This window comes from Cronobacter muytjensii ATCC 51329 (assembly GCF_001277195.1).
GTDB lineage: Bacteria > Pseudomonadota > Gammaproteobacteria > Enterobacterales > Enterobacteriaceae > Cronobacter > Cronobacter muytjensii.
In genome coordinates this window covers 168,823-225,719 of sequence record NZ_CP012268.1, presented here as the reverse complement: position 1 = coordinate 225,719, position 56,897 = coordinate 168,823, and the positions used below count along the sequence as shown (strand labels likewise).

53 protein-coding genes and 1 tRNA gene (1 of these 54 running past the window's edge) are annotated in these 56,897 nt (G+C 57.1%); 30 read left to right on the top strand and 24 right to left on the bottom strand.

Translation table 11 applies throughout. The features are described from left to right. Positions 1–29 precede the first annotated feature (29 nt). Both asd and mscM read left to right on the top strand, forming a co-directional pair. Positions 30–992, top strand: a complete 963-nt coding sequence (asd, locus tag AFK63_RS01125; protein ID WP_038867486.1) for an archaetidylserine decarboxylase — start codon at positions 30–32, stop codon at positions 990–992. A 17-nt stretch (positions 993–1,009) separates the two neighbouring features. Then, a complete protein-coding gene (mscM, locus tag AFK63_RS01120; RefSeq protein ID WP_038867484.1) occupies positions 1,010–4,342 on the top strand; it encodes a miniconductance mechanosensitive channel MscM in 3,333 nt (1,110 codons plus the stop codon). A gap of 147 nt (positions 4,343–4,489) precedes the next feature. On the opposite strand, the gene epmA is transcribed toward mscM, so the two are convergent. Next, complete coding sequence (epmA, locus tag AFK63_RS01115; protein ID WP_038867474.1) at positions 4,490–5,467, bottom strand: elongation factor P--(R)-beta-lysine ligase; 978 nt, start codon at positions 5,465–5,467, stop codon at positions 4,490–4,492. 302 nt (positions 5,468–5,769) lie between these two features. Here epmA and frdA point away from each other — a divergent pair, with 302 nt between their 5' ends. From frdA to AFK63_RS01090, 5 genes are all read left to right on the top strand, one after another. Beyond that, the gene (gene frdA, locus AFK63_RS01110) at positions 5,770–7,560 is read left to right on the top strand and encodes a fumarate reductase (quinol) flavoprotein subunit (RefSeq protein WP_038867472.1); all 1,791 of its coding nucleotides are present in this window, start codon (positions 5,770–5,772) and stop codon (positions 7,558–7,560) included. Next, positions 7,553–8,299: a succinate dehydrogenase/fumarate reductase iron-sulfur subunit gene (locus AFK63_RS01105; protein ID WP_038867470.1), complete on the top strand. Its 747-nt coding sequence runs from the start codon at positions 7,553–7,555 to the stop codon at positions 8,297–8,299. Before frdA ends, AFK63_RS01105 begins: the two co-directional genes overlap by 8 nt. Further along, positions 8,299–8,694, top strand: coding sequence for a fumarate reductase subunit FrdC (frdC, locus tag AFK63_RS01100; RefSeq protein WP_038867468.1), 396 nt, complete (start codon positions 8,299–8,301; stop codon positions 8,692–8,694). The genes AFK63_RS01105 and frdC overlap by 1 nt, the downstream gene beginning before the upstream one ends. Before the next feature lie 10 nt (positions 8,695–8,704). Then, complete coding sequence (gene frdD / locus AFK63_RS01095) at positions 8,705–9,064, top strand: fumarate reductase subunit FrdD (protein ID WP_038867465.1); 360 nt, start codon at positions 8,705–8,707, stop codon at positions 9,062–9,064. A 122-nt stretch (positions 9,065–9,186) separates the two neighbouring features. After that, on the top strand, positions 9,187–9,720 hold the full coding sequence (locus AFK63_RS01090; protein ID WP_038867498.1) for a lipocalin family protein: 534 nt from the start codon (positions 9,187–9,189) through the stop codon (positions 9,718–9,720). On the opposite strand, the gene sugE is transcribed toward AFK63_RS01090, so the two are convergent. Further along, positions 9,717–10,034 carry a quaternary ammonium compound efflux SMR transporter SugE gene (sugE, locus tag AFK63_RS01085; protein WP_038867463.1) on the bottom strand — a complete coding sequence of 106 codons (318 nt, stop codon included), beginning with the start codon at positions 10,032–10,034 and terminating at the stop codon, positions 9,717–9,719. The genes AFK63_RS01090 and sugE overlap by 4 nt on opposite strands. 278 nt (positions 10,035–10,312) lie before the next feature. Between sugE and AFK63_RS01080 the strand changes: the two genes are divergently transcribed. Next, complete coding sequence (locus AFK63_RS01080; RefSeq protein WP_038867461.1) at positions 10,313–10,918, top strand: response regulator transcription factor; 606 nt, start codon at positions 10,313–10,315, stop codon at positions 10,916–10,918. Between the two features lie 37 nt (positions 10,919–10,955). Here the strand turns inward: AFK63_RS01080 and ecnB are convergent, their stop codons facing one another. The 3 genes from ecnB to efp all read right to left on the bottom strand — a co-directional run bounded on the left by ecnB (position 10,956) and on the right by efp (position 11,958). Continuing rightward, positions 10,956–11,102, bottom strand: coding sequence for a lipoprotein toxin entericidin B (gene ecnB, locus AFK63_RS01075; RefSeq protein ID WP_004386070.1), 147 nt, complete (start codon positions 11,100–11,102; stop codon positions 10,956–10,958). A 102-nt stretch (positions 11,103–11,204) separates the two neighbouring features. Continuing rightward, complete coding sequence (locus AFK63_RS19975; protein WP_071603781.1) at positions 11,205–11,336, bottom strand: entericidin A/B family lipoprotein; 132 nt, start codon at positions 11,334–11,336, stop codon at positions 11,205–11,207. A 55-nt stretch (positions 11,337–11,391) separates the two neighbouring features. Further along, entirely contained in the window at positions 11,392–11,958 is a 567-nt protein-coding gene (efp, locus tag AFK63_RS01070; RefSeq protein WP_004386068.1) for an elongation factor P, read from the bottom strand. Positions 11,959–11,998: 40 nt separating this feature from the next. On the opposite strand from efp, the gene epmB reads away from it, so the two are divergent. After that, positions 11,999–13,027 (top strand): EF-P beta-lysylation protein EpmB, encoded by a 1,029-nt coding sequence (gene epmB / locus AFK63_RS01065; protein ID WP_038867459.1) that lies wholly within the window; start codon positions 11,999–12,001, stop codon positions 13,025–13,027. Between the two features lie 144 nt (positions 13,028–13,171). On the opposite strand, the gene AFK63_RS01060 is transcribed toward epmB, so the two are convergent. The 4 genes from AFK63_RS01060 to AFK63_RS01045 form a co-directional block, all read right to left on the bottom strand. Then, positions 13,172–13,525, bottom strand: coding sequence for a DUF4156 domain-containing protein (locus AFK63_RS01060; protein WP_038867456.1), 354 nt, complete (start codon positions 13,523–13,525; stop codon positions 13,172–13,174). A 151-nt stretch (positions 13,526–13,676) separates the two neighbouring features. Next, positions 13,677–15,320 (bottom strand): chaperonin GroEL, encoded by a 1,644-nt coding sequence (gene groL, locus AFK63_RS01055; protein ID WP_038867453.1) that lies wholly within the window; start codon positions 15,318–15,320, stop codon positions 13,677–13,679. 48 nt (positions 15,321–15,368) lie between these two features. Further along, on the bottom strand, positions 15,369–15,662 hold the full coding sequence (locus tag AFK63_RS01050; protein WP_004387018.1) for a co-chaperone GroES: 294 nt from the start codon (positions 15,660–15,662) through the stop codon (positions 15,369–15,371). Positions 15,663–15,797: 135 nt separating this feature from the next. Then, entirely contained in the window at positions 15,798–16,274 is a 477-nt protein-coding gene (locus tag AFK63_RS01045) for an FxsA family protein (protein ID WP_038867450.1), read from the bottom strand. 337 nt (positions 16,275–16,611) lie between these two features. On the opposite strand from AFK63_RS01045, the gene aspA reads away from it, so the two are divergent. From aspA to yghU, 8 genes are all read left to right on the top strand, one after another. After that, a complete protein-coding gene (gene aspA / locus AFK63_RS01040; protein ID WP_038867448.1) occupies positions 16,612–18,048 on the top strand; it encodes an aspartate ammonia-lyase in 1,437 nt (478 codons plus the stop codon). Between the two features lie 112 nt (positions 18,049–18,160). Further along, the gene (locus AFK63_RS01035; protein ID WP_038867445.1) at positions 18,161–19,462 is read left to right on the top strand and encodes an anaerobic C4-dicarboxylate transporter; all 1,302 of its coding nucleotides are present in this window, start codon (positions 18,161–18,163) and stop codon (positions 19,460–19,462) included. A 125-nt stretch (positions 19,463–19,587) separates the two neighbouring features. Further along, positions 19,588–19,935 carry a divalent cation tolerance protein CutA gene (gene cutA, locus AFK63_RS01030; RefSeq protein ID WP_038867443.1) on the top strand — a complete coding sequence of 116 codons (348 nt, stop codon included), beginning with the start codon at positions 19,588–19,590 and terminating at the stop codon, positions 19,933–19,935. Next, on the top strand, positions 19,911–21,656 hold the full coding sequence (locus AFK63_RS01025) for a protein-disulfide reductase DsbD (RefSeq protein ID WP_038867432.1): 1,746 nt from the start codon (positions 19,911–19,913) through the stop codon (positions 21,654–21,656). Before cutA ends, AFK63_RS01025 begins: the two co-directional genes overlap by 25 nt. Positions 21,657–21,706: 50 nt before the next feature. Next, positions 21,707–22,282 (top strand): transcriptional regulator, encoded by a 576-nt coding sequence (locus tag AFK63_RS01020; RefSeq protein ID WP_038867430.1) that lies wholly within the window; start codon positions 21,707–21,709, stop codon positions 22,280–22,282. 114 nt (positions 22,283–22,396) lie between these two features. Further along, positions 22,397–22,472: transfer RNA gene (locus tag AFK63_RS01015), tRNA-Phe, on the top strand. 508 nt (positions 22,473–22,980) lie between these two features. Then, the gene (locus AFK63_RS01005; protein ID WP_038867425.1) at positions 22,981–23,943 is read left to right on the top strand and encodes a nickel/cobalt transporter; all 963 of its coding nucleotides are present in this window, start codon (positions 22,981–22,983) and stop codon (positions 23,941–23,943) included. 109 nt (positions 23,944–24,052) lie between these two features. Continuing rightward, positions 24,053–24,919 carry a glutathione-dependent disulfide-bond oxidoreductase gene (yghU, locus tag AFK63_RS01000; protein WP_038867423.1) on the top strand — a complete coding sequence of 289 codons (867 nt, stop codon included), beginning with the start codon at positions 24,053–24,055 and terminating at the stop codon, positions 24,917–24,919. A gap of 59 nt (positions 24,920–24,978) precedes the next feature. On the opposite strand, the gene kduI is transcribed toward yghU, so the two are convergent. Continuing rightward, complete coding sequence (kduI, locus tag AFK63_RS00995; RefSeq protein WP_038867421.1) at positions 24,979–25,815, bottom strand: 5-dehydro-4-deoxy-D-glucuronate isomerase; 837 nt, start codon at positions 25,813–25,815, stop codon at positions 24,979–24,981. A gap of 399 nt (positions 25,816–26,214) precedes the next feature. On the opposite strand from kduI, the gene kdgT reads away from it, so the two are divergent. After that, complete coding sequence (kdgT, locus tag AFK63_RS00990) at positions 26,215–27,210, top strand: 2-keto-3-deoxygluconate transporter (RefSeq protein ID WP_038867497.1); 996 nt, start codon at positions 26,215–26,217, stop codon at positions 27,208–27,210. 32 nt (positions 27,211–27,242) lie between these two features. Here kdgT and AFK63_RS00985 read toward each other — a convergent pair whose 3' ends face one another. Next, positions 27,243–28,094, bottom strand: a complete 852-nt coding sequence (locus AFK63_RS00985; protein WP_038867418.1) for a diguanylate cyclase regulator RdcB family protein — start codon at positions 28,092–28,094, stop codon at positions 27,243–27,245. Positions 28,095–28,099: 5 nt separating this feature from the next. Next, positions 28,100–30,463, bottom strand: a complete 2,364-nt coding sequence (gene crfC, locus AFK63_RS00980; protein WP_038867416.1) for a clamp-binding protein CrfC — start codon at positions 30,461–30,463, stop codon at positions 28,100–28,102. Between the two features lie 563 nt (positions 30,464–31,026). Between crfC and AFK63_RS00975 the strand changes: the two genes are divergently transcribed. Both AFK63_RS00975 and phnH read left to right on the top strand, forming a co-directional pair. Continuing rightward, a complete protein-coding gene (locus AFK63_RS00975; RefSeq protein ID WP_038867414.1) occupies positions 31,027–31,362 on the top strand; it encodes a zinc ribbon domain-containing protein YjdM in 336 nt (111 codons plus the stop codon). Between the two features lie 713 nt (positions 31,363–32,075). Further along, a complete protein-coding gene (phnH, locus tag AFK63_RS00970; protein WP_038867410.1) occupies positions 32,076–32,672 on the top strand; it encodes a phosphonate C-P lyase system protein PhnH in 597 nt (198 codons plus the stop codon). Here phnH and yjdP read toward each other — a convergent pair. The 3 genes from yjdP to AFK63_RS00955 all read right to left on the bottom strand — a co-directional run bounded on the left by yjdP (position 32,669) and on the right by AFK63_RS00955 (position 37,288). Further along, positions 32,669–33,010: a DDRRRQL repeat protein YjdP gene (gene yjdP / locus AFK63_RS00965; RefSeq protein ID WP_038867408.1), complete on the bottom strand. Its 342-nt coding sequence runs from the start codon at positions 33,008–33,010 to the stop codon at positions 32,669–32,671. The genes phnH and yjdP overlap by 4 nt on opposite strands. Positions 33,011–33,116: 106 nt before the next feature. Continuing rightward, positions 33,117–35,432: a hypothetical protein gene (locus AFK63_RS00960; RefSeq protein ID WP_038867406.1), complete on the bottom strand. Its 2,316-nt coding sequence runs from the start codon at positions 35,430–35,432 to the stop codon at positions 33,117–33,119. After that, positions 35,432–37,288, bottom strand: a complete 1,857-nt coding sequence (locus AFK63_RS00955) for an ATP-binding protein (RefSeq protein WP_038867404.1) — start codon at positions 37,286–37,288, stop codon at positions 35,432–35,434. The genes AFK63_RS00960 and AFK63_RS00955 overlap by 1 nt, the downstream gene beginning before the upstream one ends. 547 nt (positions 37,289–37,835) lie before the next feature. On the opposite strand from AFK63_RS00955, the gene AFK63_RS00950 reads away from it, so the two are divergent. Next, positions 37,836–37,988, top strand: a complete 153-nt coding sequence (locus AFK63_RS00950; RefSeq protein WP_038867402.1) for a Hok/Gef family protein — start codon at positions 37,836–37,838, stop codon at positions 37,986–37,988. A gap of 398 nt (positions 37,989–38,386) precedes the next feature. Further along, positions 38,387–38,539, top strand: a complete 153-nt coding sequence (locus tag AFK63_RS00945; protein ID WP_032966408.1) for a Hok/Gef family protein — start codon at positions 38,387–38,389, stop codon at positions 38,537–38,539. 259 nt (positions 38,540–38,798) lie between these two features. Here AFK63_RS00945 and gltP read toward each other — a convergent pair whose 3' ends face one another. Next, the gene (gene gltP / locus AFK63_RS00940; RefSeq protein ID WP_038867496.1) at positions 38,799–40,112 is read right to left on the bottom strand and encodes a glutamate/aspartate:proton symporter GltP; all 1,314 of its coding nucleotides are present in this window, start codon (positions 40,110–40,112) and stop codon (positions 38,799–38,801) included. A 424-nt stretch (positions 40,113–40,536) separates the two neighbouring features. On the opposite strand from gltP, the gene acs reads away from it, so the two are divergent. The 4 genes from acs (at position 40,537) to AFK63_RS00920 (ending at position 45,986) form a co-directional block, all read left to right on the top strand. After that, the gene (gene acs / locus AFK63_RS00935; RefSeq protein WP_038867395.1) at positions 40,537–42,495 is read left to right on the top strand and encodes an acetate--CoA ligase; all 1,959 of its coding nucleotides are present in this window, start codon (positions 40,537–40,539) and stop codon (positions 42,493–42,495) included. 96 nt (positions 42,496–42,591) lie between these two features. Next, complete coding sequence (locus AFK63_RS00930) at positions 42,592–42,903, top strand: DUF485 domain-containing protein (RefSeq protein ID WP_038867495.1); 312 nt, start codon at positions 42,592–42,594, stop codon at positions 42,901–42,903. Continuing rightward, positions 42,900–44,549 (top strand): cation/acetate symporter ActP, encoded by a 1,650-nt coding sequence (gene actP, locus AFK63_RS00925; RefSeq protein WP_038867393.1) that lies wholly within the window; start codon positions 42,900–42,902, stop codon positions 44,547–44,549. Before AFK63_RS00930 ends, actP begins: the two co-directional genes overlap by 4 nt. A gap of 141 nt (positions 44,550–44,690) precedes the next feature. Then, positions 44,691–45,986 (top strand): Gfo/Idh/MocA family protein, encoded by a 1,296-nt coding sequence (locus AFK63_RS00920; RefSeq protein ID WP_038867392.1) that lies wholly within the window; start codon positions 44,691–44,693, stop codon positions 45,984–45,986. Positions 45,987–46,019: 33 nt separating this feature from the next. Here the strand turns inward: AFK63_RS00920 and AFK63_RS00915 are convergent, their stop codons facing one another. Together AFK63_RS00915 and ghxP are read right to left on the bottom strand one after the other, a co-directional pair. Further along, positions 46,020–47,666: a Na+/H+ antiporter gene (locus AFK63_RS00915; RefSeq protein WP_038867391.1), complete on the bottom strand. Its 1,647-nt coding sequence runs from the start codon at positions 47,664–47,666 to the stop codon at positions 46,020–46,022. Positions 47,667–47,804: 138 nt separating this feature from the next. Next, entirely contained in the window at positions 47,805–49,154 is a 1,350-nt protein-coding gene (gene ghxP / locus AFK63_RS00910; protein ID WP_038867387.1) for a guanine/hypoxanthine transporter GhxP, read from the bottom strand. 104 nt (positions 49,155–49,258) lie between these two features. Here ghxP and AFK63_RS21380 point away from each other — a divergent pair, with 104 nt between their 5' ends. Continuing rightward, positions 49,259–49,408, top strand: a complete 150-nt coding sequence (locus AFK63_RS21380) for a hypothetical protein (RefSeq protein WP_155884343.1) — start codon at positions 49,259–49,261, stop codon at positions 49,406–49,408. A gap of 61 nt (positions 49,409–49,469) precedes the next feature. On the opposite strand, the gene AFK63_RS00905 is transcribed toward AFK63_RS21380, so the two are convergent. Beyond that, positions 49,470–50,138 (bottom strand): glutathione S-transferase family protein, encoded by a 669-nt coding sequence (locus AFK63_RS00905; RefSeq protein ID WP_038867385.1) that lies wholly within the window; start codon positions 50,136–50,138, stop codon positions 49,470–49,472. A 77-nt stretch (positions 50,139–50,215) separates the two neighbouring features. Beyond that, complete coding sequence (soxR, locus tag AFK63_RS00900; protein ID WP_038867382.1) at positions 50,216–50,674, bottom strand: redox-sensitive transcriptional activator SoxR; 459 nt, start codon at positions 50,672–50,674, stop codon at positions 50,216–50,218. Between the two features lie 86 nt (positions 50,675–50,760). Between soxR and soxS the strand changes: the two genes are divergently transcribed. Continuing rightward, on the top strand, positions 50,761–51,084 hold the full coding sequence (gene soxS, locus AFK63_RS00895; protein WP_038867379.1) for a superoxide response transcriptional regulator SoxS: 324 nt from the start codon (positions 50,761–50,763) through the stop codon (positions 51,082–51,084). Here soxS and AFK63_RS00890 read toward each other — a convergent pair. Continuing rightward, positions 51,072–52,679, bottom strand: coding sequence for an EAL domain-containing protein (locus tag AFK63_RS00890; protein WP_144420880.1), 1,608 nt, complete (start codon positions 52,677–52,679; stop codon positions 51,072–51,074). The genes soxS and AFK63_RS00890 overlap by 13 nt on opposite strands. Before the next feature lie 582 nt (positions 52,680–53,261). Between AFK63_RS00890 and AFK63_RS00885 the strand changes: the two genes are divergently transcribed. Next, positions 53,262–53,540, top strand: coding sequence for a YjcB family protein (locus AFK63_RS00885; protein ID WP_038867374.1), 279 nt, complete (start codon positions 53,262–53,264; stop codon positions 53,538–53,540). A 55-nt stretch (positions 53,541–53,595) separates the two neighbouring features. Here the strand turns inward: AFK63_RS00885 and AFK63_RS00880 are convergent, their stop codons facing one another. From AFK63_RS00880 to ssb1, 3 genes are all read right to left on the bottom strand, one after another. After that, positions 53,596–53,940 (bottom strand): hypothetical protein, encoded by a 345-nt coding sequence (locus AFK63_RS00880; protein WP_038867371.1) that lies wholly within the window; start codon positions 53,938–53,940, stop codon positions 53,596–53,598. Between the two features lie 175 nt (positions 53,941–54,115). Then, a complete protein-coding gene (locus tag AFK63_RS00875) occupies positions 54,116–55,162 on the bottom strand; it encodes a GGDEF domain-containing protein (protein ID WP_038867369.1) in 1,047 nt (348 codons plus the stop codon). Positions 55,163–55,589: 427 nt separating this feature from the next. Beyond that, positions 55,590–56,132, bottom strand: coding sequence for a single-stranded DNA-binding protein SSB1 (gene ssb1, locus AFK63_RS00870; protein ID WP_007702264.1), 543 nt, complete (start codon positions 56,130–56,132; stop codon positions 55,590–55,592). A 230-nt stretch (positions 56,133–56,362) separates the two neighbouring features. On the opposite strand from ssb1, the gene uvrA reads away from it, so the two are divergent. Beyond that, positions 56,363–56,897 carry the start of an excinuclease ABC subunit UvrA gene (uvrA, locus tag AFK63_RS00865; protein ID WP_038867366.1) on the top strand. Its footprint extends 2,294 nt past the window's final position, so the window shows 535 of its 2,829 coding nt (coding positions 1–535); the start codon lies at positions 56,363–56,365; its stop codon lies off the right edge, out of view.

The window sequence follows — 56,897 nt, the reverse complement described above, 5'->3', positions numbered from 1 at the left end:
AATGATGAAACACTGGCCTGGAGGCTACCTTGTTAAACGAAATCAAACTTTCGCTGCAATATATTCTGCCTAAACAGTGGCTCACTCGCCTTGCTGGCTGGGGCGCGAGTAAACGCGCGGGCTGGCTGACCAAACTGGTCATCGACCTGTTCGTAAAATACTACAAGGTCAACATGAGCGAGGCGCAAAAGCCCGATACCGCCAGCTACCGCACCTTTAACGAATTTTTCGTGCGCCCACTGCGCGATGAAGTCCGCCCGCTCAACACCGACCCGAACGTGCTGGTAATGCCGGCGGACGGCGTGATAAGCCAGCTTGGCCGTATCGAAGGCGATAAGATCCTGCAGGCCAAAGGCCACAACTATTCGCTGGAAGCGCTGCTTGCCGGCAACTATCTGATGGCCGATTTGTTCCGTAACGGCAGCTTCGCCACTACGTACCTGTCGCCGCGTGACTACCACCGCGTGCATATGCCGTGTAACGGTATCCTGCGTGAAATGATCTACGTACCGGGCGATCTCTTCTCGGTAAACCATCTGACCGCTCAGAACGTGCCGAACCTGTTCGCCCGTAACGAGCGCGTTATCTGCCTGTTCGATACCGAATTTGGGCCAATGGCGCAGATCCTGGTGGGCGCGACGATTGTGGGTAGCATCGAAACCGTCTGGGCTGGCACTATCACCCCGCCGCGCGAAGGCATTATCAAACGCTGGACGTACCCGGCGGGCGAAAGCGACGGCGCCGTAGCGCTGCTGAAAGGCCAGGAGATGGGCCGCTTCAAGCTGGGCTCCACGGTTATCAACCTGTTTGCGCCGGGTAGCGTCGAGCTGGTTGAACATCTGCAAAGTCTCTCCGTCACTCGCCTCGGCGAGCCGCTGGCGGTATCTACCGACGCGGTGACGGCGGATGTCGCGCCTGCGGTGATTGCGCCGGAAGAGATCGAAGCCGAACGCGAGGCTAACCCGCTGGTCGATAACGACCAGGACCGTTAATGCAAAGGTAAAATGACGTGCGCCTGATTCTTTACGTGCTGCTGGCCTGGAGCCTGAGCTTTTGGGCGAACGCCGCGACGGCGCCCGATGAAAAACAGATAGCCCAGGAGCTGGAGCAAGCCAAAGCGGCCAAAAACCAGCCCGATCAGGCGCAAGTGGTTGAAACCCTTCAGTCCGCGCAAAACGCGCTTGAGGAGAGAAAAGCCTCCCTTGAGCGCGCCAGACAGTATCAACAGGTTATCGATAATTTCCCGAAGCTGTCGCAATCGCTGCGCCAGCAACTCAATAACCTGCGCGACGAGCCGCGCCGGGTGCCCACAGGGCTTACCACCGACGCGCTCAATCAGGAGATCCTCCAGGTCAGCAGTCAGTTGCTGGAAAAGAGCCGCGAAGCGCAACAGGAGCAGGATCGCGCCCGCGAAATCGCCGACTCCTTAAGCCAGCTTCCCCAGCAGCAAACCGACGCGCGCCGCCAGCTTAACGAGATGGAACGCCGCTCGGGCGCGTCGTCAGGCTCTACCGCGCTCGGCGCCGCCCAGCTTCTCGCCCAGCAGGCGGAATCCGCACAGCTCAAAGCGCGCGTTGATGAACTGGAACTCGCGCAGCTCTCCGCGAGCAACCGTCAGGAGCTGGCGCGCCTGCGTGCGGAGCTGGCGCAAAAGCAGAGCGAGCAGCTCGATACTTACCTGCAGGCGCTGCGTAATCAGCTCAACAGCCAGCGCCAGCAGGAGGCCGAACGCGCGCTTGAAAGCACCGAGCTCCTGGCCGAGAACAGCGCCAACCTGCCTCCGGCTATCGTCGAGCAGTTCAACGTCAACCGCGAGCTCTCCCGCGCGCTAAACCAGCAGGCGCAGCGTATGGATCTTGTCGCATCGCAGCAGCGTCAGGCCACCAGCCAGACGATGCAGGTGCGTCAGGCGTTAACGACGCTGCGCGAACAGTCGCAGTGGCTTGGCGTCTCCAACGTACTTGGCGAGGCGCTGCGCGCGCAGGTCTCGCGCCTGCCGGAGATGCCGAAACTGCAACAGCTGGATACCGAAATGGCCCAGTTGCGCGTGCATCGCCTGCGTTATGAAGATCAGCTTAACAAGCAGCCGCAACTGCGCCAGCTGCGCCAGGCCGATGGCACGCCGCTGACGGCGGAGCAGAATCGCATCCTGGAAGCGCAGTTGCGTACCCAGCGCGAACTCCTCGGCTCCCTGTTGCAGGGCGGCGATACGTTAATCCTTGAACTCACCAAGCTGAAAGTGGCCAACAGCCAGCTTGAAGACGCGCTTAAGGAAGTGAACGAAGCGACGCACCGCTATCTGTTCTGGACCTCGGATGTCAGCCCGCTCAGCATCAGCTGGCCGGTGGATATCGTGCAGGATCTGCGCCGCCTTATTTCGCTCGACTTTTTCGGCCAGCTCGGCAAAGCCGCCGTGATGATGGTCACCAGCAAAGAGACGCTGCTGCCGCTGTTCGGCGCGCTGCTGCTGGTGGGCTTCAGCATCAGCTCCCGCCGCCATTTCACGGCGTTTCTGGAGCGCTCCAGCGCGCGCGTCGGTAAGGTCACGCAGGATCACTTCTGGCTGACGCTGCGCACAGTATTCTGGTCGATTCTGGTAGCCTCACCGCTGCCGGTACTCTGGGCCACGCTCGGCTACGGGCTGCGTGAAGCCTGGCCCTGGCCTATCGCCGTCGCGGTGGGCGACGGCGTGACGGCGACGGTGCCGCTGCTGTGGGTGGTGATGATCTCCGCCACCTTTGCCCGCCCGAACGGCCTGTTTACCACGCACTTCGGCTGGCCTCGCAACCGCGTCGCCCGCGCGATGCGCTATTACCTGATGAGCATTGGCTTTATCGTGCCGCTGATCATGGCGCTGATCACCTTTGATAACCTCAACGACCGCGAATTCTCCGGCTCGTTGGGCCGTTTGTGCTTTGTGCTGATTTGCGGCGCGCTGGCTATCGTGACGCTCAGCCTCAAGCGCGCAGGCATTCCGCTCTATCTGGATAACGAAGGCAATGGCGACAACTGGGTAAACCGGCTGCTGTGGAACCTGATGCTGTGTGCGCCGCTGATGGCGATCCTCGCCGCAGCCGTAGGTTATCTCGCCACTGCGCAGGCGCTGCTGGCGCGTCTGGAAACTTCCGTCGCCATCTGGTTCCTGCTGCTGGTTATCTACCACATTATTCGCCGCTGGATGCTGATTCAGCGCCGTCGTCTGGCCTTTGACCGCGCCCGCTCGCGCCGTGCGGAAATTCTGGCCCAGCGCGCCCGCGGCGAAGAAGAGCCGCCCCACGGGCACAGCACCGAGGGCAGCGTCGAGGTGGATGTCGCCGAGCTCGATCTCGACGCCATCAGCGCCCAGTCGCTGCGCCTGGTGCGCTCCATTCTGACGCTTATCGCGCTGCTGTCGGTCATTGTGCTGTGGTCGGAAATCCACTCGGCGTTCGGATTCCTTGAAAACATTTCCCTGTGGGATGTGACGTCGACCGTCCAGGGCGTGGAGAGCATTGAGCCTATTACCCTTGGCGCGGTTCTGATTGCCATTCTGGTGTTTATCGTCACCACGCAGCTGGTGCGCAATTTGCCTGCGCTGCTGGAGCTGGTCGTGCTACAACACCTGGAACTGACGCCCGGTACCGGCTATGCCATCACCACCATCACCAAATATCTGCTGATGCTGATTGGCGGACTGGTGGGCTTCTCAATGATTGGTATTGAATGGTCCAAGCTGCAGTGGCTCGTGGCGGCGCTCGGCGTCGGGCTTGGTTTCGGCCTGCAGGAAATTTTCGCTAACTTTATCTCGGGCCTGATTATTCTCTTTGAAAAACCGATTCGTATCGGCGACACCGTGACCATTCGCGATTTAACGGGCAGCGTGACGCGCATTAATACCCGCGCCACTACCATCAGCGACTGGGATCGCAAAGAGATTATCGTGCCGAATAAAGCGTTTATCACCGAGCAGTTTATCAACTGGTCGCTGTCTGACTCCGTCACCCGCGTGGTGCTGACGGTACCTGCGCCATCGGACGCCAACAGTGAAGAGGTGACGCAGCTGCTGTACCGCGCCGCCGAGAAGTGCAGCTATGTGATAGATAACCCGCCGCCGGAAGTGTTTTTGGTGGATTTACAGCAGGGTATTCAGCTGTTTGAGCTGCGTATCCATGCCGCTGAAATGGGGCATCGCATGCCGCTTCGCCACGAGATCCACCAGCTGATTTTGCAGGGCTTTCGCGAACACGGTATCGAAATGCCGTTCCCGCCCTTCCAGATGCGTCTGGAGAGCCTGGATGGCAAACGCACCGCGCGAACGTTAACCTCTGCCGGCCGCACCAGCCGCACGCCGGGAAGCATGTAACGAAAAAGGAGCCGCAAGGCTCCTTTTTTATGGCGGTGAGGCGTGGAGTAAAGGTGGGCGCGCGTCGCTTAACCCCCCTACGTCTGGCGCCTGTTATGGATAAGGCAGGTAAACGCAGCGCATTCGCCACAGACCCGCCCTCGACCGTTACGCCCGATCTACCGTAAAGGCGATAACTTCCGCGAGGCTTTCCGCGCCCAACGCCAGCATAATCAGACGATCCACGCCCAGCGCGACGCCGGAGCAATCCGGCAGGCCCACTTTCAGCGCTTCCAGCAGATTGTAATCCACCGGCTGCTGCGGCAGACCACGCTGAAGGCGCTTGCGGTTATCTTGCTCGAAACGCTGCTGCTGCTCGCGGGCGTCGGTGAGCTCATGAAAACCATTCGCCAGCTCAATGCCTTTGTAATAGACCTCAAAACGCTCCGCCACGCGGTGATCTTCAGTGCTGATTTGCGCGAGCGCCGCCTGGCTTGCCGGGAAGTGATAAACAAACACCGGACGGTCTTTTCCGATATGCGGCTCGACGCCCATGGTGAACAGCAGTTGCAGCAGCGTGTCGCGATCTTCTTCGGTATCGGCGATGTTGCTGAGATCAAGCTTCGCCGCCGCCTCGCGCAGCAGGGTTTTGTCCGCCGACAGCGGGTCGATTTCCAGATGGCGCTGAAACGCCTGCTGGTAAGAGATCGTCTCCGCGGGCTGGCAGTCCAGCACCTGTTGCAGAAGGTCATCCACCTCATTCATCAGGCGATACATATCGTAGTGCGGACGGTACCACTCCAGCATGGTGAATTCAGGATTGTGATGACGCCCCATCTCTTCATTACGAAAGCTGCGGCACAGCTGATACACCGGCCCGCAGCCCGCCGCCAGCAGGCGCTTCATATGATATTCCGGGCTGGTCATCAGATAGAGATTGATCCCCTGAGAATGGCCGGGGCCGACGAAACGCGTTTCGAACGGGAACAGGTGGATATCGGTTACCGTCGCCTGGCTCATGCAGGGGGTTTCCACCTCCAGTACGCCGCGATCCGCAAAGAAGCGACGGATCTCCGCCATAATCGCGGCGCGCTTTAACAGGTTGGGGATGGATGCGCTCGGCTGCCAGGTGGCCGTCTCGCTCATGGTACTTTCTCCGTCTTGAAACAAGGGCACGAAGTCTACTCGTATCGCGTTCGCCAGACAAATTTTGCGCAGTTTTTTCCTGCGAAGAGGCCAATTTTCCGTTTTGTGAGCTACTTCATCAAGCGGGCTGATAAAAGCCGTCGTAACGCCCCAAAAAATCGAACACATCAAATTTCCCCTTTAGGGGTACGGTTATACTCAGCTACCCAAAAAGGAGCAGGGGAACGCTTTACCCCCGCGCAGCCCCGAGTTTTCGCCTTTGTTACCGCGCGGTGGGAATAACTAAAACCCGGAGGAATGTCGTGCAAACTTTTCAAGCCGATCTCGCCATTATCGGTGCCGGCGGCGCGGGACTGCGGGCCGCCATTGCGGCGGCCGAGCGCAATCCCAACGCTAAAATCGCACTGATTTCAAAAGTCTACCCAATGCGCAGCCATACCGTTGCGGCCGAAGGCGGCTCGGCGGCGGTCGCGCAGGATCATGACAGTTTTGAGTATCACTTCCACGACACCGTCGCTGGTGGCGACTGGTTGTGCGAGCAGGACGTGGTCGACTATTTTGTGAAGCACTGTCCGCGCGAGATGACCCAGCTTGAACAGTGGGGCTGCCCGTGGAGCCGCCGCCCGGATGGCTCGGTCAACGTCAGGCGCTTTGGCGGCATGAAAATCGAGCGTACCTGGTTTGCCGCGGATAAAACCGGCTTCCATATGCTCCACACGCTCTTCCAGACTTCCCTGCAATTCCCGCAAATTCAGCGCTTCGACGAGCATTTCGTCCTCGATATTTTAGTGGACGACGGTCAGGCGCGCGGCCTGGTCGCGATGAACATGATGGAAGGCACGCTGGTGCAAATCCGGGCCAACGCGGTCGTGATGGCGACCGGCGGCGCGGGACGCGTTTACCGCTACAACACCAATGGCGGCATCGTCACGGGCGACGGCATGGGCATGGCGCTCTCACACGGCGTTCCGCTGCGCGATATGGAATTCGTACAATATCACCCGACGGGCCTGCCCGGCTCCGGCATTCTGATGACGGAAGGCTGCCGCGGCGAAGGCGGCATTCTGGTCAATAAAGACGGCTACCGTTACCTGCAGGATTACGGCATGGGCCCGGAAACTCCGCTCGGCGAGCCGAAAAACAAATATATGGAGCTTGGGCCGCGCGATAAAGTCTCGCAGGCGTTCTGGCACGAATGGCGCAAAGGCAACACGATTGCCACACCGCGCGGCGATGTGGTCTATCTCGACCTGCGCCATCTCGGCGAGAAAAAGTTGCTGGAGCGGCTGCCGTTTATCTGCGAACTGGCGAAAGCCTACGTGGGCGTCGACCCGGTGAAAGAGCCGATTCCGGTGCGCCCGACGGCGCACTACACCATGGGCGGCATCGAAACCGACCAGCGGTGTGAAACCCGCATTAAAGGGCTGTTCGCCGTGGGCGAATGCTCATCTGTTGGGCTACACGGCGCTAACCGCCTTGGCTCAAATTCGCTTGCGGAGCTGGTGGTATTTGGCCGCCTCGCAGGCGAACAGGCGATGGATCGCGCAATGGCCGCGTCACCCGCCCGCGACAGCGCGCTGAGCGCGCAAACAGCGGATATCGAAGCGCGCCTGCATAAGCTTATCAACCAGGAAGGCAATGAAAGCTGGGCGAAAATTCGCGACGAGATGGGGCTTTCAATGGAAGAAGGCTGCGGCATCTATCGTACGCCGGAGCTGATGCAGAAAACCATGGATAAACTCGCAGAGCTGCAGGAGCGCTTCAAACGCGTGCGCATCAGCGACACTTCCAGCGTGTTCAACACCGATCTGCTCTACACTATTGAGCTTGGTCATGGGCTTAACGTCGCCGAATGCATGGCGCATTCCGCCATGGCGCGTAAAGAGTCGCGCGGCGCGCACCAGCGTCTGGATGAAGGCTGCACCGAACGCGATGATGTTAACTTCCTGCGCCACACTCTCGCCTTCCGCGACGCTGACGGCACCACCCGTCTGGATTATAGCGACGTAAAAATTACCACTCTGCCTCCGGCGAAACGCGTGTATGGCGCAGAATCGGAAGCGGCTGATAAAAAGGAGACGGCGAATGGCTGAGATGCAAACGCGGCGCATCGAAGTGGTGCGTTATAACCCGGAAACCGACCACGCGCCGCACAGCGCATTTTATGACGTGCCCTGGGATGAACAGACCTCGCTGCTGGACGCGCTGGGCTATATCAAAGACAACCTGGCGCCGGACTTAAGCTACCGCTGGTCGTGCCGCATGGCGATTTGCGGCTCCTGCGGCATGATGGTCAATCGCGTACCGAAACTCGCCTGCAAAACGTTTCTGCGTGATTACCCTTCCGGCATGAAAGTCGAAGCGCTGGCGAATTTCCCAATCGAACGCGATTTAGTGGTCGATATGACCCACTTTATCGAAAGTCTGGAGGCGATTAAGCCATACATCATCGGCAACCCGCGCACGCCAGAACAGGGGCCAAACACCCAGACGCCCGCGCAGATGGCGAAATACCATCAGTTTTCCGGCTGCATCAACTGCGGGCTGTGTTATGCCGCGTGCCCGCAATTCGGGCTGAACCCGGAGTTCATCGGCCCGGCGGCCATTACGCTCGCGCACCGCTATAACCTCGACAGCCGCGATAAGGGCCAGAAGGCGCGTATGCCGCAACTTAACAGCCAGAACGGCGTCTGGACCTGTACGTTCGTCGGTTATTGCTCGGAAGTCTGCCCGAAACATGTCGACCCGGCCGCCGCTATCCAGCAGAGCAAAGTGGAGAGCTCGAAGGATTTCTTAATCGCCATGCTGAAACCCGGCGCAAGGAGTGAATAATGACCTCGAAACGTAAGCCTTATGTACGGACGATGGAAGCCAGCTGGTGGAAAACGCTGCCATTCTACCGCTTTTACATGCTACGCGAAGGCACATCCGTGCCCGCAGTCTGGTTCAGTATCGTGCTGATTTATGGTCTGTTCGCGCTAAAACATGGCCCGGAGAGTTGGGCCAACTTTGTGGGTTTTCTGCAAAACCCGATTGTCGTGTTGCTCAACGTTATCACGCTGCTTGCGGCGCTGCTGCATACCAAAACCTGGTTTGAGCTGGCGCCGAAAGCCGCCATCGTGGTAGTGAAAGACGAAAAAATGGGGCCTGAACCGGTCATCAAGGCGCTTTGGGGCGTGACGGCGCTCGTCACGGTGGTCGTATTGTTTATCGCCCTGTTCTGGTAAGGAGGAGATCGTGATTAATCAACACCCGAAACGTTCCGACGAGCCGGTATTCTGGGGGCTGTTTGGCGCAGGCGGCATGTGGTGCGCGGTTGTCGCGCCGGTTATCGTCCTGCTGGTGGGCATCCTGCTGCCGCTCGGCATCGGGCCCGAAGGCGCGTTCAGCTATGAACGCGTCCTGGCGTTCGCCCAGAGCTGGGTTGGCCGTCTGTTTCTGCTACTGATGATTGTGCTGCCGTTGTGGTGCGGGCTGCACCGCATTCATCACGGCATGCATGATTTGAAAGTACATGTTCCCGCCGGCAAATGGGTTTTCTACGGCCTCGCCGCCATTCTGACGGTCGTCACGCTGATTGGCGTTATCACGCTCTGACGCCCTCGCGCCGCTTCTTCGCAAGCGGCGTATTCCCTCCACTATTTCGCTTTCGCACAATTACAAAAGCTCAACAGGCATCTACACTTAGCATTAAAAAACAGAAGGATCCCGCCATGCGTATTCGACTACTCCCTGTTGTTGCTACCGTCGCGACTGCGGCACTGCTGGTCGCCTGTAGCACACCCACGCCGCCGCGCGGTGTCACGGTCGTGGAAGATTTCAACGTCAACCGTTACCTCGGCACCTGGTATGAGATTGCCCGCTTCGACCATCGCTTTGAGCGCGGTCTGGAACAGGTTACCGCTACCTACAGCCTGCGCGGCGACGGCGGGCTGAACGTCATTAACCGCGGTTTTAATCCTGACCGCAATAAATGGCAGCAGAGCGAAGGCAAAGCCTATTTCACCGGCAATACGCACCGCGCCGCGCTGAAAGTCTCGTTCTTCGGCCCGTTCTATGGCGGCTACAACATTATTGCGCTGGATAAGGATTACCAGCATGCGCTGATTTGCGGGCCGGATCGCAGCTATCTGTGGATCCTCTCCCGCACGCCTACCATCAGCAAGCAAGTGAAAGAGGATCTGTTGGATACCGCCACCCGTCAGGGCTTCGCGGTGGAGAAACTGATCTGGGTAGACCAGCGCGCCCGTTAGTGGGTGCTGAGTTTAAGACCGACGATCCCCGCGACGATAAGCCCCAGGCTCACCAGACGCGCGGGGCTTGCCGACTCGCCTAACAGCAGAATGCCAGTGATAGCCGCGCCGACCGCGCCGATGCCCGTCCAGATGGCATAGGCCGTACCGGTCGGCAGGCTTTTCATCGCCCACGAGAGCAGCACAATGCTGACGATCATCGCCGAAACGGTGATGAGACTGGGTACAAGACGGGTAAAACCGTGGGTATATTTCAGGCCGACGGCCCAGACAACTTCCAGAAGACCGGCGATTAACAGAACGAACCAGGACATACTCAGCTCCAGGTTTGCGGGGCCGTCCCCGTTCAACGTGACGCGCTTGCAGGTCGTCCCACAAGGCCAGGTGATTAAAACGCCGCGATCATCCCTTCTTAGCGCACATTTTGCAACCGTGTTTTTCCTAAACCAGCGGATCCTCACGGGTTAAGCCAGGAAATAGCCGCGATTGTGCGCGTACATCACGGGTTCAGTTAGCAATAAATCTTCCTATGATGAAACACTTTCCTGCTGGCTACAGCAGGTGCATCTTTCTCTCCATAATGAATCCGAGCATGTATAAAATTTTACTGGTTGACCGCTGTCATTTCAGCCGTACCGGGCTCGAAAGCTGGCTCAATCACTCCGAAGATTTCGCCGCGCCGTTCCACGTGACGGCAACCGATCATTTACTGCGTGCGCGCGAGCTTCTTATGCAGTGGCAACCCAATATGGTGATTGCCGATCTTCACGGGTTTATGGGAGATGTTCATCACGTAAATCAGTTCTCCTCCATCTTTGCAGCCTGCGGCAACACCACGCGTCTGATCCTGCTGCAAAGCGGCGTATCGGACGTGCTGGACGATTATTGCTCGCAGCAAATCACCTGGCGCATTGCGAATAAAACTATCGGGCTGCGCGAACTGGGGCAATTGATTAGCAAAGCGCTGATGTCGCGTCCGCCATTTGGTGAGCCGAAAAGCATTACGCCATTACTGACGCTGCGCGAAGAGCGCATTCTGGAATGGTGGGGCGTGGGAATGAGCAATGAGGAGATTGCGCGCAAAATGGGGATCGCCGTCAAAACGGTTTACACCTATAAACGCAATATTCGCATGAAACTCGGCGCTGATAACCGCTTTTCGCTGTTCGTGCCGCTGCCGGAGATGTGCGTAAGATAACGGTACGACGCCAGGCGGAGCCGTACCGTCGTCATCATTACTGCGATGCGCGGGTTGCCGCGCCGGAGATCGCGCTGCCGCCGTCCTGAATATCTTCGCCCACGCCACGAGTGGTGTTACAGGCCGTCAACAGTGAAGAAAGGACCAGTGCTGAAAAGAGCGCCGCAATTGTTTTCTTAACCATAATCTCTTCCTTTTATTGCCTAAGTTATTTGTGTATAGCCATTTAAGCATAGACAAAAACTGACACACTGGCGGAAGGCAACGGTTTTTAGGAACAGAGGAACTATTTTGCCGCGCGCTCAATCGCGCCGCCAAGATGCCGGATATCTTCGCCAAAGCCGCGAGCCGTATTGCAGGCGCAGGCAAGCGAACAGAGCAACAAAACAAGAAACGGACGTAACAGCGGGGTTTTCATCGTGATCCCTGTAACCTGCGACGTGGCGCAACCACGCCGCAGACAACAGTCGGAATTATTTTACGCGGGAAACGTATTCACCAGAGCGGGTGTCCACTTTGATGACTTCGCCGATCTGGACGAACAGCGGAACTTTAACCACAGCGCCGGTAGAAAGCGTCGCCGGTTTGCCGCCGGTACCCGCGGTATCGCCTTTCAGGCCCGGATCGGTATCAACGATTTCCAGCTCCACGAAGTTCGGCGGAGTGACAGAGATCGGCTGGCCGTTCCACAGGGTCACGATGCACTCAGCCTGATCCAGCAGCCATTTGGCGTTGTCGCCTACGGCTTTCGCGTCAGCCGCCAGCTGTTCGAAGGTTTCGTTATTCATGAAGTGCCAGAACTCACCGTCGTTGTAGAGGTAAGTCAGGTTCATATCCACAACGTCTGCGCCTTCTGCGGAGTCGGTGGATTTAAAGGTTTTTTCTACGCGGGAACCCGTCAGCAGACGGCGCAGCTTAACGCGCGCGAACGCCTGACCTTTACCCGGTTTAACGAATTCGCTGGATTCAACGGCGTACGGTTCGCCGTCCATCATGATTTTAAGACCGGCACGAAAATCGTTGCTAGAATAAGTCGCCATAAGGCCCTCTGAAATTGTTAACTGGTAGCTAAGCCACAAAATGGCGCATATTGTAACCCTAAATCCCCCATCCAGAGAAGATTGGTTATCGCAACTTGCCGATGTTATCACCGATCCCGATGAGCTCCTGCACCTTCTCAATATAGATACTGACGAAGAACTGCTTGCCGGACGCGACGCGCGCCGCTTATTTGCGTTGCGCGTACCGCGGGCGTTCGTCGCGCGCATGGAGAAAGGCAACCCGCAGGATCCGCTGCTGCGACAGGTGTTGACGTCGCGTGAAGAGTTCGTGGCGGCGCCCGGTTTTACCACCGATCCGCTTGAAGAGCAAAACAGCGTGGTGCCAGGGCTGCTCCATAAGTATCACAACCGTGCGCTATTACTGGTGAAAGGCGGCTGTGCGGTGAACTGCCGCTACTGCTTCCGCCGGCATTTCCCGTATGCCGATAACCAGGGCAACAAGCGTAACTGGCAGGCCGCGCTGGACTACATCGCCGCGCATCCGGAACTGGATGAGATTATATTTTCCGGCGGTGACCCGCTGATGGCGAAAGATAATGAGCTGGAGTGGCTGGTGGCGCGCCTTGAGGCGATTCCTCACTTAAAACGCCTGCGTATTCACAGTCGCCTGCCGATCGTTATCCCGGCGCGTATTACCGACGGTCTGGTCCGGTTACTCGGCGAGACGCGGCTGCAGGTGCTGCTGGTTAACCATATCAATCACGCGCAGGAAATTGACGACGCCTTTCGCGCCGGTATGGCAAAGCTGCGGGCGGCAGGCGTAACGCTGCTGAACCAGAGCGTGCTGCTGAAGGGCGTAAATGATAACGCCGCGACGCTTGCGGCGCTCAGCAATGCGCTGTTCGATGCGGGCGTGATGCCCTATTACCTGCATGTGCTGGATAAAGTCCAGGGCGCGGCGCATTTTATGGTGAGTGACGACAAGGCTCGGGCGATTATGCGCGAGTTGTTATCGCTGGTATCGGGTTATCTGGTGCCAAAACTGGCGCGTGAAATCGGCGGTGAACCGAGCAAAACGCCGCTTGATTTGCAGTTACGACAGAGCTGATTTTCGGCATCACATCATACAAAACGGTGACGCTTACCCACCCTACCGTTTTTTAACGTCGCCACTTTTTCTGGGTGAGGCGGGCAAGCGCGAGCGCACCCGCCTTTTTTATTTCAGATACCCGTTAGTGCTTCTGAATTCTGATTAATTTGGGCACTTATACACCTGACCGACCATTTTGCTGGACGTGGGAACAAAGCTTGAAAGCAGGTTCTGGGTCGGGCTGCTTACACCGTAAAGCACGTTTCCGCCCATTTCGGCAGCCTGATTACGCAGATCGTTCGCCGCGCCGCGCATGGAGCCGCCCTCTTCGCCGTGCTGGCCGGAAAGCCAGTTGCTCTGCTCGCCGGTCGCGGTGCCAAGCAAGCGGCACTCTTTACCTGGCTGCTCTTCGACAAAACGCACGTTCTGGCCTGCGGCAGAGAGTGAATTACCGTTGCTGCATCCCGCCAGCAGCAGCGCTGCGACAACCATTCCTGTAGTGACTTTCAAGCGCATGTTATTCCCCATTATGAAGAGCTGGTGATAGCCTGGGCTTCGTATGCCCGGTAAGACCTTATACTAAAAAGATGACCAAAAGAAAAACCCCGGCCATTGCTGACCGGGGTTTCAACACACTACATCATTAAAGATGTAAGGTGGTGGGCAATTACATCATGCCGCCCATACCGCCCATGCCGCCCATACCTGCAGCGCCTAAGTCGGCTTTATCTTCTTTCGGCAGGTCAGTAACCATGCACTCGGTGGTGATCATCAGGCCAGCCACAGAGGACGCGTACTGCAGCGCAGAACGGGTTACTTTGGTCGGATCCAGGATACCCATGTCGATCATGTTGCCGTATTCTTCGGTCGCCGCGTTGTAACCGTAGTTACCGTCGCCCGCTTTCACGTTGTTAGCAACAACAGACGGCTCTTCACCAGCGTTGGATACGATCTGACGCAGCGGAGCTTCCATTGCGCGCAGCGCAACTTTGATACCCACGTTCTGGTCTTCGTTCTGGCCGGTCAGCTCGGTCAGTTTCGCCGCAACGCGTACCAGCGCTACGCCGCCACCAGCCACCACGCCTTCTTCCACCGCAGCACGGGTCGCGTGCAGGGCGTCTTCAACGCGGGCTTTTTTCTCTTTCATTTCAACTTCGGTCGCCGCGCCAACTTTGATAACCGCAACGCCGCCTGCCAGTTTCGCTACGCGCTCCTGCAGTTTTTCACGGTCGTAGTCAGAGGTCGCTTCTTCGATCTGCTGACGGATCTGACCTACACGGCCCTGGATTGCGGATTCGTCGCCCACGCCATCGATGATGGTGGTGGTGTCTTTGTTGATAACCACGCGTTTCGCCTGGCCCAGATCTTCCAGGGTGGCTTTTTCCAGTTCCATACCGATCTCTTCAGAGATAACGGTACCGCCGGTCAGGATAGCGATATCCTGCAGCATGGCTTTACGACGGTCGCCGAAGCCCGGTGCTTTTACCGCAGCCACTTTCACGATGCCGCGCATGGTGTTCACAACCAGGGTCGCCAGCGCTTCGCCTTCAACATCTTCAGCGATGATCAGCAGCGGTTTGCCTGCTTTTGCCACGGCTTCGAGAACCGGCAGCATTTCGCGGATGTTGGAGATTTTTTTGTCAGCCAGCAGGATGAACGGGCTTTCCAGTTCAACAGCGCCAGTTTCCGGCTTGTTGATGAAGTACGGAGACAGGTAGCCGCGGTCGAACTGCATACCTTCAACCACATCCAGCTCGTCCTGCAGACCGGTGCCTTCTTCAACGGTGATAACGCCTTCTTTACCCACTTTCTCCATCGCTTCGGCAATCAGTTTGCCCACGGTTTCGTCGGAGTTCGCGGAGATGGTGCCGACCTGAGCGATAGCTTTAGAGTCAGAGCACGGTACGGAGAGCGCTTTCAGCTCTTCAACAGCGGCGATAACCGCTTTATCGATACCGCGTTTCAGGTCCATCGGGTTCATGCCAGCCGCAACGGCTTTCAGACCTTCAGTGATGATAGCCTGAGCCAGTACGGTTGCGGTGGTGGTACCGTCGCCTGCCGCGTCGTTCGCTTTGGAGGCTACTTCTTTCACCATCTGGGCGCCCATGTTTTCGAACTTGTCTTCCAGCTCGATTTCACGTGCTACAGACACGCCGTCTTTAGTGATAGTCGGCGCACCGAAAGATTTGTCCAGTACCACATTACGGCCTTTCGGGCCCAGGGTAACTTTCACTGCGTCTGCCAGTACGTTTACGCCGCGCAGCATTTTCACACGAGCGTCGTTACCGAATTTTACGTCTTTAGCTGCCATATCGTTATTTCCCTTAAATTCGTACGTTCAGTTTGTTCGCGCGTGAGATTACGCTTCAACAATTGCCAGAATGTCGCTTTCAGACATGATCAGCACTTCCTGATCGTCCAGCTTCTCGGTTTTTACACCATAGCCATCGTTGAAAATGACGATGTCGCCGACTTTCACATCCAGCGGCTTCACTTCGCCGTTTTCAAGGATGCGGCCATTGCCAACAGCCAGCACTTCACCACGAGTAGATTTACCCGCGGCAGAGCCGGTCAGAACGATGCCGCCAGCAGATTTAGATTCAATTTCTTTACGCTTGACGATCACGCGATCATGCAATGGACGAATATTCATTGATAGCTCTCCTTTGAGAAAGTCCGTATCAGTTAGGGATTGAGCCGGCCCGTTAAGGTTTCCGGCTGGTGCCCAGAGAGATGGGGTTGGGGTTTTCCCCCTTCAAGGGGGGAAAAGAAAAAATTTTTGGATTTTTTATCGCGAGTCGCGATCGTGGTCTTCGAGGCGCTTCGGACCGTCATCTTTGCGCTGGTATTCGCCGTCAAAGGTATTCCCGCCCTGCGAAGAGGCGCCAAATCCCCCTCCCGGCGTACGGCTAAAGCGCAAATGCGGCATCAGGCGAAGAGTAATGAGTTTCTGCACTGGCGGCAGCAATAACAGCAGGCCCAGGAAGTCAGTAAAAAAGCCAGGCAACAGCAGCAGCAGACCGGCGATAATCAGCGACACGCTTTTCAGCATTTCCGCCGCCGGGCTCTCACCCGCCGCCATTTTCTGCTGCATCAGCATCAGGTTTTTAAAGCCCTGGTTGCGTACCAGCGACATCCCGATAACCGACGTAAAAATCACCAGCAGTAAGGTCAGAAAAACGCCGAACACATGCGCCACCTGAATAAAGATGGAAATTTCAATGTAGATGTAAAGAAAGAAGGCGATAAAGGGTATCCAGCGCACCGGGTTCTCCTGTAAAAAGCAGGCGCCTTCTGGCGCCTTAGAAATAGATGTGCAAACGCATATACACTGAGATGGAGACGCCTTAGTCAAAGTTCAATCACTTTGCACGGACATTTTTTCTGGAAATTTTTAAGCGGTGACATATTTCACAGTTTAATAATTGTCGTCAGGCGCGCCCGGGAATAAGTGATCCAGGTTACGGCTTTTCGCTATCATCAGCATATGATCGTGGGCACCAGACCGATTAAGGACATAAATGTCGGTCATTTTACTTCCATAACCACATATATCCTGTGAGTTTGGTGCAATCTTAGTCAGCTTAAGTAAGAAGGTTCACATGTTAAACAACATTCGTATCGAAGAAGATTTGTTGGGTACCAGGGAAGTTCCAGCGGATGCCTACTATGGTGTTCATACTCTGCGAGCGATTGAAAACTTTTACATCAGCAACAGCAAAATCAGCGATATCCCTGAATTTGTTCGCGGCATGGTGATGGTGAAAAAGGCGGCAGCGCTGGCCAACAAAGAGCTGCAGACCATCCCACGCAAAGTTGCCGATACGATTATCGCGGCCTGCGATGAAGTGCTGAACAACGGAAAATGCATGGATCAGTTCCCGGTGGACGTCTACCAGGGCGGCGCGGGCACATCCGTGAATATGAACACCAACGAAGTGCTGGCGAATATTGGTCTTGAGCTGATGGGCCACCAGAAAGGGGAATATCAGTTCCTCAACCCCAACGATCATGTGAACAAATGCCAGTCTACTAACGACGCCTACCCGACGGGCTTTCGCATCGCGGTTTACGCCTCTATCGTCAAGCTGGTCGACGCGATTAAAGAGCTGGGCGAAGGCTTCCAGCGCAAGGCCGTAGAATTTGAAAACATCCTTAAAATGGGCCGCACTCAGTTGCAGGACGCCGTGCCGATGACGCTTGGTCAGGAGTTCCACGCGTTCACCGTGTTGCTGAACGAAGAAACTAAAAACCTGCTGCGTACGGCGGAATTGCTGCTGGAAGTGAACCTCGGCGCGACCGCGATCGGCACCCGTCTGAACACCCCGGACGGCTACCAGCAGCTGGCGGTGCAGAAACTCGCGGAAGTGAGCAACCTGCCGGTCGTCCCGGCGGAAGACCTGATTGAAGCGACCTCTGACTGCGGCGCTTACGTGATGGTGCACAGCTCGCTCAAGCGCCTGGCGGTAAAACTCTCCAAGATCTGTAACGACCTGCGCCTGCTCTCTTCCGGCCCGCGCTCTGGCCTGAACGAAATCAACCTGCCGGAACTGCAGGCGGGCTCGTCCATCATGCCCGCCAAAGTGAACCCGGTAGTGCCGGAAGTGGTAAACCAGGTCTGCTTTAAAGTGATCGGCAACGACACCACCGTTACGATGGCGTCTGAAGCGGGTCAGTTACAGCTCAACGTCATGGAGCCGGTTATCGGCCAGGCGATGTTCGAGTCCATCCACATCCTGACTAACGCCTGCTACAACCTGCTGGAAAAATGCGTCAACGGCATTACCGCCAATAAAGAGGTGTGCGAAGGCTACGTTTACAACTCTATCGGTATCGTCACCTATCTCAACCCGTTCATCGGCCACCACAACGGCGATATCGTCGGGAAGATTTGCGCCGAAACCGGTAAGAGCGTGCGTGAAGTGGTGCTGGAGCGCGGCCTGCTGACGGAAGCGGAGCTGGACGACATCTTCTCTGTCCAGAACCTGATGCATCCGGCTTACAAAGCAAAACGCTATACCGATGAAAGCGAACAGTAATCCCCTTTCGGGGTACACTAAAAAGGCACGTCTGCGGACGTGCCTTTTTCGTTTAATGGATACCAAATTATAACTTTTAATTATCCAATAATTAACCATCAAGGAAGCCATCATGATAGTTGTCGAACTTATCATCGTTTTACTGGCGATTTTTCTTGGCGCCAGGCTGGGGGGAATCGGCATAGGTTACGCCGGCGGGCTGGGGGTGCTGGTGCTCGCCGCCATCGGGGTTAAACCCGGTAATATTCCTTTTGACGTTATCTCTATCATCATGGCGGTGATCGCCGCCATCTCCGCGATGCAGGTCGCAGGCGGGCTGGATTTCCTGGTGAACCAGACGGAAAAGCTACTGCGCAAGAACCCGAAATACATCACGATCCTGGCACCGGTAGTCACCTATTTTCTGACCATTTTCGCCGGCACCGGCAACATCTCGCTGGCTACCTTGCCGGTTATCGCCGAAGTCGCGAAAGAACAGGGCGTGAAGCCTTGCCGCCCGCTCTCGACCGCCGTCGTCGCCGCGCAGATCGCCATTACCGCCTCGCCGATTTCCGCCGCCGTGGTGTATATGTCGTCTGTAATGGAAGGGCACGGCGTCAGCTACATTCATCTGCTGATGGTCGTGATGCCGTCCACGCTCGCCGCCGTACTGGTCATGTCGTTTCTGGTTTCCGTGCTGTTTAACTCAAAGCTGTCTGACGATCCGGTTTATCAGAAGCGCCTGTCGGAAGGATTAATTGAGCTGCGCGGCGACAAGCAGGTTGAAATCAAACCGCGTGCCAAAACGTCCGTCTGGCTGTTCCTGCTGGGTGTGGTCTGCGTGGTGGCTTACGCCATTATCAACAGCCCAAGCCTGGGTCTGGTGGCGAAACCGTTAATGAACACCACCAGCGCTATCCTTATCATCATGCTGAGCGTTGCAACGCTTATCACGCTTATCTGCCGCGTGGAAACCGACAGCATTCTGAACTCCAGCACATTTAAAGCCGGGATGAGCGCCTGTATCTGTATTCTTGGCGTGGCCTGGCTTGGCGACACGTTCGTTTCCCATAATATCGACTGGATCAAAGCGACCGCAGGCAGCGTGATTCAGGGCCATCCGTGGTTGCTGGCGCTGATTTTCTTCGTCGCCTCGGCGCTGCTCTACTCGCAGGCGGCCACAGCTAAAGCGCTGATGCCAATGGCGCTGGCGCTCAACGTCTCGCCGCTGACTGCCGTGGCCTCGTTCGCCGCCGTGTCCGGCCTGTTTATTCTGCCGACCTATCCGACGCTGGTGGCCGCGGTCCAGATGGATGACACCGGCACGACCCGTATCGGGCGTTTTGTTTTCAACCATCCGTTCTTTATTCCCGGCACGCTCGGCGTCGTGTTGTCGGTCTGCTTCGGCTTCCTGCTCGGCAGCGTACTGCTGTAACGCCTTTTCGGGGCGCTGCGGCGCCCCTTTTCCTGCGCCAAAACCCACGCTTACACTCCGTCGCTAACGCGCGCTCTCCGCCCGTTGTATAGTAACCGTTTGAACGTTTCAGGCAGGAGGGCTCTATGCTGGATGAAAATACCGTTACTCACGCCGCGCCGGAGGCGGTCGTCGTGCTTTGCACCGCGCCGGACGAAGCCACCGCGCAGGATCTGGCGGCCAAAGCGCTGGCGGAAAACCTCGCCGCCTGCGTCACGCTGCTGCCGGGCGCGACCTCGCTCTACTACTGGGAAGGGAAACTGGAGCAGGAGTACGAAGTGCAGATGGTGTTGAAAAGCGACACCGCGCGCCAGCAGGCACTGCTGAGGTGTCTGAAAACCCATCATCCTTACCAGACGCCCGAACTGCTTGTCATACCTGTCATTCACGGAGACGAAGACTACCTCTCATGGCTCAACGCATCCTTACGCTGATCCTGCTTTTTTGCAGCCTCCAGGCCTCCGCTGGCCTTTTCAGCCAGCAACACGCCTCACAATTTGTTCCTGCAGACCAGGCCTTTGCATTCGATTTTCAGCAGCAGCAAGACGACCTGACGCTGACCTGGCAGATTAAGCCCGGTTACTACCTCTACCGCCAGCAGATCCGCGTGACGCCCGCGAACGCGCGCGTCGCCTCCCCCGCGCTGCCCGCCGGCGAGTGGCATGAAGATGAGTTCTTCGGCAAAAGCGAGATTTACCGTGACCGCCTCAGCGTGCCGCTTACGGTAGAGCAGGCATCGACGGGCGCGATGCTGACCGTCACCTACCAGGGCTGCGCCGACGCTGGCTTTTGTTATCCCCCCGAAACGCGCAGCGTGCCATTGAGCGCGGTTGAGCCGCACGACAGCGCTGACGCCCCCCCGGTTCCTGCCGAAAAGCGTGCGGAACCTGATGCCAGCCAGTCCCTTTCCCCCATGGGGGACAAGGAGGGAAGAAAGGCCGCCACGCTGCCCTTCTCCGCCCTCTGGGCGCTGCTGATTGGCATCGGCGTCGCCTTCACGCCCTGTGTGCTGCCCATGTATCCGCTGATCTCCGGCATCGTGCTTGGCGGCGAGAAACGTCTTTCGACCGGGCGGGCATTGCTGCTGGCGTTTGTCTACGTTCAGGGTATGGCGCTGACCTACACCGCGCTGGGGCTGATTGTCGCCGCCGCCGGGCTGCAATTTCAGGCAGCGTTGCAAAGCCCGTGGGTGCTGGTAACGCTCTCGGTGGTATTTATCCTGCTGGCGCTCTCCATGTTCGGGCTTTTCACGCTGCAACTGCCCGCGTCGCTGCAAACGCGCCTGACGCTAATGAGCAACCGCCAGCGCGGCGGCTCGCCAGGCGGCGTCTTTGCGATGGGCGCGATTGCCGGGCTTATCTGCTCGCCCTGCACCACCGCGCCGCTCAGCGCCATCCTGCTTTACATCGCCCAAAGCGGCAATCTGTGGCTTGGCGGCGGCACGCTTTATCTGTACGCGCTCGGCATGGGCCTGCCGCTGGTGCTAGTGACTGTGTTCGGCAACCGTCTGCTGCCGAAAAGCGGGCCGTGGATGGAGCAGGTAAAAATCGCGTTCGGCTTTGTTATCCTCGCTCTGCCGGTGTTTCTGCTGGAGCGCGTGTTAGGCGAGCCGTGGGGATTGCGGCTCTGGAGCGCACTTGGCGTCGCGTTCTTCGGCTGGGCGTTTATTACGAGCCTCAGCGCCGTTAAACCCTGGATGCGCGCGGTACAAATTGTGCTGCTGGGCGCCGCGCTGATTTGCGCCCGTCCGCTGCAGGACTGGGCCTTCGGCGCGCCCACGGCAGAAACGCAGGCGCATCTGAACTTTACGCGCATCGCTACGGTGGGCGATCTCGACCGGGCGCTGGCGCAGGCGAAAGGCAAACCGGTCATGCTCGATCTCTACGCCGACTGGTGCGTCGCCTGCAAAGAGTTTGAGAAATACACCTTCAGCGCGCCGGACGTGCAGCGCGCGCTCAACGGCGCCGTGCTGTTACAGGCCGACGTAACCGCCAATCGCGCGGCGGATGTCGCGCTGCTGAAGCGCCTTAACGTCCTCGGGTTGCCCACCATTATTTTCTTCGATGCACAGGGCAACGAAATCGTGAACGCCCGCGTCACCGGCTTTATGGACGCGCCCGCATTCACCACGCATTTGCACAATCGCCTGCGGTAAACAACACTTGGGTGGGAGAAACCGTTGGGCTAAACGGAGAGGAGTAGACCGTGCAACGTGAAGAAGTGCTGGAGCAGGCCCTGCATGTGCTTGAACAGGAAGGGATTGCTAATACCACGCCAGAAATGGTGGCCGCTGCCGCGCAGTGTCCGGCGGAAGAGATGCAGCGCTACTGGCCGGATCGCGAAGCGCTGCTGTATGACGCGCTGCGCTATTTAAGCCAGCGCGTGGATGCCTGGCGCCGCCAGTTGATTTATGACGATACGCTGAGCGCCGAGCAGAAGCTGATGGCGCGCTATCAGGCGCTGACGGATTGCGTCAGCCAGGACCGCTACCCGGGTTGCCTGTTTATCGCCGCCTGTACGTTTTACCCGGAGGCGTCCCACCCCATTCATCAGCTGGCGGATAATCAAAAGCGCGCCGCGTATGACTATACGCATGAGCTGTTGACGCAACTGGAGGTGGACGACCCGGCGATGGTCGCCGAACAGATGGAACTGGTGCTGGAAGGTTGCCTGAGCCGCCTGCTGGTGAAGCGCAGCCAGGCGGATGTGGATACCGCTCGTCGCCTCGCTGAAGATATCCTGCGTTTCGCGCAGTGCCGTCAGGGCGGCGCCCTGACCTGAGGCGCGCTAACAGGCCGTTTTTGCCTGAAAATCAGCCAGTCAGCACAGTTTCAGGGATTTTTTATGACAAAGCCGTTGACGCCTTCGGGCCTTTACGGTTTAATGCGCCCCGTTGCCCGGATAGCTCAGTCGGTAGAGCAGGGGATTGAAAATCCCCGTGTCCTTGGTTCGATTCCGAGTCCGGGCACCACTTATTCAGAAAAACCAGCCTACGGGCTGGTTTTTTGCTTTTGGGGATCCGGGCTCTTCATCGAACGTCGTTCGATTCACTCGTCGCATCCCTGCGACTCGCCCTGCGGGCAGCGCGGCGCGCTGTGCAAAAACGCTCCCGGCGTTTTTGTCCGTTCCGGGCACCGCTTATTCAGAAAAACCAGCCTACGGGCTGTTTTTTTGCTTTTGGGGATCCGGACTCTTCATCGAACGTCGTTCGATTCACTCGTCGCATCCCTGCGACTCGCCCTGCGGGCAGCGCGGCGCGCTGTGCAAAAACGCTCCCGGCGTTTTGTCCGGGTCCGGGCACCACTTATTCAGAGAACCCGCCCAAAAGGCGGGTTTTTGCTTTTGGGGATCGGGGATCGCCATCGAACCATCGAACGTTGTTGGATACCCCTGTCCCTTTGCCCGCTTCGCCCCTTCCCCGCTGGCCTCTGCGGCTGACATCGTTATACTTGCTGGATGCTTATTCACGGGGTATCCGCATGTCGACTGCCATTCTGAATCGCCGCTGGCAACGTCCTGGCGCGCTGCTGCTGACGCTCTGCGCGCTGGGCGCGGCATTTTTACTCTGGAGCCACTGGGGCGCGTTTCTTCAGTGGGCATTTAGCCTGCAAATCGCCCTGCACCGTTATCTGGTGCTCTATCTCTTACAGCTCAATAACCATCAATACACCGGCGGTATCTGGCTTATCAGCGGCGCGTTTATTTACGGCGTGCTGCATGCCATCGGGCCGGGCCACGGCAAATTTATCGTCAGCGCCTACCTCGCCACCAACCGCGAAAGCCTTCTCGCCGCGCGGCTGGTGCCGCTCGCAGGCAGCCTGATGCAGGGCGTGAGCGCCATCGCGTTTGTGTTTATCCTGGCGGTAGGTTTTAACCTGGCCTCGGGCGATCTCAGCCAGAGCCGCTGGTATCTCGAAAAAGCGAGCGCGCTGCTTATCGGCGCGTTCGGGCTATTTTTGCTCCTGCGCGCGGTGCGCAGCCTCCGTACCCCCCGGTTGCACATCCGCGCGCTGACGCCGGTCGGTTCTCACCCGGAAGACTGCGGCTGCGGCCATCACGGCGTCGGCAAGACGACGGATGACAGCGACTGGCGCGCCCGACTGGGCGTGATTTTCGCCATCGGCGCGCGGCCGTGTAGCGGCGCCATTATGATTATGCTGTTCGCCAACGCGCTCGGCATGGTGAGCTGGGGCATCGCGGCGGTGATGACGATGGCGCTCGGCACGGCGCTCTCCATTATGGCGCTGTCGCTCGGCGTGCAGTATGCACGCAGCGCCACCACAAGGTTGTTCGGCGGTCAAACCACGCCGCGTCAGGCGCAGCGTATCGCCGCGCTGCTGCAAATTGCCGGCGGGCTGGCGCTGCTGCTGTTCGCCGTCGTGCTGTTTTTAACGGTGATCCCCATTAGTCCTAATGGCGACTATATCGCCGCCGGTTGTTGAGCCCGTAATGCCACAACCGGATAACAGGTGAAGACGCCGCCGCCTGCTACACTCGAAAACGCGAACCGGACGCCCGGTTTTTTACTTACTTATCGCGCGGGATAACACTATGTCTCAAAACGAATATCAGCCACCTGAAGTCTGGACCTGGGAACCGCAATCTGGCGGCGCCTTTGCCAGCATCAACCGCCCTGTCGCCGGGCCGACGCATGACAAAACGCTGCCGGTCGGCAAACATCCGCTACAGCTTTACTCCCTCGGCACGCCGAACGGCCAGAAAGTGACGATCCTGCTGGAAGAGCTGCTGGCGCTCGGCATCAGTGGCGCGGAGTATGACGCGCACCTGATTCGCATCGGCGAAGGCGATCAGTTCTCCAGCGGCTTTGTGGATGTGAACCCGAACTCCAAGATCCCGGCGCTGCTGGACCGCTCGGTGACCCCGGCGGTACGGGTGTTTGAATCCGGCGCGATCCTGCTCTATCTCGCCGATAAGTTCGGTCATTTCCTGCCGGAAGATTTTGCCGGTCGCGCCGAAGCGCTGAACTGGCTGTTCTGGTTGCAGGGCTCAGCGCCCTATCTTGGCGGTGGTTTCGGTCATTTTTACCACTACGCGCCGCAGAAAATCGAATACGCGATTAACCGCTTCACGATGGAAGCCAAACGCCAGCTCGACGTGCTGGATCGCCAGCTCGCGCAGCATCGTTTTATCGCGGGCGACGAGTACTCCATCGCCGATATCGCCATCTGGCCGTGGTACGGCAATGTAGTTATCGGCGGGCTGTATGAGGCGAGCACGTTCCTGCAGGTTGATGAATACAAACATGTGAAACGCTGGGCCGAAGAGGTGGCGCAACGTCCGGCGGTACAGCGCGGCCGTATCGTTAACCGCACCTGGGGGCCACTTAACGAGCAGCTTCACGAACGGCACGACGCCTCGGATTTTGAGCAAAATACCGAAGACAAACGCGGCGCGTAAGCCACAAAAAAGCCTCGTCAGTGACGAGGCTTTTTTTATGCGCGTAAACGCGTGAACCGTTAACGCAGATCTTTTACGGCGACATGATCCATATCGTCGAACACCTGATTTTCGCCCACCATTCCCCAGATAAAGGTGTAAGCGCGCGTGCCAACGCCTGAGTGAATCGACCAGCTCGGAGAAATGACGGCCTGCTCGTTTTGCACCACGATATGACGCGTCTCCTGCGGCTGGCCCATCATATGGAATACGCAGCTATTTTCTTCGAGACCGAAGTAGAAATAGACCTCCATGCGGCGCTCATGCGTATGGCACGGCATGGTGTTCCACAAGTTGCCCGGCGCGAGTTCAGTCAGCCCCATGCTGAGCTGGCACGTTTCCAGCACATCGGGAATAAAGTATTTATTGATGGTGCGGCGATTACTGGTGACGTCCTCGCCAAGATGCACCGGCGAGACATCCGCCGGCGTGACGCGTTTGGTCGGAAAGGTCGTATGCGCCGGCGCGCAGTTGTAGTAAAAACGGGCCGGGCTCGCCGCATCCACGCTCTCAAACACCACTTCCTGAGCGCCCTTGCCAACATACAGCCCGTCGCGGCTGTTCATCTCATAACGGGTGCCATCCACCGTGATGATCCCCGGCCCACCGATATTGATAACGCCCAGCTCGCGGCGCTCCAGAAAATAGCTCACGCCCAACTGCTTGCCCACTTCACCGCCCACGCTGACGGTGCGGTTCACCGGCATAACCCCACCGACGATGATGCGATCGATATGGCTGTAAGTCATGGTGTACTCATCAGCCACAAAAATCTTCTCGATTAAGAACTCTTTGCGCAGCCCGGCGGTATCCAGGGTTTTCGCGTGATCGCTGTGAATGCTTTGACGAACGTCCATTCTGACTCCTCGTGACGTTACGGGGGGATAACGTCGCCCCCGGTATGATATGCGTGAAAAAACCAAATTAAATAACAATGAATTTACATAAATTTTCGCTGAGTTTGATGCTATCAAATGCGTGAATCAATAATGTGATCAAGATAACCAAAACAGCGTTTCATTTCTATTGAATCATTATTCCACAAGAGAGATAGTAGCACCAGTTACTTCAATAACGGGATAAGTCACGACAGACGACTCTCCATACTCATAAAACTGATGATAGCCGCAGCTGCCTTTGTGCTGCCGCGCTACACAAAAAAAACGAACTAACACGATGAAAATCCATGATTTTTATCGCGGGACTCTTTTGACCTTAATTCGGCCAGGGGCTGAATAATACCGCTGAGGTTTATGATGAAGATTAAAGCCACTATGGAACGCATTCCGGGAGGGATGATGCTTATCCCGCTGTTACTCGGGGCTATTTTAAATACGCTGGCTCCACAGACCGGGAATTATTTCGGCTCGTTTACAAAAGGTATGATTAGCGGAACGGTGCCTATTCTCGCCGTCTGGTTTTTCTGTATTGGCGCGTCCATTGATTTGCGTGCGACGGGAACGGTGCTCCGTAAATCGGGCACGCTGGTGCTGACCAAAATTGCCGTGGCCTGGCTGGTCGCGATGATTGCGGCGTCCTTTATTCCGGATACCGGCATCCAGACCGGCTTTTTCGCCGGGCTGTCTGTGCTGGCTATCGTCTCTGCGATGGACATGACCAACGGCGGCCTCTACGCCAGCCTGATGAACCAGTACGGCACGAAGGAAGAGTCCGGCGCGTTTGTGCTGATGTCGCTGGAGTCCGGTCCGCTGATGACGATGGTGATCTTAGGCTCTGCGGGCCTCGCCTCTTTCGAGCCGCATCACTTCATCGGCGCGGTGCTGCCGTTTCTGATAGGCTTCGCGCTGGGTAACCTTGACCACGATCTGCGCGCGTTCTTCAGTAAAGCCACGCCGGTGCTGATCCCGTTCTTTGGTTTTGCGCTTGGCAATACTATTAATCTGAGCGTGATTATGGAGACCGGTCTGCTTGGGATCCTGCTGGGCGTGGCGGTTATCATCATCACCGGCATTCCGTTGATTCTGGCGGATAAACTCCTGGGCGGCGGTAACGGTACGGCGGGCGTGGCGGCGTCGTCAGCGGCGGGTGCCGCAGTGGCGAACCCGGTTATCATCGCGCAAATCAACCCGGCGTTTGAACCGGTGGCCGCGTCGGCTACGGCGCTGGTGGCCGCGAGCGTTATCGTGACGGCGATTCTGGTGCCCATTATTACCGCGTTGTATGCCCGGCATGTGGCGAAACAGGTGCCGGAGGCGCAGAAAGCGCAGAGCGTCGGAACGCTGCCGCGTTAACCCCCACACCCCGCTCCGGCGGGGTGTTTTGTTCAGAGCAGGAAAATCTCTTCCACCAGCGCGTTCACCAGCCGCCGTGCAGAGCAGATGCGCGGCATGCCAAGCGACATGCTCTGCCATGTCTGGGTTATCGACCAGCTCACCGGATGGCGTTCCTCGTCATATTCCGCGCCCAGCCAGCAGAGCATATCTTTATGTTCCAGCAGGCCCGGCTGCGGCGGCGTATGCATCCACTGCTGACAGAAGTGGCGCGTATGGGCTGAGGCATTGACGCTCTGCGCCAGCCGAAGCGCCATCTCTTCATATACCTGTGGCAACAGCGTGCTTCGCAGGTGGGGCTCGCCCAGGCGCCACGCGTCGCCGAACGCGCCCCAGCGCAGCTCCTCCAGCGCCACATAGCAGCGCCCCGCGGGCGACCAGCCGTTAAACTCACCGCTTTTCCAGCGCGCCATCACGTCACTGATATGACGCTGCGCTGACGCCATTAAATCGCTCTGACGCAATTGCGACTCCAGCCGCGCGGCGCTGTGCTGGTACTGGCACGCCATGACGTCGAGCGCCTGCGCGAAGGGCGCCGACGCGCCCTTTTTGCTGAGTCGCTGGCGGCGAAAGGCCAGCGTCTGCGCCGTCAGGCTTAGCGCCAGATGCCCCGGCGGGCTCTGACGGGCAAGCGTCGCCAGCATGTTTAACGCCAGGATTTCCGGCGTCGCCGCAGGCGGCTCGGCCACCACCAGCGATTTTTGCAGCCGCTCGCGCACTTTCTGATGCTGCGGGTGCGGGCGGCAGTGGCGCTCGTCTTCCGGCCCTTTCGCCAGATCCACCATCAGGCGCCCGCGCAGCGCGTGTAAATGTCGGCCCGGTCCTTCAATGAGTGAACCGTTCATGGCGTTCAGTGCTCCACGGAAAACAACGTCTGAATATCGTCACGCAGCGAACGGGCATCTTCATTAATGTCGCGCGCGGTTCGCGCGCACTGCTGAAGCTGCTCACGCAGCGCGTTACGCGATGACTCGCTCTGCTGGCGCGCCGTCAGGCTCTGCCTGAGGTTCGCCTCAATGGCCGCCATCGCCATCTGGAACTCCGCGAAAAACGTCGCCATGCCCGCCGTCACGGAGATATCGACCTGCGCGTTCATCGCCTGGCGGATCTGCGCACAGAACCGGCTGACATAACGGCTCAGCGTCTGTTTGAGCTGCGGCAGGTCGATAACGTAGCGCGAGCGCATGGCCGTACAATCTTCCCAGCCCAAATCGCTGCTGTTCAGCCAGCGGGCCACGGTGCCGCGCACGCCGCTGTTGCGTGGCGCGCTGGCGACCGGCACGCTCTCTTCTTCAATCACATCGTTAAACAGCTGGTGCGCGTTGAAGTTAAGCTGGCTGCGCTGGAATACCGGCAGCGTGATATGCGCGCGAAAACCGGTGCGGCGCAGCCCTTCCGTGACGCGCTGTTCCAGCGGCGCCAGCGCGGCGCGCAGGATGTCGCCCAGGGCGGTTTCCAGTTCGCTGAAATGGGTCGCCAGGTCGCGGGTCAGATTTTCCTGTACCGATAAAAGAATCAACTCGCAGGAGGCGCGAATTTTATGCAGCAGCATCCGCGCGTCGCTTTCCTGATCCAGATGCAGCTGTTCGCTGCCCGCGTCGAAATCGCGGCCCCAGGTCACCGCGCGGCGTACCGGGCTGCTAAGAGAAAGCGGCGGCACGTTGCCGGTATCGAAATAACTGGCGATGTCCGCCAGCACCTTTTGCTCGTGACCTGCGATATTCTCCGAAGCGCGCCCCAGCGCCTGAACGACGTGTTCCTGAATGGCTTTGCTGGCATCTGCCTGGCAACGTTGTAGCTGTGCGATGTCATTCTTCATTTGAGAGATACTCTCCACCAGTTGGTCATTTGCGATATCCAGCCCCTGACAGCGAAAGTCCAGGTAGTCCCGGGTGCATTGCGCATAGTGAATTAATTTTGCGCAGGCCGAACGCAGCGCATAGAGCGAAGCGTGAGCGTGCGCCGTGTGCAAAATCGCGCGAATGGGCGCTTCGAAAAGGGAATCTTCCCAGAGCAGATCGGCGGCATGGCGCAGGTGCGCGGCATCGGTGAAATCGGCGCTCCGCCAGCGGCGACCCAGCGCCGCCTCGGCGAAATCCTGCACCCACCGCTGTTCGTCGTGAGGCGGCAGGCAGCCATGCTGTGCGAGCTCCTGGCGCGCACGGTTGGCCAGATAACCCCACATGGAAGAAACCGGGAAAATATGCGCCGGATCGATAGCGCCTTTCATCAACGTGCCGGCGATCAGCGCCCGCACCTGATCTTCATCGTCGCTGTTGCGATCCATCTGATCGAATTTATTGACCAGGGCGTAGAGCGGCACCGACTCGCCCACCGCCGCAAGCGCCAGACGCACATCTTCGTCGGAGGTCGATTTCAGCTGGGTGTAATCCATCACGGCGAGGACCGCCGAGGCGCGGGCGATTTGTTCCTGAAGCATTTTTTGCAGGTGCGGCTGCCCGGCTTCGTTCGGCCCCGGTGTGTCCAGCAGCGTCAGCTGGCCCAGCCCGCGCTCCATCCCGGCCAGGTGGGTAAACTCCACTTCTATCACCGGAATATGTTCAATGGCGGCGTAAGCGCGAAACGGAAAAGGCACATCCAGCACGCCTGAGAGACGCACCAGATCGTTTAAGCTTTTCAGGCAGTGAAAAATCGGCTGTGCGCCAAGATAGTGTTTTTCAAAGGACGTGCCGTTCAGGATACGCGCCAGCAGAGCGTCCATATCGCGGTCGATTTCAAGACGCCGCGCCAGGGTGTCGCGCGAGGCATTTTGTAAACGCGCGCGCAGCGCCTGCATCAGCGTTTCGATAGGCCCGGCGTGCGAAAAATGCAGCACCGGCTCCTTCTGGCCCGGCGTATGGCGGATAAGCGTCGGCAGCGCCGTCATCGGACGGTTGCGGTTCGGCAACACCTCTTTGCCGACAATCGCATTAATGGTGGTCGATTTACCGGCTTTCATCGTGCCGACAATCGCCAACACCATCTCCTGATGCGTGGTTTTTCGCAGCTCAGCTTGCAACATCTCCTGCTGGGCCTCCATACCCCGCACGGAAAAATGAAGAGGATGTACGGTTGCGCATGCCTGCCTGACGGTGTTCCCACGATCGTCCTGCGCTGCCAGCGGCACCTTTTTCATGGCGCTGAGATTATGCAACGCCAGTTGAAGTAGCCGCTCCGCTTCCTGATTCATTTCAAATACAGTCTGTGTGTGCATGAAAAATCTTTCCTTAACACAAATTAAATGACCTTTTGCCTTAATTTTTTATTAGCTCAATGCGGCTTTTATAATTACGTGTGGAAAATATCCTGCGTTTCACAACGATACCCGATGGAAAACTGGCGTAAAAAAATGCCATACCATCGTTGTGGTAAAATAAGTTTGAGACGATGAGAAACGTTTCTGAACCTTCATCTTCGTCAGGAAACCAAATAATCACGCTCTGATACCAGAGGGTAACCGGTATTTCAGAGTGAAAGAATATATCCTCACATCGACCATTTGACAAAAATGCGCCGACTTCCGGGGATGGATTTAATAATACGACTCTACATTAACCGCTTCAGAATAACACCGCCTGGCAATAAATCACGATATATGTTTTATCCCGGCAGGAAAAAGGTGAGCGCGGCTTCAAAGCGGCGAGGTGCCAGGCGTAAACAGGCCCGTAAAAGGTAAGGTTTTAGGGTATAATCCCGCCCTTCGCGCGCGTCGCGTCAGCGAGCGCTTCTTGCGCAGCCTTTTTTTGCTGCCCCGTTGGTTTATTTTAAGGAGAAACCATGTCACTGCCAGCCTGCCCGCAATGCGGCTCTGAGTATACCTATCTGGATAATAATCTTTACGTCTGCCCTGAATGCGCGCATGAATGGCGCGATGGCGAAGCCGCCGCTGAGAGCGACGCGCTGGTCGTAAAAGATGCCAACGGCAACCTGCTGGCCGACGGCGACAGCGTCACAATTGCTAAGGATCTCAAGGTAAAAGGCAGCTCGTCGATGCTGAAAATCGGTACTAAGGTGAAAAATATCCGCCTCGTGGAAGGCGATCATAACATCGACTGCAAAATCGACGGCTTCGGCCCGATGAAGCTCAAATCTGAGTTCGTCAAAAAAAGCTGACGCTCCGCCAGAGCGCATTTCCCCTGGGCTGGCAGCCAGCGCGGCAAGCCCAGGGTCCCACACAGCCGCACGCCAACTGGACGGAGCTCTGGGCAGAATAAAATAGCGCGCCCGCCCGATTTATCCCTGAATTTTTAAAGACGACATTTTGTCGCCACGCTATCGTTATTGCGATCCAGCCCTTATTTTCGCGTTCATTCTAAAAAAAGAATGAGAAAAACCAGGAAAGCGGCGTAAAATAGAAAACAGATAAGCCATTTCTATAAATCCCCTTTAAAATCAACAGAATAAATAACTCCTACACACAAATTAAGCCCTGCTTAACTTTTCACCAGTTTATTTTAAGAATATTATTAATGGCTCTCATTTAAATACAAAAAAGACGCCACGCAATATAATATTAAAATTAGCAATCGAATATATAATAGCGGTGCATGCAGTGAACAATAATAACCACACCTGCGCGCTCTGTTTATTTAAAGCCAGACGGTGTTATTTTTTCTTACCTGACTTAAGCCGAATATTACCTTCTCTCATCGATGATTCCGCTAAAGGCAGCGCGATCGTCTCCTTCATTTATTGCGTCACAATTCATCGGCCTGTCATGTTTGTTTAACATTAGGGTCATATTAGGCCGTCAGGATGTGCCGCAACCTGTATCCGGCAACGTCTGCTGACGTCACGCCGCGATGCGCAGCAGTATGGAGATCCTGATGACGTTAAATACCGCCTTTGATTCACCGGTGCACGATGCGCAACAGTGCTTTCGTCGCCTGCTAAAGGCCATGAGCGAGCCTGGCGTAATTGTGTCGCTGCAGTTGCTTCGCCACGGCTGGCAGCCACTCAGCGTGGCCACCACCAGCGTGCTGCTCACGCTGACCGATAACGATACGCCCGTGTGGCTGTCCCCTTCACTGGCAAATGATATTGTGCGCTCCAACCTGCGCTTTCATACCGGCACGCGGATTGCCGAAACGCCGGACGACGCGGTGTTTGCCGTCGCCGATGACAACCTCAACCCGTTGTTGCCCGACCGGCTGGCCCACGGCAGCGCCATTGCGCCTGAACACAGCGCCACGCTGATTTTACAGGTCAACAGCCTGAGCGGTGGACGGATGCTGCGCCTGACGGGCGCGGGCATTGCGGAAGAGCGCATGATCGCGCCGCAACTGCCGGAGTGCATTATTGAACAGCTCGCCGATCGCTTGCATGCGGGTTCGCTTGGCATTGATCTGCTGCTCACCTGTGGCGATCGCCTGCTGGCTATCCCGCGCGCGACCCATGTGGAAATCGCCGACAGCGGCCGCTAGCGATACGCGTCCTCATCCAGCCGCTGCTCTTCTTCCTCAAGACGGCGGCGTTCCTCATCCAGTCGCCGCTGGCGCTCGTCCAGTTGCCGGTGACGCTCCTCCAGACGTCTGCGCCGCTCTTCATAACGTGTATGACTCTCGTCATAACGCGTGCGGCTCTCGTCGTCGTAGTCACGGTTATCCTGCGTGTCGCGACTATCCGGGCGATACGCGTCGTTGATCGCTTCTGTAACGGCATTCACCGTATCGTCAAAGACCGAATCGAGACCGTCCGCCAGCGCATGGCTGCTGGAGAGAGACAGCGCGGCGAAAAGCCAGGCGTGAAGATGTGATTTCATAAAGCCAGCCCTGTGTTTGACTGGTCTTAAAATAATGAGGGAAAAGAAAGGCAGACAGCGGAGGATTCTCAAATCGGGCGGCGCTGACCGCCGCCCGTTATATCGACTATAGCTGGTAGCGCTCCATCACCTGGCGGTGACGGGTTTCATCAAGGCCGCCCCTGATGGCGACATCCAGCCAGTGGATCGGGTGTTTCCACCCCTGCGTCAGTTTGCCAAGCATCGCATCCACTTCCAGCGGCGAGACGGACTGCGGCATCGCGAGCATAAAGTAGATGCCCGGCAGGGTTTCTCCGCTTTCGCTATCCGTGACCTGGTAATCCGATTCGCAATGTACCCAGACGGCACCGCCGCGCTGACGCACGCCATTCACAAACGCGTTGAACGTCTCTTCGCCCGGATCGACGCCGTCGATAAACCAGCTCGGCGCGTAGTCGCCCGGCGCCAGCGTTTTCACGACGTTATGCAGCGGAATGAAGTTCGCGCGCTCTTGTTCATCTTCCGGCGGCGTGTTGAGCAGGTTAGCGTCAAATACCACCGACTCGTTCATATGCTGCGGCGCTTTACGCCATGACGGCTGGAAAACGCGCGCCGTCACCGGGCCGGTTCGCTGGGCGAAATAGAAATATTCGTCGTGATTCTCGAAGAAACGCAGGCGCACAGTGCCCCACTCTTCCTCAACCGGGCCTTCATCGGTGCTGAACTGCATGCCGAGACGCGCGCCGGCTTCACGCACGGTCGTCCAGTCTTCACTGGCGCTGGCGGCGGTAAGCAGATCCCACAGGATGTTACTGGCGTCCTCTTCACGCGCGTCCATCATCGCCACAGCATCTTTAAAGTAAGCTGTCGCGCGGTCGTACGCTTTCTGGCGCATCGCCGCCTGGCCTGCCAGCATCAGCGGCGCGATTTTCTGCTGGCCCTGCGGCGTGGCGCGCAGCGCCTGGCTTAAGGTTTCCAGTTTTTCCCAGTCTTCCTGCGCCTGCGCCACCTGCACTTCAAACCACAACGCCACATGCGGCAGCGCATCGCGATAGGTGTCGGCGAGCGTCTGGATCTCTTCGTAATGGCGCGCGTTAAGCAGCGCGGAAAGCAGATGGAACAGCGGCGACGCCTCCTCCTGCGGATGACGTTTCTGCCAGCCGCGCAGCAGATCTGTCGCTTCGCCGTGCGCCTGGCAAGCTTCGAGCGCTGAGGCCGCGAGCATCAACAGGTTTTCGTCGTCAGGGCGCTGCGCAGACGCCAGCATCAGCCACTGGGCCTCCTGCTCCGGATCGCGCGTGACGCCTTCCTGCTCGCCGCGCTCCTCAAGCCAGGCCATCAGCGCTTCGGCTGGCACCGGCAGTTCGACCTGGGTTTCCATCGCCGCGATCTGCTGCTCGAACGCCGCCAGGGCGGCATCTTCGTCATGCGGGTTGCGCAATCTGGCGGCACAGTCTTTCGCCAGCGACAGCGCGCGACGCGCGATCCAGGTGGTGCCGCGCGCCAGCGCCATCGCGATATGGGTTTTCGCGACGATAACCGCTTCGCGCCAGGCCTGGGCTTCAAGACGCTGCTCCAGGATCAGTTGCAGCGCGCTGCCGGTCTGCCAGTTATTGTATGCCGGGTTGAGGCGCGCCAGTTGCTCCACCACGCGTACCCAGCGCATACGGTTATAAGCCGTGAGACGATCCCACGGCAACAGCCATTCGCGGGCATCTTCTTCGCGGCCCATCAGCGCCAGGACTTCCGCTTTCATCATCATCATGACCTGGCGGGTCTGCTCACTGCTGTTTTCCATCTCTTCTTCATGCAGCTGATCGATGATCGCCAGCGCTTCGTCATAACGGCCCAGCAGCATCAGCGCCTGCGCTTCGTTCTCTTTCAGACCATTCACATCTTCTTCGCCTGCCGCGCGGCGTTTTTCCATCTGCTGATGAACAAACGCCAGCGCCTGCTCAACTTCGCCTTTGTCGATCATCGCAAAGAATTGCTCTTCCGAAAGACACAGAAAGCAACTGCGCAGCGGGGTGATTTTAGAGAGCGTCTCCTGACAGACGGCGATACGTTCATCCGCCCAGCCCGGACCATCGACGTTGCTGTAACAGGCGCTGAGATCCTGGGTGACGCAAATGGATTGCGGGCACTCCGCGGCATCGGCCTGATGGGCGCGTTCAAACAGCGCGACCACGTCGCCCAGCGCTTTTTCGCCTTCACCAAGGTTGCCGATGCGGTGGCGCATCTCCCAGTGGCCGACCATGACTTCGATCCACGGATTGCCTGAAGTTTTCTTCAGCGCGCGCGCTTCCGGCAACAGCGCTTCGGTTTTACCGGTCTGCACTTCAACAACGGAATCGATCAGTTTATCGACATGCTGCGTTATCCAGGGTTTACCGGCTTCTTCCAGGTCCCGCTGATATTGCTCATACCATGCCCAGATATCCATTAGTTGCTTCCTTTTGTTGTCGGTGTAATAAGTTGCGCAGTGATGCAACTGAATGTCTCCAGCGCCTGACGGAAGTCATACTCACGGGAATCTCCCGTCGCCAGAGCAAGAATAATTTTGAGGCTTTTCAGCAGCTGCGTGGCGCCGGGCGCAATGGGCTGCCCGGCGCGCCAGGCCTGTGATAAGGCTTTTACCGCGGGATTATTAAAATTGATGTAGAGCCGTACCGGCGCTTGCTGTTCTATCTTGCTGGCGAACTGGCGCGCCAGCATTAGCGCGGCGGTGCTCATACGACGATCGGCATCATCCTGCTCCAGCCGGGCTTTCAGCTCGGCGTCGCGGTTGACCACCATCACCAGCGGCAGCGTCGCGGGCTCAAACGAGGACATCACGCACTCCTCGTCGTCGCGCAACTGCTCGCTCCACCAGGCGGCTTCTTCCTCGCTGACGTCATGCAGCGCAAAAAGCTGCTCGTTACCCGCCGACGTGCCCACTTCCACCAGGCGCGCACCATAAAGCGTCGCCCAGCGGCGCAGGAACGGGACCACGGCGTAACGATAGCCCAGCGCGACCGGACGCCCGGAGAGACGGAACAGCATCTCCTCAAAGCCGCCTTCTTCGCTGAGCATGACATGCAGCGTGTTGTTCTGGCGCAGCGCCTTCACTGGCAGATCGCCCTGTGAGGTCGGGATCAGCAACTCATCCTTTAACAGATCGAACAGACGATCGTCGCAGATGGCCGCGCCGAGCAGCGCTTCATTGTGACGCACCAGCACGCGACGCCAGACGGCGGGTTGCTGTCTGGCGAGCTCTGCGAGGCCGTTAATCAGCGCCTCGGTCAGCGCCGCCTGGGTGGCGTACCAGGTGACGTCGCGCTGCAAATCCTCGCGGCTGGCGGTCGGCGTCAGGCGGTTAGACTCGATAACGCCGCCGACAAAACCAGCCCAGGGCGGCAGCAGTTCGCGCGCCTGATCGTCAAGCAACATGCCGCGCAGGAACAGCGACAGATTGCGGTTATCGCTGGTGCCATACGTCGCGCCATCCTGCAGCCACAGCATGCCAACTGCGTCGCTGTCGCCCGAAGGTTCGACCAGCAACGTACACAGCGGGGTAAACGCGCGCTCGAAGCGGCTGGCGAATTCGATATTCTGCTTCTGACGCAGCGCCGGATGCAGCGCCACGCCCTCCTGCGACGTAGCGCGCCACGGCGGCGTCAGGTGATTTACCGCCGTCTGCTCGTCACCGACGAACAGCGGCTCTTTCATTAATATGCAGTAGCGGCCCAGCACGTCGCCGAGCAGCTTGTTATTCGCCAGGTATAAGAATTCGTCTTTCAGATGCAGCGTGACGGTGGCGCCCGGCTCGCGTGGGCTCGCAGGCGTTACGCTGTAGGTTTCGCCGCTGGCGGAGGCGTAAAGCCAGCCTTCATCGGGCGTTTTCCAGGAGGTGGTGTGTACCGTGACCCGCTCCGCCAGCACAAATGCGGAGAGGAAACCGAGACCAAACATCCCGATAAGCCCGGTGTCGTCATCCTGCTGGCGCAGATGGCGGGTATAGCCTACGCCGACGGTCGCCAGGAAATCGTGGATCTCCTGCTCCGTCAGGCCCGAGCCGGTATCATGAATGACGATGGTGCGGTTTTGCGTATCGCCCGTGACGCGGATTTCCGCAAGCCGGTCCGCAGCGCCCTCTTCCAGTCGTCGTCTGACAATCGCGTCATGCGCGTTTTGTACCAGTTCACGGATGGCGACCATCGGCGTGGAGTAAAGGTGTTTGCTGAGCACCTGCATTAACCCCGGCAAGTTCACCGGCGTCTCGTGTTGTCCTGTTAATGGCGCGGTAATGAGGTTATCCACTGTGACTCTCTGTATTTTCCGGCTGTGGTTGTCGGTAGGCCTGGCCGGGCGGCGCGCAAGCGCGTCTTCGCCTTTTCGGCAGACATAAGGGAGAGATGATAAGGGTGTACGGGCGTGGGGTATACTATCATTCCCGATAGTTTTCAGGACCGCTGGCCCGCCGCACGCGTTCTCTCTTCATAAGAATATGCAATACGGGCATTTCAGCACGCCTGCCCGGGAATAAAATACCGTAAATCACCGCCTTTACGGGAGCGCGTAATAATATTCTGTTAAGCGAACTGTTATTTAAAAAGACTACAAAGTGCGAGCGTTATTCCAGAAACCCTGCAAACAGTGCATTGGGAATTACATTATGCTTGTTATTTAAAAATTGAGGGAGAGGAGTATTATAAGCGCGGGTGCTTAAGGCTTTCTGTCTTAAGCAAATGTGAGGGACAGAAAGTAGAAAGCCCCGGGCAATATTTCTATTAACCCGAGGCTATCCCTCAACCATCAGCAAGTTGAGATTAGCCTCTTACTCATCGAATTGCAAGGAGTAAAAGGCATGATGCCACTGCGTTATTTACTGGCCTGTTTATTAGTGGTCTGCGTAACTATTTTGATTTTTGCTTTAATGAATCGGGGTATGTTATGCGAGTTTACCATCAGAAGCGGCAACCAGGAAGTGGCAGCTAAGCTTTCCTGTAAGGACAAGTAAGGCTCTCCCGGGCGGGGTTTCCTCGCCCGGCTTGCCGGGCGTTGAGGACTTAACGCACCCATTTTTTCTGCTCGCATAATTTGGTCTGCTCGTAGGTATATGAGATTTTATTGCGCTAAAAACGGCACGTATATTCATATTACTCTGCGGCCATTTAATATCCATCACCAAAATAAATGCAACAAACCCGCGTTAAATTACATTTGGATTTTTATTTAAATCAGGCGTGATGAGCATTATGATGGACGTCAGGTGCTTAAGACTTTCTGTCTTAAGCCGACGCGAGGGACAGAAAGAAGAAAGCCCCGGGCAATATTCCTATTAACCCGAGGCTAACCCTCAACTCCCAACAAGTTGAGATTAGCCGCTTACTCGCCGAAAGGCAAGGAGTAAAAGGCATGAAGCCACTCAAATATCTTTTCGCATGTTTCGTTGTATTTTGCGTCACGATATTAATTTTCGCTTTAATTAACCACGGCACGTTATGTGAGTTAACGATAAAGCACGGAAATAAGGAGGTGGCGGCACGGCTTGCCTGCTCTGACCGATAATGCTTTCCGGGCGGAGTTCGCTCCGCCCGACTTGCTGGCGTTGAGTGCTTAACGCACCCGTTTTTACGGTTATCGGCGTATCACCTCTGGCGGTACGCCACCTTGTTTACACCGCCTTGTTTTACGCCGGCAGCGTTGGCGCGGGCTGGCAGGTCGTAAGCCTCTCGTACACGGCATTCAGCGCGCCGCCGGAGCCATAAAAAACCCCGCCGGAGCGGGGTTTGCAGTACGTTAAATTGCAGGCGTTCAGCGCAGAACGTTAATCGTTGGCGGTACTGTCGAACCGGCCAAGCACCTCGCGCTCATAAGCCTGCGCTTTTTTGCGGTCGAATTTGTGCTCCCACTTGGCGATAACCAGCACCGCCAGCGCATTACCCACCACGTTCAGCGCGGTGCGCGCCATGTCGAGGATACGGTCAACGCCCGCGATAAAGGCCAGGCCTTCCAGCGGAATGCCCACGCTGCCAAGCGTCGCCAGCAGCACCACAAAAGAGACGCCCGGGACGCCCGCGATCCCTTTTGAGGTCACCATCAGCGTCAGCACCAGGATAATTTCCTGGCCCAGCGACAGCTCAATACCGTAAAGCTGCGCGATGAAAATCGCCGCGATGCTCTGGTAGAGCGTGGAGCCGTCGAGGTTAAAGGAGTAGCCGGTAGGGACTACAAAGCTTGTGATGGAAGCAGGCGCGCCATAGGCTTCCATTTTTTCGATAATACGCGGCAGCACGCTTTCAGAGCTTGCCGTGGAGTAGGCCAGAATCAGCTCATCTTTCAGAATGCGGATCAGCGTCCAGACGCGCAGCCCGCACATCCGCGCCACCGCGCCGAGCACCACCAGCGCGAAGAACAGAATCGCCACGTACACCAGAATGACCAGTTTCGCGAGCGGCCAGAGCGATGCGAAACCAAAGTTCGCCACTGTTACCGAGATCAGCGCAAACACCCCCACCGGTGCATAGCGCATCACCATATGGGTGACTTTAAACATGGTTTCGGACACGGAGCGGAACACCGTCACCAGAGGTTCACGATGTGCGGCCGGCAACGAAGACAGCCCTAAGCCGAACAGGACCGAGAAGAAGATGATGGGCAGCATTTCGCCTTTCGCCATCGAGGCGAAAATATTGGTCGGCACCAGCGACAGAATGGTACCCATCAGGCCGTGAGCGTGGCTCTGCACCTCTTCGGTCGTATGCTGATATTTTGAAATATCCACCGCTGCCAGCTGCGACATATCGATGCCGCTGCCTGGCTGAAACACGTTCGCAAGCGTAATGCCAAGCACGATCGCGACGGTGGTGATCACTTCAAAATAGAGGATGGTTTTCGCGCCGATGCGCCCAAGCTGTTTCGCATCGCCGACACCGGCAATCCCGACCACCAGCGTGGAGATAACAATCGGCACCACAATCATTTTGATGAGATGAATAAAAATGTCGCCTGCGGGCGAAAGGAGATTAGTCACCAGCCATTCACGGCTATCCGTCTGATAATGAAGAAAACTGCCCAGAAGAATACCCAGCACCAGGGCCAGCAGGATCTGCCAGGCCAGGCTGATTTTACTGTTTTTCATAACGACTTTACTTCCTAAATTACAGCGCCATTCCCACGCGTGCTCGAATGAGAACGACGCAAGCTGAAAGGGGTATGACAAACGTTGGGTGATATTGTGGGGTTTTTTAACGCGTTTAATCAGTACCACTTGCACGGCATCCTGCGCAACCCTTTAAGAACAGGCATATTCACTGAAATTTGCCTTAATAACCCTAATTTATCGCGATAATCACTTATAAGCCAATGTTATTAAAAGGATTATAAAATCGAGTCAGCAAATAATACTTAACAGCAATTATTTTCCTTGAAAGATTCGTTTGATGAATTTTCATGCAGTTTCGGGAATGCGTGATCTGCCGCCCAAAAAGTAAACAAAGCTATTCTCGAGCCTGTTCTTAACTTTTGCGTGACATATCATTAACATCTAAAAGGAGAAAAAAGCCATGAGCCAAATCCACAAACACCCTATTCCCGCGGCTATCGCGGAACGCTGCCTGATAACGCCCGAACAATATGATGCGAAATATCAGCAATCTGTACATGACCCTGATGCGTTCTGGGGCGAACAGGGCAAAATCCTCGACTGGATCACCCCTTACCAGAAGGTGAAAAACACCTCCTTCGCACCTGGCAATGTCTCCATTAAATGGTATGAAGACGGCACGCTAAACCTGGCGGCGAACTGTCTTGACCGACATCTTAACGAGCGCGGCGATCAAACCGCGATCATCTGGGAAGGCGACGACGCCACCCAGAGCAAACACATCACCTATCGCGAACTGCATCGCGACGTCTGCCGCTTTGCCAACACGCTGACCGATCTTGGCATCAAAAAAGGCGATGTTGTCGCTATCTATATGCCGATGGTGCCGGAAGCCGCAGTCGCCATGCTCGCCTGCGCCCGTATCGGCGCGGTGCATTCGGTCATTTTCGGCGGCTTTTCGCCGGAGGCCGTTGCCGGGCGCATTATCGATTCCAGCGCCCGTCTGGTTATCACCGCGGACGAAGGCGTACGCGCTGGCCGTGCAATCCCGCTTAAGAAGAACGTCGATGACGCGCTGAAAAACCCGGGCGTGACCAGCGTTGAACATGTGGTGGTCTTTAAACGCACCGGCGGCGCGACCGAATGGCATGAAGGGCGCGATCTCTGGTGGAACGAGCTGGTAGAAAAAGCCAGCGCGCACCATCAGCCGGTAGAGATGAACGCTGAAGATCCGCTATTTATCCTCTATACCTCCGGCTCGACCGGCAAACCGAAAGGGGTGCTGCACACGACCGGCGGTTATCTGGTTTATGCGGCCACAACCTTTTTGTACGCCTTCGATTACCATCAGGGCGATATTTACTGGTGTACTGCGGATGTGGGCTGGGTTACGGGACACAGCTATCTGCTCTACGGGCCGCTCGCCTGCGGCGCGACCACGCTGATGTTTGAAGGCGTGCCGAACTGGCCATCCGCCAACCGCATGGCGCAGGTGGTGGATAAGCATAAGGTCAATATTCTCTATACTGCGCCGACAGCCATTCGCGCGCTGATGGCCGAAGGCGATAAAGCCATCGACGGCACTGACCGCTCGTCGCTGCGCATTCTCGGCTCGGTGGGCGAGCCCATCAACCCGGAAGCCTGGGAGTGGTACTGGAAGAAAATCGGCAACGAAAAATGCCCGGTTATCGACACCTGGTGGCAGACAGAAACCGGCGGCTTCATGATAACGCCGCTGCCGGGCGCGACCGAGCTCAAGGCCGGTTCCGCCACGCGTCCATTCTTTGGGGTGCAGCCAGCGCTGGTGGATAACGAAGGCAACCCCCAACAGGGCGCCACTGAAGGCAATCTGGTGATTACCGACTCCTGGCCAGGCCAGGCGCGTACGCTGTTCGGCGATCACGAGCGTTTCGAGCAGACCTATTTTTCGACCTTTAAAAACATGTATTTCAGTGGCGACGGCGCGCGTCGCGACGAAGATGGCTACTACTGGATAACCGGGCGCGTGGATGACGTGCTGAACGTCTCCGGCCATCGTCTCGGCACGGCGGAGATTGAATCTGCGCTGGTGTCGCATCCGAAAATCGCCGAAGCCGCCGTGGTGGGTATTCCGCACAGTATCAAAGGCCAGGCGATTTACGCTTACGTGACGCTGAATCACGGTGAGGAACCCACCGCAGAGCTTTACAGCGAAGTGCGAAACTGGGTGCGCAAAGAGATTGGCCCACTGGCGACCCCGGACGTGCTGCACTGGACGGATTCGCTGCCGAAAACCCGCTCCGGCAAAATCATGCGCCGCATTTTGCGCAAAATCGCCGCAGGCGATACCAGCAACCTCGGCGATACCTCGACGCTCGCCGATCCGGGCGTGGTGGAAAAACTGCTCGAAGAGAAGCAGTCCATCGCGATGCCGTCATAACCGAACACCGCTCCTGGCGGCTCCCTCCCCGCAACGGGGAGGGGAAATCACCCTACTGATAATAAAACCCCTACCCTACTTCTGGAGACTGCGATGATGAATAACGATATTTGTCAGCAGATAGAGAACAGTGCGCCTTACAGGGAGTTAGTTCATAAACGGCAACGGTTTGCCTTCATCCTGTCCATCATCATGCTGATTATCTACGTCGGCTTTATCCTGCTTATCGCGTTCGCGCCGGGCTGGCTCGGCACGCCGCTCTCGCCTGGCAGCAGCGTCACGCGCGGCATTCCGATAGGCATCGGCGTTATCCTGATTTCGTTTATTCTCACGGGCGTCTATGTCTGGCGCGCCAACAGCGAATTTGACCGTCTGACCCATGCGGTGCTCAAAGAGGTGCAGTCATGATGAAAAGGATGCTTTTTCCGCTGCTGATGACCCTGTCGCCCGCGGTCCTGGCTGACGCGCTCACCGGTAATGTTGAGCGCCAGCCGACCAACTGGCAGGCGATAATCATGTTCCTGATTTTCGTGGCGCTGACGCTTGGCATCACATACTGGGCCTCAAAACGCACCCGCTCGCGCAGCGATTATTATACGGCGGGCGGCAACATTACCGGCTTCCAGAACGGCCTTGCGATTGCTGGCGATTTTATGTCCGCCGCGTCTTTTCTGGGGATTTCCGCACTGGTTTACACGTCAGGCTACGACGGGCTGATTTACTCGCTGGGCTTCCTGGTAGGCTGGCCGATTATTCTGTTTTTAATCGCCGAGCGGTTGCGCAACCTCGGGCGCTATACCTTCGCGGATGTCGCCTCTTACCGTCTGAAGCAGCGGCCCATTCGCCTGCTTTCCGCCTGCGGCTCGCTGGTGGTAGTGGCGCTCTATCTCATTGCGCAGATGGTCGGCGCGGGCAAGCTGATTGAGCTGCTGTTCGGCCTCAACTATCACGTCGCCGTGGTGCTGGTAGGCGTGCTGATGGTGATGTACGTGCTCTTCGGCGGCATGCTGGCGACCACCTGGGTGCAGATTATCAAAGCCGTGCTGCTGCTGTTTGGCGCAAGCTTTATGGCGTTTATGGTGATGAAGCATGTCGGTTTCAGCTTCAACAATCTGTTCTCTGAGGCGATGGCGGTGCACCCGAAAGGCAGCGCCATCATGAGCCCTGGCGGGCTGGTGAAAGATCCGGTCTCGGCGCTCTCGCTCGGCCTTGGACTGATGTTCGGCACCGCGGGTCTGCCGCATATTCTGATGCGCTTTTTCACGGTCAGCGATGCCCGCGAAGCGCGTAAAAGCGTCTTTTACGCCACCGGTTTTATGGGTTACTTCTACATTCTGACCTTTATCATCGGCTTTGGCGCCATCATGCTGGTGGGAGCCAACCCGGCCTTTAAAGACGCCGCCGGCGCGCTGATTGGCGGCAACAATATGGCGGCGGTGCATCTGGCCGACGCGGTGGGCGGCAATCTGTTCCTGGGCTTTATCTCGGCGGTCGCTTTCGCCACCATCCTGGCGGTGGTCGCCGGCCTGACGCTCGCGGGCGCTTCGGCGGTATCGCATGATCTCTACGCCAACGTGTTCCGCAAGGGCGCGACCGAGCGTGAAGAGCTACGGGTATCGAAAATCACCGTGCTGGTGCTCGGCGTGGTGGCTATTTTGCTCGGCATCCTCTTTGAGAAACAGAATATCGCCTTCATGGTGGGCCTGGCGTTCTCGATTGCCGCCAGCTGTAATTTCCCGATAATTCTGCTCTCCATGTACTGGTCGAAGCTGACCACCCGTGGCGCGATGATTGGCGGCTGGCTGGGCCTCCTGACGGCCGTCATCCTGATGGTGCTTGGCCCGACCGTCTGGGTGCAGGTGCTCGGCCATAGCGCGCCGGTGTTCCCGTATGAGTACCCAGCGTTGTTCTCCATCGCCGTCGCGTTTATCGGCATCTGGATTTTCTCGGCGACCGATAACAGCCCGGAGGGCAACCTGGAGCGCGAGCAGTTCCGCGCGCAGTTTATCCGCTCGCAGACCGGTCTTGGCATCGAACAGGGCCGCTCGCACTAACCCCTTCCCCCGGCCATTGCGGCCGGGGATCACATTTTTCCCCCTCCGCCATATCCAAACCTGCCGATAGCGCTACATTAGCAAAATGAAACGACGTTTTTATTTTATCCATACGACATTCCCTTTTGCTGAGAGGACGCTATGAAGAAATACGCCCTGGTGGGAACCGGCGGGCGCGCCGGGATGTATATCGAGGCTGTCGGCAGGACATTTCGCGACAGCGCGCGGATGGTCGCCTTTTGCGACACCAACCACACCCGTATGCGCTACGCCAACAGCCTGCTGGAAAAGGCGGGCGCGCCGCCGGTGCCCTGCTTTGCTGCGCAACAGTTTGAAACCATGATCCAGGAGACGCAGCCCGATACCCTTATCGTCACCACGATCGACCGCACCCATGACGACTATATCGTGCGCGCGCTCCACGCGGGCTGTGATGTCATTACCGAAAAACCGATGACCATTGATGAAACGCGCGCGCTGCGTATCCTCGACGCCATCGAAGAGACGGGCCGCCAGGTGCGCGTCACCTTCAACTACCGTTACGCGCCGCACCACAGCAAAGTGCGCGAACTGCTAATGAGCGGCACCATCGGCGACGTGTTTTCGGTGCATTTCGAGTGGCTGCTGAACACGGAACATGGCGCGGATTATTTCCGCCGCTGGCACCGGGAGAAGCGCAACAGCGGCGGCCTGCTGGTGCATAAATCCACGCACCATTTCGACCTGATGAACTTCTGGCTCGGCAGTTACCCGGAGCGCGTATACGCGGAGGGCGCGCTACGCTTTTATGGCCGGGAAAACGCCGAGAAGCGCGGCGTCTCGTCCTTCTACCCGCGCGCCCACGGCTATGCGGCGGCGAAAGACGACCCATTCGCGCTGCATATGGAAGAGAGCGCGCAGCTAAAAGCGCTCTATCTGGATGCCGAACATGAGGATAGCTACTTTCGCGATCAGAGCGTCTTTAGCGACGGTATCACCATTGAAGACACGCTCTCGGTGCTGGTGAAATACCAGAACCAGACGCAGATGACGTATTCGCTCAACGCGTATCTGCCGCAGGAGGGGCTGAACGTGGTGTTTAACGGTAGCCGCGGGCGGCTTGAGATGAAGCTGGTGGAGAACTCCTATGTTAACGGCGGCGGGCTGCGCGAAGCCGAAGGGAGCCTCGATCGCTGCGATATCACGGTGTACCCGATGTTCGCCGCACCCTGGAAAGCGGATTTTACGCTCGGCGAAGGCGGTCACGGCGGCGGTGATAATGCGATGCTGGCGGATCTCTTTGGCGAACCGGGCGATGACCCGCTGCAACGCGCCGCCGATCACCGCGCGGGCGCGATGTCGATTCTGACGGGCATCGCCGGGAATCTCTCAATGCAGCAACAGCGGCCGGTGAACTTCAGGGAGTTCGAGCTGGTGCGGCGGCTTCAGGGACGATAACAAAAAACCGCCGGGCAAGCCCGGCGGTTAGTGTTATTTACGCTCCATCAGCAGCGCTTCCAGCAAGTCCATATCGTGCAGCATTTTCTGCAGCGTCTCGTTGCTGATTTGCCGCGTGGCGCGCAGGTGGTACAGCTCGGCGCGCTCCGCACGCAACGCGGTAAGACGGAAACGACGCTCAAGGTTTTCCTCAAGCTCGCTGTTTTCCACGTCGTTGCGCCCGTCGGCGCGGCGGCGCAGGTTCCCGACGACACGCGCCGAAACCTCTTTTAGCAACTGATCGTCGATGTTCTCTTCGGTATTGGCAGCCAGACGCTCTTCCATTTTCTGGATGGCCGTAATCGCTACTTCCGCCGTTACCGCACGCGCCATACGCTCTTCTTTATGAGCCAGTCCGTGGTCCGGCGTTTCAACCTGTTGCAGCAAAATGGGCAGCAGGATCACGCCGACAAACAGCGAGAAGAGAATGACGCCCGCCGCGAGGAACACCAGCTCATAGCGCGCCGGGAAGGGCGAGCCGTCCGGCAGCAGCAGCGGGATCGAGAGCACACCGGCAAGCGTAATCGCCCCGCGCACCCCGGCGAACGAGGCGACCAGCAGCTCACGCGTGGAGTACGCGCCAAACGTCAGCGGCTTCTTCTTAAGAAAACGCAGGCTAAAGCGCTTCATAATCCACAGCCACAGGAAACGCACGCCAATCAGCGCCCCGTAAATGAGGACGATATCCATGAACAGCATCCAGGTTTCCACGTTCGGATCCAGTTCGGCGGCGGCGAGCGAGGTCTCCATAATGCCTGGCAATTGCAGACCGAGCATCAGGAAAACCATGCCGTTAAACACAAACTCCAGCATCGACCAGACGCTGTTGGCGCGCAGGCGCATCGCCAGCGGCGCGGTGCGCATCACGCCGGAGCGGGTGATGGTCATCCCGGCGGCCACCGCGGCCAGAATGCCGGAGAAGCCGATATGTTCGGCAATCAGGTAGGACGCGAACGGCAGCAGAAACAGCAGAACGATCTGCGTGGCGGGCTCATCGCCGCCCCAGCGGCTCAGCAAACGCAGCGAGCGGCCATACAGCCAGCTGACGGCGATACCGGCGAGCAGGCCGCCAATCGCCACTTTTAAAAACTCCAGCGACGCGCCGCCCACCGTAAAGACCATCGTGCCCATCGCGACCGCGACGGCGAACTTCAGGGACACCAGACCAGAGGCGTCATTCATCAGCGCCTCGCCCTGCAAAATCCCCATGATTTTTTTCGGAATGCGACCTTCGCCGACGATGCCGGAGAGCGCCACCGCATCGGTGGGCGACAGCACGGCTGCGAGCGCGAACGCGGGGATCAGCGGGATGCCTGGCACCATCCAGTAGATGAGAAAACCGATGCCGACGACGGTGAGCACCACCAGCGCCAGCGCGAGGCCGATGATTTCACGGCCATGATCGAGAAATTCGCGGGTCGGCGTTTTCCAGCCGTCGGCAAACAGCAGCGGCGGAATGAACAGGACCAGGAACAGCTCCGGGTTGAAGTCAACGTGCAGACCAAACGTAGGCCAGGCGAGCAGCGCACCGATGGCTATCTGCATCAGCGGCAGCGGGATCTGAAACGGCAACATGCGGGTCACGACGCCGGAGAGCGAGACCATGAGGGTCATAATGAGGATGGTAAAGAAGATTTCCATGCGGTCAGTGCGGCTCCTTGTTATCTGTGATGAAAGACTCACCCCTGATAATAGAACATTGACGCGCCGGAAAAGGAACCAGGTTGTGCCGTGAGGGCCGGAAAAAGCGGGCCGTAGCCCGCTTTGTTAAAGGAATATTTAGATTGCCCAGCCGCCCGCGTAGAAAGCGACCAGCGCAATGGCGATAACCACGGTGCCGATATTGAGCTTACGGAACTCGCCGGAAACCAGGCGGCCAATCACCAGCGACGCGAAACCGATCATAATGCCGGTGACGATGTTGCAGGTCAGGACGATAAATACCGCGGTGATAAGGCCAGCCATCGCGTCAACGAAATCGTTGAAATCGATTTTCGCCACGTTGCTGAGCATCAGCAGGCCGACATACATCAGCGCCGGCGCGGTAGCGTAAGCCGGCACCAGGTAAGAGAGCGGCGAGAGGAACAGGATCAGCAGGAACAGCACGCCGACGGTGATCGCCGTCAGGCCGGTTTTGCCGCCCGCGGCAGTGCCTGCGGCGGATTCGATGTAGACCGCCGCCGGAGCCGCGCCCACCAGACCCGAGAAGACGCTGGAGAGCGAATCCGTCGTCAGCGCTTTGCCGCCATCGATAATCTGGCCGTCTTTATCCAGCAGATTCGCCTGGCCTGCGACCGCGCGGATGGTGCCGGTGGCGTCAAATACCGCCGTCATGACCAGCGCCAGCACGCTTGGGATCACGACCGGGTCGAGCGCGCCCATGATATCGAGGCTGCCGATCAGCGAATTGCCGTGCTCATCGCTCAGCGACGGCATCGCGAACAGGCCTGTGAATTTCACCGTCGGGTCGAAAATCAGGCCCACCACAGAGATGCCGATGATGGTGAGCAGAATGCCGCCCGGCACTTTGAGTTTTTCCAGCCCGATAATCACCGCCAGACCGATAAGCGACATGATCACCGGGAAGCTCGCGAAATGACCGAGCGCCACCGGCAGGCCGTCGAGCGGGTTCTTGATGACCAGGCCCACGCCGTTGGCGGCAATCAGCAGCAGGAACAGGCCAATGCCGATACCGGTGCCGTGCGCCACGCCCTGCGGCAGGTTGCGCAGGATCCAGCTGCGAATGCCGGTCGCGGAAATGACGGTAAACAGTACGCCCATCAGGAAAACCGCGCCGAGCGCGACCGGCACGCTGATGTGCTGGCCGAGCACCAGGCTAAACGCGGTAAACGCGGTCAGCGAGATGGCGCAACCGATAGCGAGCGGCAGATTTGCCCACAGCCCCATGACGATGGAGCCGACGCCTGCGACCAGACAGGTGGCGACGAACACGGCGGCAGGCGGAAAGCCCGCTTTGCCGAGCATGCCCGGCACGACAATCACCGAATAGACCATCGCCAGAAACGTGGTGAGACCGGCAACGACTTCCTGACGGACATTGCTGCCGCGTGCGGAAATTTTAAAGAAGGCGTCGAGCGAACCGCCGTTACGCGCAGAAGGCGTAGACATAATGAGACATCCCCTGAAAGTGAGTATTTTTTATAACTCGCGCGTGGCAAACAACCCGCTGCGGATCAAACGTTAACTCCCTGCGTTCTGTTTGTGGTGTTGAAATGGCCACAAAAAGCAAACGTTTAACTCCACGCGCAAAAAACGGCAAAATTTTAAGGCAAACGATTATCCAGCCTCCGGACGGGGATTTTCAACTGAACTTTACGGCTTTTGCCAAAAACCTGCGCTGGCTGATGAATAATTCAGCGTAGGCTGCGCAAACGATATCGTCGATGCGCAAAAAAATGGCCTTCCGGGGAAGGCCGGGGAGCGTCAGCCGCCGGGGATCTCCAGCGGGCCGCCTTTTTCAATGGCGCGCTGCCAGGCCGGGCGCGCCTGCAGGTTATTGAGCCACGCGCGCAGCTGGCGGAACTCGCCGGCATCGCTGCGCGCCAGCAGGGCGATAATCGGAAAGCTCATCTGAATATCGGCCATGCTGAAGCTCTGTCCGGCAAACCACGGGTGTAGCGTCAGATGATCCTCAATAAAGCGCGTATGGGTGGCGATCTGCTTATTCAGCCAGGCTTTTTGTACGCCCTGCCCGAGCGCTTTGCCGAGCGTGCGAAAGCCTATCGGCACCGGCTTTTTACCGAGGCTGCTGAAAACCAGTTTCATCATCAGCAGCGGCATCAGCGATCCTTCGGCGTAGTGCAGCCAGATGCGGTACTGCATTTTTTCTTCGGCATCCTGCGGCTTCAGGCGCTGCGTGGCGTCATAGGTCTCCTGGAGATATTCCAGAATGGCGCCGGACTCGATAATTTTATGGCCGTTATCTTCCAGCACCGGCGATTTGCCAAGCGGATGCACTTTCTTCAGCGCAGGCGGCGCCAGCATGGTGGGCTCGCGCTGGTAACGCACCAGCTCATAGGGCAGACCCAGCTCTTCCAGCGCAAAAAGAATGCGCTGCGAGCGGGAGTTATTCAGATGATGGACCGTCAGCATGGCGTTTTCCTTTCGCTTTTCATTGCATTAACTATAGAGAATCCATCGCTGACGCACAGGATTTGTTTAGCCGGTGCCTATTCATCTTCCAGCAGTCGCGCCCCACTGCCCTGCGCGCCGAGCCGGTCTTCAGGGTTGCGCAGCGGACAATCGCGGTGCGACAAACACCCGCAGCCGATGCAGCCGTCGAGATCGTCGCGCAGCGCAGTCAGCGTTTTGATGCGCCGGTCCAGCTCCTCGCGCCACTGGGTGGAGAGCTGTTTCCAGACTTTCGGACTCAGGTTTTGGCCTTCCGGCAGGACGCCGATAGCTTCGCCAATCGTCGCGAGTGGAATGCCGATACGCTGGGCGATTTTAATGATCGCTACCTGGCGCAACACATCGCGCCGGTAACGGCGCTGGTTGCCGCTGTTGCGGGTGCTTTTGATCAACCCTTTGGTCTCATAAAAGTGCAGCGCAGAGACTGCGACGCCGCTGCGCTTCGCAACTTCGCCCGGCGTGAGCAGCGATTTGATTCGGGGTGCTTTCTTTTCCATCTGGGGCTTTACCTCAAGTTAACTTGAGGAATTATACTCGCCGCTCAGAAGAACGGCTAACCCATAACTGAGGAAGAGGACGGCTTATGTCACATCAGGAAATTATCCACGCACTGACGCAATGGATTGAGGAGCATATTGACCAGCCACTGAACATCGACGTGGTGGCAAAGAAGTCGGGCTATTCGAAATGGTATTTACAGCGGATGTTTCGCACCGTAATGCACCAGACGCTCGGAGAATACATTCGAAAACGTCGGCTACAGCTGGCGGCGCAGGAATTGCGCACGACCCGGCGGCCGATATTTGATATCGCGATGGATTATGGTTATGTGTCGCAGCAGACGTTTTCGCGTATTTTCCGCCGCCAGTTTGACCGCACGCCGAGCGATTATCGTCAAAGCGCCTGACGGTTAACGACGCAGTTCTGCCAGCCCGGCATCGCCCGGGCGTCATCCTGTTGCAGCCAGGTGATAAACTCTTGCTGCGACAGCGCTTTTGAAAAATGCCAGCCCTGACAATACTGCACGCCGCGCTTTAACAGCCAGGCCACCTGCTCTGCGGTTTCCACGCCTTCGGCGATGATTTTCAACCGCAGGCTATGGGCCATATCAATAATATGCTCGGCGATCAAATGACTGGTGCTGTTGGTGGTTAAGGTATCGATAAACGATTTATCGATTTTCAGAATATCGACGTTCAGCGAATAGAGATTATGCAGATTGGAATATCCGGTGCCGAAATCGTCAATGGCAATCTCAAAGCCCGACTGACGAAATGCCTGTATAACCGGCGTGGTGCGCGGCACATCAATAAAACCCCGTTCGGTCACTTCTATCTTGATTTGCTGCGCCCGCACGCCGTGCTGGCTATTCTTGCCTTCAATTAATGCAATCAGACGCGACGAATGGAAATCGGATGCCGAAAGGTTAATGGAGATATAAATTTGCGGATGGGTCGCTAAGAAATGGCCTAAGTCATTAAATAACTCTTCGACTACATAATCCGTTACCTGCGCGATCATCCCGGTTTTTTCCGCGAGCGGAATAAATTCCGCTGGACTCATTACCTGACCGTTATAGCCCGGCCAGCGCAGCAGCGCTTCCGCGCCAACGCACATACCGTGTTTGATATCCATAATCGGCTGGTAATGCAGGCGCAGCATGCGCTTTTGCAAGGCGCGCTGCAGCTGGCGGCTCGGTGAATTAAAGCGGTGGCGAGTGCGGGTGCTGATAAACACCAAAAGGCCGCCCATCAGCAGCCCAAGCGGCAACATTACTGACATCTGACGCCGCCACGCCTGCCAGAACCAGGTCTCGGACGTCGAAACGACAATGGCGATGGGGCGTTTGCCCGAGACGACTATCGACCAGAAGCGGCCTTCTTTTTGAAAATCGGTTTTATGCGCGCGCGCGAACGGTGCCAGCGTATGGGCGTCTGTTTTTTCACTCAATGAAAAAAACGCCCGGGTCGCAGTATCATAAACGCCGTAAGTCAGCGCGGTGTCGTTCGTTAATATTTCACTAAAAGAGAGAGGGTTAACCACCGCGACATAATTGCCTTTACGCAAATAAATCATTTTGTGGCCGGAGTAGAACGGCGTGTCACGGTAATAATAGAAGGCGATATCCGGTGTGCGCGTATAATTCGCCGGAGAGAGAATAAAAGGCTGATCGAACAGGGGCGAGCATAATAACTCATCACCCTGAGCATAAATTAAGTCTTCGACATAAATCTGACCGCGAGCAATATCCAGCATATTGCGCTGATGGGCTGGCGAGCATATTTCACCCTGATATTTTTCGGCTTCATTACGGGCTTTCTCGACGTGGCTTAGCACCAGTTCGGTACGGTTGAGCACAAGCTGCGCGAAGGTATCCAGATGCGCGCGCGTTTCGTTGACAGCCCGATGGTGGGCGAGCCAAAGCGCAAGCATCACAGGCAGTAAGACCACCATGATTATGCCTGAGATTCGCAACGCCTGCCGTCGTGCCCTGAAATTCATTATGGCCTCATATCCCTGCTTTCTGTGTCACATTTATTACCTGATGAGACACGTCGCAAACAGGTGTTTACGTTGCATCAATCAGCAGGCATTGGCAATAGCCTTTTCCAGTTACCAGGTCAATATTTCGCGTGAAAGATTAAAATTTGCCGTAAGGGAAAATGCCAACGGCTATTTAATTTTTCTTAAGTGAAATATTTACGCTAATGCTGGCCCTAAAATTCATCAACCGTTCCAGAAAACGATTTAAGTTAAATTAATCATGATTGCCGAAAAAATGTACGGCCTGCTTTTTTTATGTCGAAATGGGAATGCCCGCATCGGTTAAATCTAAAAAACCGCTTTTTTGTGTATTGCGTTATTTCTGAACATTTTCATCGCATGCGGGATCATGCCCCCCTTGCCAGGGTGATTTTTTCAACAAAGCGCAGCCGCCAGACTGGCGAATAAAACAACAAATGTGATACAGTTCACACTTAGTGTGCAAGTTTACATGCTTGCCGTCACGTTAAATTTTAACGCCGCGCCAGGCCCACCTCTCCCTGGCCACCCGCGCGGCAGGTCGTTTTGAGGACAGGTTTCATGGCTACGCTTACCGCCAGCATGGTACTGATGCGCTGGCAACTTCTGGGTGCGGTTTTAATGTTTCTGGCCAGCACTCTTAATATTCAGTTTCGCAAATCTGACTACCAGGCGCTGGCGGTGATCAGCAGCGGTCTGGGCATTGTCGCCTCCTGCGTCTTCGCCACCGGTCTGCTCGGGGTGAGCATCGACTTCCACGCCATCTGGCACAATATGAAAGACATCATGGTGGAAGTGATGAGTCATACACCGCCGGAATGGCCGATGGTGGTGACCTGATTTGCCCGCTCGCTGATTAAAGCCCCTGCGCCAGGGGCTTTTTTGTGCCCTGCGTTTACATACACCCCGCGCAGCTGGTGCAGCGCCAGTCCGCTTTATTCACCGCCCGCCAGAAGGCACGATAGTAGTACTCCTCAAGCGGAATGCCGTTATCGAAAAACCAGTCGGTCAGCCATTCGACGTTTTCGACAATCCACTCATCCTCTTTGAGTCCGTCAGCGAACATTTCATCTTCCGGATCGATAATCGAATAGATCCCCCAGGTGTTCATCGCTTTTTCCTGCCAGTGTGGCGGCAGCGTCACCGGACGCTCTTCGAACGTAATCATCCAGTGGCCGTGGCAGAGCAGATTGCCGTTACGGCTCCAGGCGGCGGTAAACGGGTTATTTTCCTGTGTCATCGCGTGCGTTCCCTGTGTGAAATTCACCTGCGGGCGGCAACTGGCGCGCGCGTCAATAAACGCCGTCGCACAGGAAGGAATCGCAAAGCATGTCACTTCGTTATCACCGGGAAAATGCTAACTAAGAGGTACCCGGGGGTTACTTTTCATGATTTTTTGATGCGTAATCAGCACGTTAATCGGCGATCACCAGCCGGTTTCGCCCCTGCTGCTTACCGGCGTACAACATTTTATCGGCACGGTTAAGCGCCCTCTCAAACCCTTCTTCTTTGCCGAGCGCGCTGAGTGCCAGCGTGGCGGTCACTTCACGTGGGTTCTTGTCCGTCTGCCCGACCCACTCCTGAATGCGCGTCAGCAGGCGCTCCGCCACCCGTCTCGCATCCGACAGCGAGGTCTCAGGCATCAGCACCAGAAACTCCTCGCCGCCCCAGCGCGCCACGATATCGCTTTCACGCACGTTATCGGTGATTGCCCGCGCGATGCGCTGCAAAATCATATCCCCGTAACTGTGGCCGCAGCTATCATTGATCGCTTTAAAATGGTCGATATCCAGCAGCAGCAGCGCCACATCATGACTACCGGACTCTTTTTCCAGTAGCGATACCTGGTGCATAAAGTGACGCCGGGTATAGAGATTCGTCAGACTGTCGCGGCTGGCGGTGTTAAAGAGATCGAATTTCATGGTGTGCGTGAATTCAACCGAGCGCAGCGTCGTATACATCAGAAGCCCAATCGCCATCACAGCATTGGCGATGCCGATGCCATTTAATACCGGCGCGCTTAAGCCGGACGCTGTCCCCATATGATCGCGCAGGGCATAGCCCACGGTGCCAAGCACCGCAATAGCCGTCAGGAATATCGCGCGCCGCACCGGCACCTGCTGAAAGCTGAACGACACAATCGGGATAAGCGAAAACACAAACAGATAAAAATTGCTCTCCCAGCCCAGCATTACCGTGGTGGCGATGGCGTGCGCCAGGATCTCCACGCTCATCAGAGTGCCGACATAAAGATACCGGTAATGCTCTATCTCATTCAGACAATGGATATAAACCATCACGCTGAAGATGTTAAAAATGGCGAGCGTCGGGATCCCCATCGACAGAAACAGAAAAATCAGCCCGACGTGAATCATCAACGCCAGCCAGACGATCGGGATAATGTGTTGCCAGTATTGGTCGGTCGCCTGGCTAAGAAGTTGGTCGCGATCTCTTTCTGACATGGGCTAACCTGAAGTCGGGGCATCCCTGCCGAAAACGTATAGAGCGTCTGGATGCTTCATGAAAGCTATATCGGCAATCGCCCGGCGAGATTTAGCGCGCCACTACGTAAAAGCGCTATGCCGTTCATTTATGGCTTATTTCTATCGCCAGCCAGAGGCGGAACGGGTTGATGCTTAAAAAGCCTCCGAATGGCTTACATATTACCGTTTTCGCATCAGGTCAGTGGTTAATGGCGCAGATAAAGCCATAGTTCAGCGAGAGGCGCGCAGAAAAGCGGCAGAAAAGAAAGATAAATAACGCGCTGAATAAGCACAGGGCGACAAAGCAGGAAAGCGCAGAAATAAAACCGCGGATAAAGAAAAAGCCCTGCCGGAGGCAGAGCTTTTCGGTGCATGCTGACAGGGCGCCCGGACGGAGCGCCGCGTATCAGAACGGGATATCGTCGTCGAAATCCATCGGCGGTTCATTGGAAGGCGCCGGAGCCTGCTGCTGCGGACGGGACTGCGCGCCGCCGCTGAACTGCGCGCCGCCACCCTGCTGCTGCGGCTGCTGAGGCTGACCCCAACCGCCCTGCTGCTGGCCGCCGCCCATGTTGCCGCCTGCCGGTGCGCCGCCGCCCTGACGGCCGCCCAGCATCTGCATGGTGCCGCCGACGTTAACCACGACTTCGGTAGAGTAGCGATCCTGACCGCTCTGATCCTGCCACTTACGGGTGCGCAGCTGGCCTTCGATGTAGATCTGCGAGCCTTTGCGCAGGTATTCGCCCGCCACTTCCGCCAGCTTGCCGTACAGCACCACGCTGTGCCATTCGGTCACTTCTTTCATCTCACCGGTCTGCTTGTCGCGCCAGGATTCGGAAGTTGCCAGGCGCAGGTTCGCCACGGCCCCGCCGTTCGGCATGTAGCGTACTTCCGGGTCCTGCCCCAGATTACCGACGAGAATCACCTTGTTTACGCCTCTGCTGGCCATGATCGTGTCTCCTGAAAACATTTCTTAATAGTGTAAACATTCCATTCTACCACGTCAGCCTTCAATGTTGATAGCTGCGAGACGGCTTCAGGAAATGTTCACACAGTATACACGGTTGCAAATAAATACTGGATATCCATTCAGGTTAAATTGTGTCATAATTAACCGTTTCTGGCCACCGGTTGTCCTTCAAACACCCAGGCATTAGCGTTCAAATCCAGGAAAGGTGAATGGATAAGATAGAAGTTCGGGGCGCCCGCACCCACAATCTCAAAAATATCAACCTCGTCATTCCGCGCGACAAACTCATCGTCGTGACCGGGCTGTCGGGTTCCGGCAAGTCTTCGCTGGCTTTCGACACGCTCTACGCCGAAGGGCAGCGCCGTTATGTCGAGTCGCTTTCCGCGTACGCGCGTCAGTTCCTGTCGCTGATGGAAAAGCCGGACGTCGACCATATTGAAGGGCTGTCGCCCGCGATTTCCATCGAGCAGAAGTCGACCTCCCATAACCCGCGTTCTACTGTGGGTACCATTACTGAAATTCACGATTACCTGCGCCTGCTGTATGCCCGCGTCGGCGAGCCGCGTTGCCCGGATCACGACGTGACGCTGGCCGCCCAGACCGTCAGTCAGATGGTGGATAACGTACTCGCGTTGCCGGAAGGCAAGCGTCTGATGTTGCTGGCGCCGGTCATCAAAGAACGTAAAGGCGAGCACACCAAAACGCTGGAAAACCTGGCAAGCCAGGGGTATATCCGCGCCCGTA

Bases quoted from the DNA above. Each gene is read 5' to 3' on its own strand.
- epmA (WP_038867474.1), bottom strand. From the start codon at position 5,467: ATGAGCGAGACGGCCACCTGGCAGCCGAGCGCATCCATCCCCAACCTG.
- AFK63_RS01105 (WP_038867470.1), top strand. From the start codon at position 7,553: ATGGCTGAGATGCAAACGCGGCGCATCGAAGTGGTGCGTTATAACCCG.
- frdC (WP_038867468.1), top strand. From the start codon at position 8,299: ATGACCTCGAAACGTAAGCCTTATGTACGGACGATGGAAGCCAGCTGG.
- sugE (WP_038867463.1), bottom strand. From the start codon at position 10,034: ATGTCCTGGTTCGTTCTGTTAATCGCCGGTCTTCTGGAAGTTGTCTGG.
- AFK63_RS01080 (WP_038867461.1), top strand. From the start codon at position 10,313: ATGTATAAAATTTTACTGGTTGACCGCTGTCATTTCAGCCGTACCGGG.
- ecnB (WP_004386070.1), bottom strand. From the start codon at position 11,102: ATGGTTAAGAAAACAATTGCGGCGCTCTTTTCAGCACTGGTCCTTTCT.
- AFK63_RS19975 (WP_071603781.1), bottom strand. From the start codon at position 11,336: ATGAAAACCCCGCTGTTACGTCCGTTTCTTGTTTTGTTGCTCTGTTCG.
- efp (WP_004386068.1), bottom strand. From the start codon at position 11,958: ATGGCGACTTATTCTAGCAACGATTTTCGTGCCGGTCTTAAAATCATG.
- epmB (WP_038867459.1), top strand. From the start codon at position 11,999: ATGGCGCATATTGTAACCCTAAATCCCCCATCCAGAGAAGATTGGTTA.
- AFK63_RS01060 (WP_038867456.1), bottom strand. From the start codon at position 13,525: ATGCGCTTGAAAGTCACTACAGGAATGGTTGTCGCAGCGCTGCTGCTG.
- groL (WP_038867453.1), bottom strand. From the start codon at position 15,320: ATGGCAGCTAAAGACGTAAAATTCGGTAACGACGCTCGTGTGAAAATG.
- AFK63_RS01050 (WP_004387018.1), bottom strand. From the start codon at position 15,662: ATGAATATTCGTCCATTGCATGATCGCGTGATCGTCAAGCGTAAAGAA.
- aspA (WP_038867448.1), top strand. From the start codon at position 16,612: ATGTTAAACAACATTCGTATCGAAGAAGATTTGTTGGGTACCAGGGAA.
- AFK63_RS01035 (WP_038867445.1), top strand. From the start codon at position 18,161: ATGATAGTTGTCGAACTTATCATCGTTTTACTGGCGATTTTTCTTGGC.
- cutA (WP_038867443.1), top strand. From the start codon at position 19,588: ATGCTGGATGAAAATACCGTTACTCACGCCGCGCCGGAGGCGGTCGTC.
- AFK63_RS01025 (WP_038867432.1), top strand. From the start codon at position 19,911: ATGGCTCAACGCATCCTTACGCTGATCCTGCTTTTTTGCAGCCTCCAG.
- AFK63_RS01005 (WP_038867425.1), top strand. From the start codon at position 22,981: ATGTCGACTGCCATTCTGAATCGCCGCTGGCAACGTCCTGGCGCGCTG.
- yghU (WP_038867423.1), top strand. From the start codon at position 24,053: ATGTCTCAAAACGAATATCAGCCACCTGAAGTCTGGACCTGGGAACCG.
- kduI (WP_038867421.1), bottom strand. From the start codon at position 25,815: ATGGACGTTCGTCAAAGCATTCACAGCGATCACGCGAAAACCCTGGAT.
- kdgT (WP_038867497.1), top strand. From the start codon at position 26,215: ATGAAGATTAAAGCCACTATGGAACGCATTCCGGGAGGGATGATGCTT.
- AFK63_RS00985 (WP_038867418.1), bottom strand. From the start codon at position 28,094: ATGAACGGTTCACTCATTGAAGGACCGGGCCGACATTTACACGCGCTG.
- crfC (WP_038867416.1), bottom strand. From the start codon at position 30,463: ATGCACACACAGACTGTATTTGAAATGAATCAGGAAGCGGAGCGGCTA.
- AFK63_RS00975 (WP_038867414.1), top strand. From the start codon at position 31,027: ATGTCACTGCCAGCCTGCCCGCAATGCGGCTCTGAGTATACCTATCTG.
- phnH (WP_038867410.1), top strand. From the start codon at position 32,076: ATGACGTTAAATACCGCCTTTGATTCACCGGTGCACGATGCGCAACAG.
- yjdP (WP_038867408.1), bottom strand. From the start codon at position 33,010: ATGAAATCACATCTTCACGCCTGGCTTTTCGCCGCGCTGTCTCTCTCC.
- AFK63_RS00960 (WP_038867406.1), bottom strand. From the start codon at position 35,432: ATGGATATCTGGGCATGGTATGAGCAATATCAGCGGGACCTGGAAGAA.
- AFK63_RS00950 (WP_038867402.1), top strand. From the start codon at position 37,836: ATGATGCCACTGCGTTATTTACTGGCCTGTTTATTAGTGGTCTGCGTA.
- AFK63_RS00945 (WP_032966408.1), top strand. From the start codon at position 38,387: ATGAAGCCACTCAAATATCTTTTCGCATGTTTCGTTGTATTTTGCGTC.
- gltP (WP_038867496.1), bottom strand. From the start codon at position 40,112: ATGAAAAACAGTAAAATCAGCCTGGCCTGGCAGATCCTGCTGGCCCTG.
- acs (WP_038867395.1), top strand. From the start codon at position 40,537: ATGAGCCAAATCCACAAACACCCTATTCCCGCGGCTATCGCGGAACGC.
- AFK63_RS00930 (WP_038867495.1), top strand. From the start codon at position 42,592: ATGAATAACGATATTTGTCAGCAGATAGAGAACAGTGCGCCTTACAGG.
- actP (WP_038867393.1), top strand. From the start codon at position 42,900: ATGATGAAAAGGATGCTTTTTCCGCTGCTGATGACCCTGTCGCCCGCG.
- AFK63_RS00920 (WP_038867392.1), top strand. From the start codon at position 44,691: ATGAAGAAATACGCCCTGGTGGGAACCGGCGGGCGCGCCGGGATGTAT.
- AFK63_RS00915 (WP_038867391.1), bottom strand. From the start codon at position 47,666: ATGGAAATCTTCTTTACCATCCTCATTATGACCCTCATGGTCTCGCTC.
- ghxP (WP_038867387.1), bottom strand. From the start codon at position 49,154: ATGTCTACGCCTTCTGCGCGTAACGGCGGTTCGCTCGACGCCTTCTTT.
- AFK63_RS21380 (WP_155884343.1), top strand. From the start codon at position 49,259: ATGGCCACAAAAAGCAAACGTTTAACTCCACGCGCAAAAAACGGCAAA.
- AFK63_RS00905 (WP_038867385.1), bottom strand. From the start codon at position 50,138: ATGCTGACGGTCCATCATCTGAATAACTCCCGCTCGCAGCGCATTCTT.
- soxR (WP_038867382.1), bottom strand. From the start codon at position 50,674: ATGGAAAAGAAAGCACCCCGAATCAAATCGCTGCTCACGCCGGGCGAA.
- soxS (WP_038867379.1), top strand. From the start codon at position 50,761: ATGTCACATCAGGAAATTATCCACGCACTGACGCAATGGATTGAGGAG.
- AFK63_RS00890 (WP_144420880.1), bottom strand. From the start codon at position 52,679: ATGAATTTCAGGGCACGACGGCAGGCGTTGCGAATCTCAGGCATAATC.
- AFK63_RS00885 (WP_038867374.1), top strand. From the start codon at position 53,262: ATGGCTACGCTTACCGCCAGCATGGTACTGATGCGCTGGCAACTTCTG.
- AFK63_RS00880 (WP_038867371.1), bottom strand. From the start codon at position 53,940: ATGACACAGGAAAATAACCCGTTTACCGCCGCCTGGAGCCGTAACGGC.
- AFK63_RS00875 (WP_038867369.1), bottom strand. From the start codon at position 55,162: ATGTCAGAAAGAGATCGCGACCAACTTCTTAGCCAGGCGACCGACCAA.
- ssb1 (WP_007702264.1), bottom strand. From the start codon at position 56,132: ATGGCCAGCAGAGGCGTAAACAAGGTGATTCTCGTCGGTAATCTGGGG.